49 protein-coding genes and 1 tRNA gene (2 of these 50 cut by a window edge) are annotated in these 57,671 nt (G+C 72.0%); 26 read left to right on the forward strand and 24 right to left on the reverse strand.

Going from position 1 to position 57,671, the window contains the following annotated elements; all coding sequences use genetic code 11:
* Positions 1-60: the 3' end of a response regulator gene (locus OG823_RS19345; protein ID WP_371480846.1), read on the forward strand. It extends 636 nt beyond the left edge of the window; the window shows 60 of its 696 coding nt (coding positions 637-696); the start codon falls outside the window, past its left edge; its stop codon occupies positions 58-60.
* Positions 61-181: 121 nt separating this feature from the next.
* Here the strand turns inward: OG823_RS19345 and OG823_RS19350 are convergent, their stop codons facing one another.
* Positions 182-859: a DUF461 domain-containing protein gene (locus tag OG823_RS19350; RefSeq protein WP_371480847.1), complete on the reverse strand. Its 678-nt coding sequence runs from the start codon at positions 857-859 to the stop codon at positions 182-184.
* A 572-nt stretch (positions 860-1,431) separates the two neighbouring features.
* Between OG823_RS19350 and OG823_RS19355 the strand changes: the two genes are divergently transcribed.
* The 7 genes from OG823_RS19355 to OG823_RS19385 all read left to right on the forward strand — a co-directional run bounded on the left by OG823_RS19355 (position 1,432) and on the right by OG823_RS19385 (position 8,374).
* Complete coding sequence (locus OG823_RS19355) at positions 1,432-1,914, forward strand: CarD family transcriptional regulator (RefSeq protein ID WP_030244332.1); 483 nt, start codon at positions 1,432-1,434, stop codon at positions 1,912-1,914.
* Between the two features lie 191 nt (positions 1,915-2,105).
* Positions 2,106-2,828: a 2-C-methyl-D-erythritol 4-phosphate cytidylyltransferase gene (ispD, locus tag OG823_RS19360; RefSeq protein ID WP_371480848.1), complete on the forward strand. Its 723-nt coding sequence runs from the start codon at positions 2,106-2,108 to the stop codon at positions 2,826-2,828.
* A complete protein-coding gene (gene ispF / locus OG823_RS19365; RefSeq protein WP_371480849.1) occupies positions 2,818-3,396 on the forward strand; it encodes a 2-C-methyl-D-erythritol 2,4-cyclodiphosphate synthase in 579 nt (192 codons plus the stop codon). Before ispD ends, ispF begins: the two co-directional genes overlap by 11 nt.
* Before the next feature lie 107 nt (positions 3,397-3,503).
* Positions 3,504-3,899: a PPOX class F420-dependent oxidoreductase gene (locus OG823_RS19370; RefSeq protein ID WP_371480850.1), complete on the forward strand. Its 396-nt coding sequence runs from the start codon at positions 3,504-3,506 to the stop codon at positions 3,897-3,899.
* 107 nt (positions 3,900-4,006) lie between these two features.
* Entirely contained in the window at positions 4,007-5,401 is a 1,395-nt protein-coding gene (gene cysS / locus OG823_RS19375) for a cysteine--tRNA ligase (protein ID WP_371480851.1), read from the forward strand.
* A gap of 206 nt (positions 5,402-5,607) precedes the next feature.
* Entirely contained in the window at positions 5,608-6,603 is a 996-nt protein-coding gene (gene rlmB / locus OG823_RS19380; protein WP_371480852.1) for a 23S rRNA (guanosine(2251)-2'-O)-methyltransferase RlmB, read from the forward strand.
* Between the two features lie 277 nt (positions 6,604-6,880).
* Positions 6,881-8,374, forward strand: coding sequence for a DoxX family membrane protein (locus OG823_RS19385; protein WP_371480853.1), 1,494 nt, complete (start codon positions 6,881-6,883; stop codon positions 8,372-8,374).
* Positions 8,375-8,610: 236 nt separating this feature from the next.
* On the opposite strand, the gene OG823_RS19390 is transcribed toward OG823_RS19385, so the two are convergent.
* The 3 genes from OG823_RS19390 to OG823_RS19400 form a co-directional block, all read right to left on the reverse strand.
* On the reverse strand, positions 8,611-9,363 hold the full coding sequence (locus OG823_RS19390; RefSeq protein ID WP_371480854.1) for an NDP-sugar synthase: 753 nt from the start codon (positions 9,361-9,363) through the stop codon (positions 8,611-8,613).
* A gap of 248 nt (positions 9,364-9,611) precedes the next feature.
* Positions 9,612-10,055: a hypothetical protein gene (locus OG823_RS19395; RefSeq protein ID WP_371480855.1), complete on the reverse strand. Its 444-nt coding sequence runs from the start codon at positions 10,053-10,055 to the stop codon at positions 9,612-9,614.
* A 308-nt stretch (positions 10,056-10,363) separates the two neighbouring features.
* Complete coding sequence (locus OG823_RS19400) at positions 10,364-11,455, reverse strand: ABC transporter ATP-binding protein (protein WP_371480856.1); 1,092 nt, start codon at positions 11,453-11,455, stop codon at positions 10,364-10,366.
* Positions 11,456-11,772: 317 nt separating this feature from the next.
* On the opposite strand from OG823_RS19400, the gene OG823_RS19405 reads away from it, so the two are divergent.
* A tRNA-Thr gene (locus OG823_RS19405) sits at positions 11,773-11,846 on the forward strand.
* A 470-nt stretch (positions 11,847-12,316) separates the two neighbouring features.
* On the opposite strand, the gene OG823_RS19410 is transcribed toward OG823_RS19405, so the two are convergent.
* The 4 genes from OG823_RS19410 to OG823_RS19425 form a co-directional block, all read right to left on the reverse strand.
* Entirely contained in the window at positions 12,317-13,546 is a 1,230-nt protein-coding gene (locus OG823_RS19410) for a DNA methyltransferase (RefSeq protein WP_371480857.1), read from the reverse strand.
* 11 nt (positions 13,547-13,557) lie between these two features.
* Positions 13,558-14,583: a Bpu10I family restriction endonuclease gene (locus OG823_RS19415; RefSeq protein ID WP_371480858.1), complete on the reverse strand. Its 1,026-nt coding sequence runs from the start codon at positions 14,581-14,583 to the stop codon at positions 13,558-13,560.
* A gap of 294 nt (positions 14,584-14,877) precedes the next feature.
* Positions 14,878-15,693, reverse strand: coding sequence for a class I SAM-dependent methyltransferase (locus tag OG823_RS19420; protein ID WP_371480859.1), 816 nt, complete (start codon positions 15,691-15,693; stop codon positions 14,878-14,880).
* Positions 15,694-15,930: 237 nt separating this feature from the next.
* Positions 15,931-17,775 carry a histidine decarboxylase gene (locus OG823_RS19425; protein ID WP_371480860.1) on the reverse strand — a complete coding sequence of 615 codons (1,845 nt, stop codon included), beginning with the start codon at positions 17,773-17,775 and terminating at the stop codon, positions 15,931-15,933.
* A gap of 187 nt (positions 17,776-17,962) precedes the next feature.
* Between OG823_RS19425 and OG823_RS19430 the strand changes: the two genes are divergently transcribed.
* Positions 17,963-18,454, forward strand: a complete 492-nt coding sequence (locus OG823_RS19430; protein ID WP_371480861.1) for an Lrp/AsnC family transcriptional regulator — start codon at positions 17,963-17,965, stop codon at positions 18,452-18,454.
* Between the two features lie 174 nt (positions 18,455-18,628).
* On the opposite strand, the gene OG823_RS19435 is transcribed toward OG823_RS19430, so the two are convergent.
* The gene (locus OG823_RS19435) at positions 18,629-19,060 is read right to left on the reverse strand and encodes a hypothetical protein (RefSeq protein ID WP_371480862.1); all 432 of its coding nucleotides are present in this window, start codon (positions 19,058-19,060) and stop codon (positions 18,629-18,631) included.
* A 97-nt stretch (positions 19,061-19,157) separates the two neighbouring features.
* Positions 19,158-19,829: a GAP family protein gene (locus OG823_RS19440; protein WP_371480863.1), complete on the reverse strand. Its 672-nt coding sequence runs from the start codon at positions 19,827-19,829 to the stop codon at positions 19,158-19,160.
* 382 nt (positions 19,830-20,211) lie between these two features.
* On the opposite strand from OG823_RS19440, the gene OG823_RS19445 reads away from it, so the two are divergent.
* The 5 genes from OG823_RS19445 (at position 20,212) to OG823_RS19465 (ending at position 23,741) form a co-directional block, all read left to right on the forward strand.
* Positions 20,212-20,619 (forward strand): SHOCT domain-containing protein, encoded by a 408-nt coding sequence (locus OG823_RS19445; protein WP_371480864.1) that lies wholly within the window; start codon positions 20,212-20,214, stop codon positions 20,617-20,619.
* Positions 20,620-20,751: 132 nt separating this feature from the next.
* Entirely contained in the window at positions 20,752-21,462 is a 711-nt protein-coding gene (locus OG823_RS19450; protein WP_371480865.1) for a histone deacetylase, read from the forward strand.
* Positions 21,463-21,493: 31 nt separating this feature from the next.
* Positions 21,494-22,636: a hypothetical protein gene (locus OG823_RS19455; protein WP_371480866.1), complete on the forward strand. Its 1,143-nt coding sequence runs from the start codon at positions 21,494-21,496 to the stop codon at positions 22,634-22,636.
* Positions 22,637-22,806: 170 nt separating this feature from the next.
* Entirely contained in the window at positions 22,807-23,040 is a 234-nt protein-coding gene (locus OG823_RS19460) for a hypothetical protein (protein ID WP_371480867.1), read from the forward strand.
* Between the two features lie 161 nt (positions 23,041-23,201).
* Complete coding sequence (locus OG823_RS19465; RefSeq protein ID WP_371480868.1) at positions 23,202-23,741, forward strand: methylated-DNA--[protein]-cysteine S-methyltransferase; 540 nt, start codon at positions 23,202-23,204, stop codon at positions 23,739-23,741.
* A 66-nt stretch (positions 23,742-23,807) separates the two neighbouring features.
* On the opposite strand, the gene OG823_RS19470 is transcribed toward OG823_RS19465, so the two are convergent.
* Entirely contained in the window at positions 23,808-24,878 is a 1,071-nt protein-coding gene (locus OG823_RS19470; RefSeq protein ID WP_371480869.1) for an ATP-grasp domain-containing protein, read from the reverse strand.
* A gap of 469 nt (positions 24,879-25,347) precedes the next feature.
* Between OG823_RS19470 and OG823_RS19475 the strand changes: the two genes are divergently transcribed.
* From OG823_RS19475 to OG823_RS19495, 5 genes are all read left to right on the forward strand, one after another.
* Complete coding sequence (locus tag OG823_RS19475; protein WP_371480870.1) at positions 25,348-26,775, forward strand: family 2B encapsulin nanocompartment shell protein; 1,428 nt, start codon at positions 25,348-25,350, stop codon at positions 26,773-26,775.
* A 196-nt stretch (positions 26,776-26,971) separates the two neighbouring features.
* Positions 26,972-28,021, forward strand: coding sequence for a family 2 encapsulin nanocompartment cargo protein polyprenyl transferase (locus OG823_RS19480; protein ID WP_371480871.1), 1,050 nt, complete (start codon positions 26,972-26,974; stop codon positions 28,019-28,021).
* Positions 28,022-28,156: 135 nt separating this feature from the next.
* On the forward strand, positions 28,157-28,915 hold the full coding sequence (locus OG823_RS19485) for a hypothetical protein (protein ID WP_371480872.1): 759 nt from the start codon (positions 28,157-28,159) through the stop codon (positions 28,913-28,915).
* A gap of 259 nt (positions 28,916-29,174) precedes the next feature.
* Positions 29,175-30,500: a DUF1254 domain-containing protein gene (locus OG823_RS19490; protein ID WP_371480873.1), complete on the forward strand. Its 1,326-nt coding sequence runs from the start codon at positions 29,175-29,177 to the stop codon at positions 30,498-30,500.
* 140 nt (positions 30,501-30,640) lie between these two features.
* Positions 30,641-31,975: a DUF1254 domain-containing protein gene (locus tag OG823_RS19495; RefSeq protein ID WP_371480874.1), complete on the forward strand. Its 1,335-nt coding sequence runs from the start codon at positions 30,641-30,643 to the stop codon at positions 31,973-31,975.
* On the opposite strand, the gene OG823_RS19500 is transcribed toward OG823_RS19495, so the two are convergent.
* Positions 31,945-34,149, reverse strand: coding sequence for a hypothetical protein (locus OG823_RS19500; RefSeq protein ID WP_371480875.1), 2,205 nt, complete (start codon positions 34,147-34,149; stop codon positions 31,945-31,947). The two genes, OG823_RS19495 and OG823_RS19500, sit on opposite strands and share 31 nt — an antisense overlap.
* Positions 34,150-34,305: 156 nt before the next feature.
* Between OG823_RS19500 and radA the strand changes: the two genes are divergently transcribed.
* Positions 34,306-35,841, forward strand: a complete 1,536-nt coding sequence (gene radA, locus OG823_RS19505) for a DNA repair protein RadA (RefSeq protein ID WP_371480876.1) — start codon at positions 34,306-34,308, stop codon at positions 35,839-35,841.
* 132 nt (positions 35,842-35,973) lie between these two features.
* On the forward strand, positions 35,974-37,080 hold the full coding sequence (disA, locus tag OG823_RS19510) for a DNA integrity scanning diadenylate cyclase DisA (RefSeq protein ID WP_371480877.1): 1,107 nt from the start codon (positions 35,974-35,976) through the stop codon (positions 37,078-37,080).
* Between the two features lie 178 nt (positions 37,081-37,258).
* Here disA and OG823_RS19515 read toward each other — a convergent pair whose 3' ends face one another.
* Positions 37,259-38,137, reverse strand: coding sequence for a hypothetical protein (locus OG823_RS19515; RefSeq protein ID WP_371480878.1), 879 nt, complete (start codon positions 38,135-38,137; stop codon positions 37,259-37,261).
* Positions 38,138-38,338: 201 nt separating this feature from the next.
* Here OG823_RS19515 and OG823_RS19520 point away from each other — a divergent pair, with 201 nt between their 5' ends.
* On the forward strand, positions 38,339-39,232 hold the full coding sequence (locus tag OG823_RS19520) for an A/G-specific adenine glycosylase (protein ID WP_371480879.1): 894 nt from the start codon (positions 38,339-38,341) through the stop codon (positions 39,230-39,232).
* 132 nt (positions 39,233-39,364) lie between these two features.
* On the opposite strand, the gene OG823_RS19525 is transcribed toward OG823_RS19520, so the two are convergent.
* On the reverse strand, positions 39,365-41,011 hold the full coding sequence (locus OG823_RS19525) for a DHA2 family efflux MFS transporter permease subunit (RefSeq protein ID WP_371480880.1): 1,647 nt from the start codon (positions 41,009-41,011) through the stop codon (positions 39,365-39,367).
* Between the two features lie 217 nt (positions 41,012-41,228).
* On the opposite strand from OG823_RS19525, the gene OG823_RS19530 reads away from it, so the two are divergent.
* Positions 41,229-41,840, forward strand: coding sequence for a TetR/AcrR family transcriptional regulator (locus tag OG823_RS19530; RefSeq protein ID WP_371480881.1), 612 nt, complete (start codon positions 41,229-41,231; stop codon positions 41,838-41,840).
* Between the two features lie 135 nt (positions 41,841-41,975).
* Here the strand turns inward: OG823_RS19530 and OG823_RS19535 are convergent, their stop codons facing one another.
* Positions 41,976-42,875 carry a M23 family metallopeptidase gene (locus OG823_RS19535; protein WP_371480882.1) on the reverse strand — a complete coding sequence of 300 codons (900 nt, stop codon included), beginning with the start codon at positions 42,873-42,875 and terminating at the stop codon, positions 41,976-41,978.
* 581 nt (positions 42,876-43,456) lie between these two features.
* On the opposite strand from OG823_RS19535, the gene OG823_RS19540 reads away from it, so the two are divergent.
* Positions 43,457-45,007: an aldehyde dehydrogenase family protein gene (locus OG823_RS19540; RefSeq protein WP_371480883.1), complete on the forward strand. Its 1,551-nt coding sequence runs from the start codon at positions 43,457-43,459 to the stop codon at positions 45,005-45,007.
* Positions 45,008-45,038: 31 nt separating this feature from the next.
* On the forward strand, positions 45,039-46,184 hold the full coding sequence (locus OG823_RS19545) for a low specificity L-threonine aldolase (RefSeq protein WP_371480884.1): 1,146 nt from the start codon (positions 45,039-45,041) through the stop codon (positions 46,182-46,184).
* A gap of 165 nt (positions 46,185-46,349) precedes the next feature.
* Here the strand turns inward: OG823_RS19545 and OG823_RS19550 are convergent, their stop codons facing one another.
* The 9 genes from OG823_RS19550 to OG823_RS19590 all read right to left on the reverse strand — a co-directional run.
* Positions 46,350-48,707, reverse strand: coding sequence for an immune inhibitor A domain-containing protein (locus OG823_RS19550; protein ID WP_371480885.1), 2,358 nt, complete (start codon positions 48,705-48,707; stop codon positions 46,350-46,352).
* Positions 48,708-49,244: 537 nt separating this feature from the next.
* Entirely contained in the window at positions 49,245-51,761 is a 2,517-nt protein-coding gene (locus OG823_RS19555; RefSeq protein ID WP_371480886.1) for an ATP-dependent Clp protease ATP-binding subunit, read from the reverse strand.
* A gap of 849 nt (positions 51,762-52,610) precedes the next feature.
* A complete protein-coding gene (locus tag OG823_RS19560) occupies positions 52,611-52,964 on the reverse strand; it encodes an Lsr2 family protein (protein ID WP_371480887.1) in 354 nt (117 codons plus the stop codon).
* A gap of 94 nt (positions 52,965-53,058) precedes the next feature.
* A complete protein-coding gene (locus tag OG823_RS19565) occupies positions 53,059-53,595 on the reverse strand; it encodes an amino-acid N-acetyltransferase (protein ID WP_371480888.1) in 537 nt (178 codons plus the stop codon).
* Positions 53,596-53,604: 9 nt separating this feature from the next.
* Complete coding sequence (locus tag OG823_RS19570; RefSeq protein WP_371480889.1) at positions 53,605-54,087, reverse strand: BlaI/MecI/CopY family transcriptional regulator; 483 nt, start codon at positions 54,085-54,087, stop codon at positions 53,605-53,607.
* Positions 54,088-54,216: 129 nt separating this feature from the next.
* Positions 54,217-54,339: a hypothetical protein gene (locus tag OG823_RS19575; protein ID WP_371480890.1), complete on the reverse strand. Its 123-nt coding sequence runs from the start codon at positions 54,337-54,339 to the stop codon at positions 54,217-54,219.
* Positions 54,340-54,343: 4 nt separating this feature from the next.
* Positions 54,344-55,963 (reverse strand): bifunctional lysylphosphatidylglycerol synthetase/lysine--tRNA ligase LysX, encoded by a 1,620-nt coding sequence (gene lysX / locus OG823_RS19580; RefSeq protein WP_371480891.1) that lies wholly within the window; start codon positions 55,961-55,963, stop codon positions 54,344-54,346.
* Between the two features lie 120 nt (positions 55,964-56,083).
* Positions 56,084-56,827 carry a hypothetical protein gene (locus OG823_RS19585; protein ID WP_371480892.1) on the reverse strand — a complete coding sequence of 248 codons (744 nt, stop codon included), beginning with the start codon at positions 56,825-56,827 and terminating at the stop codon, positions 56,084-56,086.
* A 298-nt stretch (positions 56,828-57,125) separates the two neighbouring features.
* Positions 57,126-57,671, reverse strand: partial view of a type III pantothenate kinase gene (locus OG823_RS19590; RefSeq protein WP_371480893.1) — the 3' portion only. The gene runs 246 nt beyond the window's last position; the window shows 546 of its 792 coding nt (coding positions 247-792); its start codon lies beyond the right edge, outside the window — the gene reads right to left on this strand; its stop codon occupies positions 57,126-57,128.

Raw genomic sequence — 57,671 nt, forward strand, 5'->3', positions numbered from 1 at the left:
CCGGGCGCGCCGCGCTACCTGGTCACGGTGCGCGGCCTGGGCTACAAGTTCGAGCCGTAGACCGCCCCGGAGGTCTTGGCCGCGCGAGCCGGGACGTCCTGCGGACACGAGGAGGGGCCCTCCCGCCGGGAGGCCCCTCCTCGTGCGCCCGTGCGTGGCGCTCGTGCGCTGCCGGGACCGGTCAGTGCCCCGCGGCCAGCGGGCTGCCGGAGGCGCTGGGCGAGCCGGTGGCCGCGGCGCCCGCCGTGGCGGGCGTCGTCGCGGTCGGCGAGACGCCGGCCGCAGGCGAGGCGGTGGCGGAGGACGCGGCGGCGGAGGGGGACACCGAGGCCGTGGGCGCCGCGGCGGGCTGCGGACCGTAGCCCTTGTAGTAGCCGAGGTTCGGGTACACGGCCGCCTGGGTCTCCACGGTGCCGGCCTCGGTGAAGCCGAACGCCGTCGGGGCGAAGCCGCCGACCTGCAGGGTGGCGGAGGCGACGTGGGCGGAGGGCGCACCCTCCGCGCCGATCAGCAGGGCGCCGCCGGCCGGGATGACGACCTGGCCCAGGCTCGCGCCGGCCGGGTCGGTGAAGGTCGCCGCGCCGCCGGCCACGGTGATGGACTTGAGCGTCGCCGGGGCGGAGCCGGTGTTGCTGATGTTGACCGTGACGTTGGCGGGGCCGGTGTGCTGGCCCGAGGACTCGTCGCCGGTGACGACCACGATGTTGTTCAGCGTGAGGGTGTCGCCGAGGGACACCGAGGCGTTGTCCGGCTTCACCTCGAGCGTTTCGGCGTTGTTCCCGGTCGCACAGGCGGACAACGAGGCGATGGCGAGGGCGGCGACGGCGGCGAGGCTGCCGCGTCGAAGGCTGCGGCTCACGGCGGCGGCTTCTCCTTGGTCACGTTTCGGATGGTCAGAGCCCAGGTTACCGACCGTTGTTATCCGCCCATCACGGGGTGGCCCCGTGTCGCGGACCGAGTGCGCGGGGGACACCGGACCGGGAGCGCGGCCGGCCCGGCCGGGGCGGACGGTCCGCGCGCCCGGCCCGCCGGCTCCTCGTGCCGCCGCGTACCCGCGCGCCACGCCGGGCCGCCCGACGTCCACGAAATGTCCACAGGAACGCGCACGCACCGCCCAGGGACGTCCACGAACCTCCGTGGGCCCGGGGAGGGACGGTGTCACCGCCCGGGACCAAGATCGGATCACGATCGGGAAACGGCGCGATAAATGCCGAAAACCCAAGATCCAATCATGGTTTCGTGAGTGTTGCATCAGGTTTCCGTGGACGTCGGAACCGCCTCCGACCTGCGGGAAGCCGTCCCCGAACGGCGGTCGCAGCACGTCATGGGGGTGCTTGTCAAGCCCCGAGACCGGCCCTGACCTGCGAAAACGCCCTTCGGGTGCGCCGAAAAGCGTGTTATTCTGGAAAGCCACGGAAGGGGTCCTGTCACATGACGTTCAAGGTTGGCGACACGGTGGTCTACCCCCATCACGGGGCTGCGCTGATCGAGGCCATTGAAATTCGCCAGATCAAGGGTGTGGACAAGACCTACCTGGTGCTGAAGGTGCAGCAGGGTGACCTGACGCTGCGCGTGCCCGCCGAGAACGCTGAGTTCGTCGGTGTGCGCGATGTGGTCGGCCAGGAGGGTCTGGACCGGGTCTTCGAGGTGCTTCGCGCACCGTACACCGAAGAGCCGACCAACTGGTCCCGCCGCTACAAGGCGAACCTCGAAAAGCTTGCTTCGGGTGACGTTATCAAGGTCGCCGAGGTTGTGCGCGACCTCTGGCGTCGCGAGCGCGAACGCGGTCTGTCCGCGGGCGAGAAGCGGATGCTCGCCAAGGCGCGCCAGATCCTGGTCAGCGAGCTCGCGCTGGCCGAGAACACCAACGAGGACAAGGCGGAAACGCTGCTCGACGAGGTGCTCGCCTCGTAGTTCCGCGCTCCACGCTCACAGCGCCCGATGCCGGCGCGCCGCTGCGGAAGCCCATGCTTCCGAGGTGGTGCAGTGGCACTTCGGGCGCTGAGGCGTGTCCGGAAGGGGTCGCGTCCGTCGTGCACGCCATGGCCATACCCACTTCGCCGAAGGAGTGAAACCTGAACGCCGCAGGAGCAGTCGCAGCAGCAGTGGTGCCCGCCGCGGGACGCGGGGAGCGGCTGGGGCCCGGCGCCCCGAAAGCCCTGCGAGAGCTGGGCGGGGTGCCGTTGCTGGTCCATGCCGTCCGGGCGCTCGCGCGCAGCCGGTCGGTCGGGCTGGTGGTGGTGGCAGCGCCGCCGGACGGCGTGGCCGAGGTCGTCTCCCTGCTCGCCGGCCACGGCCTGGACCGCACGGACGTCCGGGTGGTGGCCGGCGGGGCGACCCGCCAGGAGTCGGTGCGGCTGGGGCTGGCCGCCGTCCCGGTCGGGGTCGAGGTCGTGCTGGTGCACGACGCCGCCCGTCCGCTGGTACCGGTGGAGGTGGTGGACGCGGTGACGGCGGCCGTCCGGGCCGGGGCCGAGGCCGTGGTGCCCGCGGTGCCACTGGCCGACACCGTCAAGCGGGTGGAGCCGCAGCCGGGGGGCGGGCCGGAGCCGGTGCTCGACACGCCCGACCGCGCCACGCTTCGCGCGGTGCAGACCCCGCAGGGGTTCCGTCGGGACGTGCTCCAGGAGGTGCACGCCAAATCGCTGGCCGAGGAGGCCGAGGGCGGCCTGCCGCCGGTGACCGACGACGCCGGCCTGGTCGAGCGCTACGGCGGCCGGGTGGTCGTGGTGCCCGGCCACGAGGAGGCGTTCAAGGTGACCCGTCCGCTGGACCTCGTGCTCGCCGAGGCCGTACTCGCCCGGCGGAGGGCCTCCGATGGCTTCTGAGTCGCACGGCGCGCCGGAGGCCCCCGGCGTTCAGGCCGTACCGAAGGCCGCCGAGCCGCGTGGCGCATCGCGACCGGTGATTCCCCGGGTCGGCATCGGCACCGACGTGCACGCCTTCGAGGCGGGCCGCCCGCTGCGGGTGGCCGGTCTGGACTGGCCGGACGCCGGGGACGGCCTGGCCGGGCACTCGGACGCGGACGTCGCCGCGCACGCGGCCTGCGACGCGCTGTTCTCGGCCGCCGGGATCGGCGACCTGGGCGCGCACTTCGGCACCGACCGGCCCGAGTGGTCCGGGGCGTCCGGGGTGAAGCTGCTCGGCGAGGCCGCCAGGCTGGTCCGGGCGGCCGGTTTCGAGATCGGCAACGTGTCGGTCCAGGTGATCGGCGTCCGCCCGAAGATCGGCAAGCGCCGCACCGAGGCCCAGGAGGTGCTGTCGGCGGCCGTCGGCGCGCCGGTCTCGGTGTCCGGGACGACGACCGACGGTCTCGGGCTGACCGGTCGGGCCGAGGGGCTCGCTGCGCTCGCCACGGCGCTGGTGTACGAGACGGACGCGGCCGTCGGGGAATGAGCCGCGGCTGACGCGTGTTCAGCGGTGGAGACAGGGAGCGGGTCTCTACCGTTGACACGGTCCGTCAACCCTCGACCCCGCTGTCGAGCGAACGAGAAGAGGTCCCCGTGTCCGTGCAGCTCTCCGACACCGCCAAGGCGCTGATCGACGGGAAGTCCTTCGCGGTGGTCGCCACCGTGCAGGAGGACGGCAGCCCGCAGTCCTCGGTGGTCTGGGTCCGGCGGGAGGGCGACGATCTGCTGTTCTCCACGGTGGAGGGGCGCCGCAAGCACCTCAACATGGTTCGCGACCCCCGTGTCTCGGTGGTCATCAACCCGCCGGAGAGTCCGTACACGTACCTGGAGTTCCGCGGTGAGGTCTCGCTCACCCGGGAGGGTGGCAAGGACCTGATCGACGAGCTCGCCCGCAAGTACCGCGGCGAGAGCGAATACCGCTACGACGGCCCCGATGACGTGCGCGTGGTCGTCCGGCTCACCCCCCGCAAGGTGGTCGGGAACGCCTGAGCGGAGCGTGTCGCTCCGGTTGGCGACACGCCTGTCATGACCCTGCGACGGGATTGACATCCCGGATTGTCGTGGGGCACCCCTTGCTGCCCACTACGCTTGACGCTGTGAGCATTCGTCTGTACGACACCGACGCCCGCCAGGTACGCGACTTCGTCCCGCTTGTACCGGGTTGTGTCTCGATCTACCTGTGCGGCGCCACCGTCCAGGCACCACCGCACATCGGGCACATCCGGTCCGGCCTCAACTTCGACGTCATGCAGCGGTGGTTCGCCTACCGCGGCTACCAGGTGACGTTCGTGCGCAACGTCACGGACATCGACGACAAGGTGATCGCCAAGGAGCGCGAGCTCGGCACGCCCTGGTGGCAGATCGCCTACGCCAACGAGCGCGCCTTCAACGACGGCTACTCGGCGCTCGGCTGCCTGCCGCCGAGCGTGGAGCCGCGGGCCACCGGCCACGTCCCCGAGATGATCGAGATGATGCAGGCGCTCATCGCCAAGGGGCACGCCTACGAGGCCCACGGCAACGTCTACTTCGACGTCAAGTCCTTCCCCGGCTATCTCGGGCTCTCCAACCAGAAGATCGACAGCCTCCGCCAGCCGGCGGGCGAGGGCGAGACCGGCAAGCGCGACCACCGCGACTTCGCGATGTGGAAGTCCGTGAAGCCGGGTGAGCCGAGCTGGCACACCCCCTGGGGCAGCGGCCGGCCCGGCTGGCACCTGGAGTGCTCCGCCATGGCGCACAAGTACCTCGGCGGGGCCTTCGACATCCACGGCGGCGGGATCGACCTGATCTTCCCGCACCACGAGAACGAGATCGCCCAGTCGAAGGCGTTCGGCGACGACTTCGCCAACTTCTGGGTGCACAACGCCTGGGTCACCATGAGCGGCGAGAAGATGAGCAAGTCGCTCGGCAACTCGGTGCTGGTCTCGGAGATGGTCGCCCGCTGGCGCCCGATCGTGCTCCGGTACTACCTGGCGGCCCCGCACTACCGCTCGACCATCGAGTACAGCGAGGAGTCGCTGCGCGAGGCCGAGGCCGGCTTCGGTCGGATCGAGGGCTTCGTCCAGCGGGTCGTGGAACGCTGCGGGCCCGTCGAGGCGGCGCCCGAGGTGCCGCCGGCCTTCGCCGAGGCGATGGACGACGACCTGGGCGTTCCGCAGGCGCTCGCCATCGTGCACACCGCCGTCCGGCAGGGGAACAGCGCGCTGACGGCGGACGACAAGGAGAACGCGGTAGCACGTTTGGCCGAGGTCCGTGCGATGCTCGGAGTGCTGGGTCTCGACCCGCTCGACCCGCACTGGGCCGGCGCGGAGCGCGGCGAGGACCTCCACGGCGTGGTCGACTCGCTGGTCCGGCTGGTCCTGGACCAGCGGCAGGCGGCCCGGGCGCGCAAGGACTTCGCCACCGCGGACGCCATCCGCGACCAGCTCGGCCTGGCCGGGCTGGTGATCGAGGACACCCCGTCCGGCCCGCGCTGGACGATCGGCAACCCGTAGCACGCGGGCCCGCGAGTCGCGGAAACCCGTCACACTTGGTAACCAGTAACCCCTTCCCAGGGGTGAGGGTGGGCCGTACCGGACCGGTACGGCCCTCCCTCCTTGTCCGGCCGACCGGGATTCTCCCGCCGGCCGGACGAGGAGGGCCCACGCAGGACGAAGAGCATGTCGCAGTGAGGCATGCCGGACAGACAGGAAGTAAGGCCATGGCCGGCAACAGTGCACGCAGGAACCGCCGCAACCCCGGGTCGAAGAAGGGCGCGAGTGTCGGTACCGGCGGCCACAGCCGGAAGGCACTGCAGGGCAAGGGTCCGACGCCGCCCGCCTCGGCGCGCAAGGGCCACGTCAAGCAGCGGCAGGCCAACGCGGCCGTCAAGCGCGAGATGGACGCCAAGTCCCGGGCCGGCATGCGCCGCAGCGGCGGCGGCGGCCGTGGCGGCCGTGGCGGCGCCGGCGCCGCCGAGCTGGTCGTGGGCCGCAACTCGGTGGTCGAGGCGCTGCAGGGCGGCGTGCCCGCCACCGCGCTCTACGTCATGCAGTTCATCGACACCGACGACCGGGTCCGCGAGGCCTTCCAGGCCGCCAACGAGCGGGGCATCCCGCTGATGGAGGCCCCGCGCGCGCAGCTGGACCAGATGACCAGCGGCCTGAACCACCAGGGCCTGGTGCTGCAGGTGCCGCCGTACGAGTACGCGCACCCGGAGGACCTGCTGGGTGTCGCGGCCGACCTCGGCCAGGACGCGCTGATCATGGCACTGGACGGCGTGACGGACTCCCGCAACCTCGGCGCGGTGGTCCGCTCCGCCGCCGCCTTCGGCGCGCACGGCGTGGTCATCCCCGAGCGTCGGGCGGCCGGTATGACGGCGGGCGCCTGGAAGACCTCCTCGGGTGCGGCGGCGCGCCTGCAGGTGGCACGCGCCACCAACCTGACCCGCGCGCTGGAGGCGTACCAGAAGGCCGGCTGCCTGGTGGTCGGCCTGGCCGCCGACGGCGAGTCCGAGGTCGGTGACCTGGAGGCGCTCACCGGGCCGGTCGTCGTCGTCGCGGGCAGCGAGGGCAAGGGTCTGTCCCGCCTGGTCTCGGAGACCTGTGACATCCGGGTGCGGATCCCGATGCCGGGTGCCACCGAGTCGCTGAACGCCGGTGTCGCGGCGGGCATCGTGCTCTACGAGGCGGCCCGTCTGCGGTCCCGCACGTCCTGACCTGTACAGGTTTGAGTGAAAGCGATCGGGCCCGATCGGGCTCGATCGCTTTTCTCATGATCACTTCAAGTGGCCGCCAAGAATCCACCCGGGAGAGTGTCCTAATCGGCCGTCACCCGGTTAGACGGGTGTGGACACCAGAACACCTCGGTTCCCCGGGCAGGGCGGCGCGGCGGGGATAGATTCCGGCCCCGGTCTCAACACGGTCAAGGTACCGTCCGACCCCGCCCGGCTGAGCAGCACCCAGGCGAGCTTCCGGCTCAGACTCGGCGCCCCCGTGGCGCCGCTGATCGACGCCCCTACCGACCTGCTGTCGTACGGCGCCGCCTTCGGCGACCCGTACGCGAGCCAGGGCTTCATCCGGCGGCCGCTGGTCACCCCGCAGGTGGTGGTCGACAGTGCCGACGCCCCCCTGCTCGCGGGGGCGGCCGTCGGCGCGCCCCGGCGCAAGGGGCGGGTCACCGCCGTCACCTGGACGGGCCAGGCCGCGCCCGGCGACGTCGCGGCCACCCGGCTGCTGGACGCCGTCCGGCTCAGCACCGTGCCCGCCCCGGCCGGCGCCGGCCGGGGGCCCTCCGGCGCCCTGGCGGAGGACGACACCCAGGTGATCCAGCCGTACGGCGGATCGGCGACCGTGCCCCGGCAGACCGGCTCCCCGCAGGCGGGCCGCGGCAGCACCCGCCCGGAGCCGAAGGCCTGGAGCCCGGCCGGCGAGCTGCCCGAGGTCACCGCGGCGGCGGCCGGGGACTCCCGGCACGCCCGGTACCCGGGCCGCCGGGTCGACCTCGGCCTGGTCCTGCTCCCGCTGCGGGTGGTCCTCGGATCGCTGTCCGTCTTCGCCGGGTTCAGCAAGCTCTGCAACCCGGTGTACTTCGACGGCGGCGACCGCGGCTCGATGATGCGCTGGCTCGCCTCGCTGCACCCCTGGGGGGTCGCCGAGCCACTGCTGAACTTCGCCATGGCCCACCCGGTCGGAGCCGGCCTCGGGGTCGCCTTCACCGAGATCGTGGTCGGCGTGCTGTCCATCCTCGGCCTCTGGCAGCGGTTCGCGGCCGGCGCCGCCATGCTGCTCTCCGCCGCGCTGCTGTTCACGGTCAGCTGGCGGGCCGTGCCGGTCTACGACACCCCCGACCTGATCTTCCTGGTGGCCTGGAGCCCCCTGCTGATCGCCGGCGCGCCGTTCGGCTCGCTGGACGGGCGGCTGGCGCTGGAGGCCTGGCGGCGCCACGGCGCCGGCGCACCGGGCGCTTTGCGGCGGCGGGTCCTGCGCCGGGGCGCCGTGATCACCTCGCTGGTGGTGGGGCTCACCCTGCTGCTTGGGTCGATGCTCGGCGCGGCCGTCCGTACCGGCGGCCGCCCGGATCCGCGACCGGCCGGTCCGGACAGCGACTACGGCACACCGGTCTGGCCGGGTGGCGCCTCGGCGAAGCCGAGCACCCCGTCGACGCCGTCCGCCAAGCCGTCGCCCTCGGCGTCGCACTCGCCCAGTGCGGGTGCCACGCCCTCCGGCGGGGCGTCACCGAAGGGGAGTCCGAGCGCCAAGCCGAGGGCGGGCAAGTCCGACGCCCCGTCGACCGCCGCCTCGAACCCGCCCGCCAAGACCACGCCCAGCGGTCGCAGCACCGCTCCGGGCGGGGCGGCGTCCAAGCCCAGCCCGTCCAGCAGCGGCGGCCTGCTCGGCGGCGTCCTGGGCAGCGGCCCGCTGGCCGAGCTGCCCAGCGGCCTGGGCGCCCAGGGTCGGCAGCAGCCGGGCGCGGGGACGTCGACCTGACGGATCCATCCCCCGGCGGCGCCGCCTTCGTGACGGCCCGCCACGGACCGACGACGAGCCGGCCGGACACCCCTCGGGGGCGTCCGGCCGGCTCGCTCGTTGTGGCGCCCGTGGCGGGCCGCCGGGCGTCCCGTCGCCGGTCCGTGCGGTGTCCTGCGGGTCGTCCTGCCCGTGGTCCTGCCTGGCGTCCTGCGGGTCGTCCTGCCCGTGGTCCTGCCTGGCGTCCTGCGGGGGGGTCAGCGCGCCCCGGCGCCCGCGCCGGACGCCAGTTCCTTGGCGGCCTCGGTGAGGTCCTTGGCGGTGTCGATGGCCCGCCAGTAGACGCCCTGGGGGAGCTGGTAGCCCGCCAGCCGCTTGCCTCGCGCCAGTTGGGGGAAGGTCGTCCGCTCGTGGTCCCCGACGTCCGGCAGGAGCGCGGCGAACTCGGGGCTGAAGACGTACAGGCCGGCGTTGATCAGGAACGGCGACGGCGGTGCCTCGATGAAGTCCAGGACGTTGCCGAACTGATCGGTCTCCACGGCGCCCCACGGGATCCGCGGACGGGCCAGCGCGAGCGTCGCGACGGCGTCCCGCTCGTGGTGGAAGGCCGCCATGTCGCGCAGGCTGAAACGGGTCCAGATGTCGCCGTTGGTGGCGTACCAGGGCTCGTCCGGGCGCGGCAGGGCGCGGGCGGCGTACTTGAGCCCGCCGCCCCGGCCCAGCGGCTCGTTCTCCACCACGGTGCTGACGTTCAGCGGCAGGTCGGCCTGGTCGAGCCACTCCTGCAGCACCTCGGCCAGATGGCCGCAGGAGATCACCGCGTCCGTCACCCCCTCGGCCGCCAGCCAGGCCAGCTGGTGCCCGACGATCGGGGTGCCGGTGCCGGGGATCTCCACCAGCGGCTTCGGGCGGTCGTCGGTGTAGGGGCGCAGTCGGGAGCCCTGCCCGCCGGCCAGGATCACTGCCTGGGTGACGGTGGACGCGACGAGGTGGGCTGAGTCAGCGGTCATGCGGTAACCATAGATCCGCGCGCGGCCGGAGCCGCGGCAGTGCGGCGGGCGCCGACGCCTGCCGGCGCCAGGAGGGGAGCGCAGGTGCCGGGGTCGCCGTGCGGTGCTGCGGCGTGGAGCGGTGGTGCGGCGCGCAAGCGGGCGCGCCGACGGACGGGGGTGGGCCGACGGGCGGTCGGCAGGCCCGCGCGGGCGGGCGGCGCGTGTGGGCTGCCGGGTGGGCGCTGCCGGGGTTCGGTCCGCCGAGCTCAGCCGGTGGCGCCGGAGGCGAACGAGCCGTCGCAGACCGGGCGCGCGAAGGAACGTGCCCGCTGGACGTCGCCCTGGTACTTGCGCACCGCCGCCTTGCCCAGATCCACCGCGAGCGAGCTGCAGTAGGGCGTGAGAGACGGCTTCTCGCGCATCGTGCGCTCCAGCAGGTCGAGCGCGGTACCGGGGTTGTTGGCGCGGAGCTCGTCCAGGAGGTCGGCGCGCAGGGCGTCCTGCGGGGCGAGGCCCTGTCCGGAGGTGTTACCGGCGGCGGCGCGCCCGATACCGGCGCCGTCGTTGCTCGACGCCGCGACCACCTGCTGGTCGAGCGAGGTCGGCGGGGCCCAGGGCACCCGGGTCACGGCGAGGGTACCGGTGGTCACCAGGATCACGGGCAGGGTGAGGGCTACGGTCTGGCCGATGCGGCGAACAAGCTGATTCACGCTCAGGAGCGTAGCGCTGGGTATGTCCGATATCGCACTCCGTTACCCCAACGAGTGACGCGTGTCCCGATTCGTCCCGCCACCGTGTTGACGTGCGGGCTCGATCGCTCGGACGGGCTTTCGGCACCGGCGTGCCCCGGTGCCGGCTCCTCGGCCGGGGTGGCCGCGCAGGTGGCCCGGTGCCGACGCCTGCGCGAGCGCGTCCGGGTACGACCGAGCCCTGCCGGACCGCCGTCCGGCAGGGCTCAGTCGTCTGTGGAGCTGTCAATCTGTCGCGCTGTGAGCTTCGGCGTGGGACGCCGGAGGGCTCAGGCGCTCAGGCGGGCACCCGTGCTGCTGGAGAACACGTGGGTCTCGTGGCCGATCGGCACGACGTGGATGGTCTCGCCGCGCTCCGGGATCTGACGGCCGTGCACGCGGACGACGATGTCCTTGTCGTCCCCACCGATCTTGGTGGTGCCGTAGACGAAGCCGTCGGCGCCGAGCTCCTCGACCACGTTGACGGTGACGGCGACGCCCTCGATGCCGCCGGCCGGGACGATCTCGAAGTGCTCCGGGCGGATACCGACGGTCACGGTCTTGTCGGTGCCGGCGCCGGCCAGCTCGTCACGGGAGATGTTGATGATCGAGCCACCGAACTTCACGCCGCCGTCGACCAGCGGAACCTCGACGAGGTTCATCGCCGGGGAGCCGATGAAGCCGGCCACGAAGAGGTTCGCCGGGCGGTCGTACATGGTGCGCGGGCTGTCGACCTGCTGCAGCAGACCGTCCTTGAGGACCGCGACGCGGTCGCCCATGGTGAGGGCCTCGACCTGGTCGTGGGTGACGTAGACGGTGGTGATGCCCAGTCGGCGCTGCAGGCTCGCGATCTGGGTACGGGTGGACACGCGGAGCTTGGCGTCCAGGTTGGAGAGCGGCTCGTCCATGAGGAAGACCTGCGGCTCGCGGACGATCGCGCGACCCATCGCGACACGCTGGCGCTGACCACCGGAGAGGGCCTTCGGCTTGCGGTCCAGGTAGTCGGTCAGGTCGAGGATCTTGGCGGCCTCTTCGACCTTGCTGCGGATCTCGGCCTTGTTGACGCCGGCGATCTTGAGCGCGAAGCCCATGTTGTCCGCGACGCTCATGTGCGGGTACAGCGCGTAGTTCTGGAACACCATCGCGATGTCCCGGTCCTTCGGCGGCAGGTGCGTGACGTCGCGGTCACCGATGCGGATGGCGCCACCGTTGACGTCCTCCAGACCGGCCAGCATGCGAAGGCTGGTCGACTTGCCGCAGCCCGAGGGGCCGACGAGGACGAGGAACTCGCCGTCCTCGACGTGCAGCTCCAGGGCGTCAACGGCGGGCTTGGTGCCGCCCGGGTAGAGGCGGGTCGCCTTGTCGAACGTGACAGAAGCCATGACTGTGCTCTCCTTCACCGGCAGGAACGTGCCGGACGATCCGAGTAAAGGGCAAAAGTGCCTGTTTCACCGGCTCGCCAGTGGTCTCAACCACCGTCCGAGCCGACTCCCGGCGACGCTACCTGCACGTCCGGCGCTTGTCAGCCCCCCACCGCCCCCGACTTCGGCATCGGTTCGGTCACGCCCCGCCCGCCCGCGGCCGCCCGATCCGGGCTCCCGCCCCACCGAATCGCTCACCGTATTTGCGGACAGCGCCCCACCCCGGCCCGGTAGACTGCCACCCGGTGCCGCCGTGGTCCGCCGCGGACGGTCACCGTGCCTCCTTAGCTCAGTTGGCCAGAGCACCGCTCTTGTAAAGCGGGGGTCGTCGGTTCGAACCCGACAGGGGGCTCAACGCACGACACGTCGCGAGACGTGCTCAGGGCCAGGCCACCGAGGTGATCCCGGGGACTGGCCCTTCATGGTTCCCGGGTCCGATCGGACGACTGCTCGGCTCCCGCCGCGGGCGTGCCAGAAGCCGCTGTGGGAACGTCCTGGCCGGGTTCCTTCGGACCGTCGGCTCGAGGTGCAGCCGGAGCTGGTGGTGGCTTCGACCTCGCGATCCCCCGACCACTGGTCTCCGGTGGCTCCGGCTTCACTCGGCCGGCGTCCGGACCGGACGAGGACGGTCGGGTCAAGCAGGTCGTCGAGGCCCGGGGACGGCGGCGGGTAGGAGTTCACGAAGACCGCGGCGGGCCTGTTCGGCGCGGTAGCTCGGCGCGACCTGGCGAAGGGCGCCCGGGCCGCGGAGCCTCGTATGTGCCATCAGTGGGCGAGGAGCCCGGCCGGTCGCAGCGGTATCGATCCGGGGGATCCGGCACGTCAGACCTTGAGGAGCGTCAACTCGGGAGACGCGGAAACCTTTGTCACGGAATCCAACGCGAGATTCATGTCATCCCGAACTTCCCCATCGAGGTTCATGCTTGCTTCGGCCAGTACGTGACGGGCCACTCCGCGAGCAAAGTCGTCGAGGTCTGCGGCAGCATCCTTCGACTCGTCGGCCTGGAACGACAGGATGTCCTCGAAGATGGTGACACCGAACCGATTGACGAACTTTCTCTCCTGCCAGCGAATGAATCGCATACCCGCTACGCCCTCTGCCAGGGACGCGATGATCTCTGAATTCGAGAAGGGGACGCCGCGGACCTTTGACTCCCGACCCACCACGATGACGATGCTTCCGTTGGCGGCGATCAAGCGGCTCATCTCGCGGATGGCATCAGCCATGTCGATACAGTACTGAATCACGGTCAGGAACCGATTTTGTCGGTTCTTTCTGTTCGACCCGATCTCGGTCCGTGCAGCCGGGAGAACGTTCCAGCCGATCCGCTCCACGGCCGGGCGGTAGTTTTGGTGGTAGTTGAATACGTTGATATAGGGGGGTGACGTCACGATGAGTCCGGCGCAACCGTTCTCCAGGGGTACGCTTCTGGCATCTGCGGCGATGACACGGCTGGGAACGGGGTTCTCCGGGAAGTCTGCGATAAGTTCACGGACCTGGATCCATGATTTCGACACCTTCTTGAGATCGGTTTCCTTCTTGTCCCCCATGCTGAGCAGCAGCGTGGTGGCGAAGATCCTCGCCAAATCAGTGTTGGCCGCCGCGCGGTGACTTTCCAGGAGGTGCTCAGCAAAGTCGGTGGTGGCCCCGAGGGCACCGAAGAGCGTGTCTTCGCCCCATGTCGTAACGCCGTTGAAGTGGGCGGACGCCTGCCGGATCAGGCTGGCCCTCTGCTGCGCGGGGAGAGAGGCGATCTCCAGGATTCCCGCCAACTCCAAAGCGGCGGGGTTGATCTCGGCCCCGGCCGAGGGAATTCCTCGTCGGATGCTTTCCAGTACGGTGGTGCCACTCCCGAGAAACGGATCAAATACCATGCCGGAGCCCGGGTAGTAGACGTCGATCAGCTTGCTCACGAGACCCGGGGTGAACTGCCCGCGCCAGGGCAATGCGCTGCGACGCTCGCGTACCAGGACGTCCAGGTCATCCTGCTGGATGAACTCTCTGTCCATCTCGCGCGCGCGAACGGCAGCGAAGGTCTCTTCGACGTTCATTTTTCTACTTTCTAAAAATAACCCTTGGCTACGACATCGTCCTCATTGGGGTCGCGGGCCTCGAAGATTTCTTTGAGATGATCGACGAATCTCTGGATGACATCATACCTGATCGGGTTGGTTTCGAGAAATTTCTTAAACTCTCCTCGGCGTTCGACCCTGTTCCCGGCCGAGGAGTATTCCTTCCTTTTGTGGGACCCGAGTCGCTTCCCGCGAAGAATGAGGACTTCGTCGATGTCACTTCCCGCAGTGCTGATCGGCGTCATGTCGAGATATTCGCAGATCAAGTAGTAGCGTGCAGCCGGAACTGCAATCTTGAGATCGTGGGAGGTGGCGCTGGCTTCCTGGAACATGGTTTTGTCGAGGTTCGTCTTGCATTCGGCTGCAATATAGGCGAGGCAAATATTTATACTTGATGAGCCTCCGGCGGGGAAGTCGGGCTTGAAGGAGGCCTTGAGGTACGCCTTTCGGCTCAGCGTGAAGTCCTGGTCCTTGGTGCGAACCTTCATGGAGATCCCGCCGAGCGGAGCGGCCAGTGAACTCGAGAAGTATGCGGCGGCGAATGCCCCGGCCGGTCCCGCATACACGTCCTGATCGGCGAGCTCCGGGATGATTCGATGATCGATCAGCCAGGGCATAAATTCCTCGATAATTGAATTGTCGATCTTCAATTGCCCGCGCTGGCGGAAGAGGAAATCTTGATTGCTGTCCCAGATCAGATTCAGTTCGACGTGCTTCTTGTAGGTGTTGAGTTGATCGACCAGGTCGCGAACGAGTTCGTCTCCCTCGGTCGTGAGGGATTTCATTCCCTCGATCCACTTCTCATACTGGCTGAGTGCCTCCGCGACGGCGGGCCTGTCGGCCGCCGGAAGCTTGGAATTCTTGAGCAATTCACTGAGCTTGGACTTGTGAGGAGTGGGCCGGCCTTCAGTTCTCGTTCCTTCGCCGGCTCGAACGGAAACCTCGGGCCTCGGAAGCTCGGATTGCTGCGGCGTGAGTGGGTCGATGGACTGGAACAGGGTGTTGTCGGTGCTCACGGCCGGAGCATAGCGCCGCAGCCCGAGTACTGTCTGTTGCTTCATGGCCTCGGCCTTGAGCAGCGCACGCCGTGCCGACCTTCTGAGCCCGACGGCTGCTTGCCGGCCACCGCGGAGCGACGGCGCGGTGGCTGCCGCAGGTGTGACCGAGCGTCGGGTTAACGCGTTGCCTCGGTCGAGGACGTGTCCGGGGCGACGACGGCCGGGGCGGCCTGAGCCGGTTCGCTGTCTCTACGCGGGGACGGCCGTCCGATGAGGCGTGGCGGTGGGCGGGGCCGTACCCGCCGGCGGCGGTCAGGTCGTTCGGGAGACCCTCAGCTCCGTGAGGTACCGCTTGGTGACCCGGCCGCCGTACCGGCCGTCGATCAGTGCGGCGATGCCTCCCAACAACCCCTCCCGGGCCGGCGGTGGCAGTGCCCGGTGGTTGGAGTAGGTCCGCAGCACCTCCAGGTACTCGGCCGTGGTGTACGAGAGGTCCCACGCGTGGCGCCGGGTGAGGACGGGGCCGTACCGGCCGCTGCGGGCCACCTCGTCCGCGTGGGCCGAGCCGTCGACGTCCGCTGCGGCGGGGAGCCGTAGGCCCGGCGGGGTGGCGGGGTCGAAACGCTCGTAGCAGTCCTGGACCTCGGCGAAGAACTCCACGCTGCCGCCCGCCACGTGCTGCGTGGCGACCACGGCCAGGGCGCCACCGGACCGCAGCGCGTCGGCGGCCCTGGTCATGCGAACCGCCGGATCGATCCAGTGGAACGCCGTCGCCGCGACGACGGCGTCGAACGGCTCCTCGGGCAGCGGCCAGGTCTCGAAGTCCGCCGTCACGACCTCCACCGCCCCGTGGCCGGCCAGGTTGCGTCGGGCGACGGCGGCCATCTCCGCGCCCAGCTCGACGGCGGTGATCCGGCAGCCGAGCCCGGCGAGCGGCACGGTGGCCTTGCCGGTGCCCGCCCCCACCTCTAGGACGCGGCAGCCGGGGCCGACACCGGCGAGCTCGGCGAGATCCTCGAACAGCTCCGGCGGATACCCGGGCCTGGCCCGGTCGTACAGCTCCGCGTCCTCGTCGAAGGTCCGGCTCAGGTGGACACGGCGTGTCTCGTCAGGCAGGTCGTCGCGCACGGCAGCACGGTAGAGCCTCCGCCGTCACGCCGTCACGCCGTCACGCCGTCACGCCGTCACGCCGTCACGCCGTGACGCCGTCACGCCGTGACGCCGTGACGCCGTGACGCCGTCACGCCGTCACGCCGTCACGCCGTCACGCCGTGACGCCGTCACGCCGTCACGCCGTCACGCCGTCACGCCGGCCGGCCCCGGCCGGGGCGCGGGGCCCTCGGGCGGCACATGTCGGACGGACCGTCACATCGGCTGCGCGGCAGCGTCCGCCGACGCTCGTCCCGTGGCGGCCGCCCGGGGCCCGGAGCCGAGGAGGAGCGGGTCGTTGCCGAGGTCTTCCAACAGGGCGTCCAGCTTGGCGCGGTCGACCGAGGACATCAGGAAGACGTGCACGTAGCCGCGCCGGGTGCCCTCGTCGCCCGGGTCCGTCAGGACGTCCTGTGAGGACAGCGACCACTTCTCCACCAGCTCGGGGCCGGGCTTGCGGAACCGTACGGTGATGGCGCCCGGAGTGCGGGCCGGCCACAGCTCGATGCCCTTCTCCCGCTCCAGGTGCCGGAGTCGCTGCTCCAGGTAGGCGGCCAGCTCCTGGGCCCGGCGGATCCGGTTCACCTGGTCCTGGTAGGAGTGCCGGGAGAGGTGGTCCCAGAGCACCAGCGGGGAGAAGCCGTTGCGCGAACCGGCGAAGGTGGTGTCGGGGGCGCCGATGTACTCGGGCTGGGAGGGCGGGCAGATCTGGTACTTGACCTTCGTCATGTAGATGCCGCAGGGCCACGGCGCGCCGGGCCACTTGTGGCCGCTCATGGCGATCGAGGACACCATGTCGAGGTCGCCGAACTCCCGTGTGGGCAGCGTGATGCCGAAGTCGAACTCGGGGAGGCCGGTGTCGGGGGTCCAGCCGAATCCCGCCGGGTCGGCGCCCGCCATCCGTACGAACGGGGCGTACCCGGCGCCGAGGGCTCCGTCCACGTGGATCCAGAAGCGCCGCCGCAGGTCGACCAGCGGCTCGCCGGTGCCTGGGTCCCTGCCGCCCGCCACCTCGCCCTGGATCAGCCCGTGCTTCTCGAAGATCGGCAGCAGGCGCTCGCAGACCTCCCGCACGTCGTCGTGGGCACCCTTGAAGGTGCTGCCGAGGTTGAGGCTGATGAAGACCGGGTGCCCCTTGGCGGCGAAGAACTCGACCAGCACGGCGAGGGCGTCGACGTCGATCTCGCCGGTGCCGTCCCAGGAGTGACCGGACGGGCCGCTGCGGGAGGGCACCTCGGTGGGCCACTCGGACGACGGGCCCTGCGGCCCGGCCAGCGGGCAGTCGTCCGGGTACTTCTCCGTGCCAACGGCGTGGAAGGTCTCGACGCCCAGTACCTGGACGGCCTTGGCGAACGAGTAGTGGGTGTCCTCGGAGTAGAACGCCACCGGGCGGCAGGCGTTGGGGTTGCCCGGCTCGGACGGGGCCCGGACGTACCGCGAGGTGCCCGCGGCACCGGTCGGCGCCTGGATCAGCGCCTTTCCGCTCAGGTAGTCCCGGGCGTTCCAGAGCGCGTACATGTTGCCCTCGGTCGAGCCCATGGAGAGCACGTAACCCCAGTACGACTCGGGGTCGTCGGCGGCGTAGGGCCGCTCGGCGTGCCACAGGGCGGCGTAGTAGTCGAGCACCGCGCGCTCGACGACCTTGGTGTTGGGCTTGTAGCCGCCGCTCTGGAACGGGTCGCCGAGGTTGTTGATGTTGTGCTGCATGAACCGGCCGAGGTCGAAGGCGCAGCCGCCGGTCTCCTGGGTCGCCTGGTAGCCGAGCAGGTTCCGGCGCTTGCTCGTCAGGTACTCGTCCATCCGGTCGAGCGCGCGCAGGCGCCGCTCGTTGCCCAGTCCTCCGGCCGGGAGTTCGAACTCCTCGGCGCCCGGCTCGTCGGCCGGGCCCCTCGACCGATGGAGAGCCGACCCGCTCCGGGGGGACACGGAGGGCACCTCCCGGACGGGCGTGCGGGCGGCCGGTACAAGGGGGTCCTGGGTCCGTCCGTCCGCCTCGTGGACGGCCGGCGGCGCGGCCGCGTCGTGTCTCGCCGCCACGGGCAGGGTGTCGGTTCGGCTCATGGGCGCAGCTCTCCCGGTTCGCTGGGTCGGAAGGCCCTCCCGGTGGGTCCGGCGGGTGGCGGTGGCAGATCCGATCGACAGCCAGGATGGAACCTGTGACGCGGTAAGGGGAAGTGATCCGCACGATATTCGGAATGATCACCATAGATCTTGCAATTCATCGGTTCGGAGGGGGAGGCTGGGTCCCGTGCCGAACATTCCCCAGCGGCGGCAGACGCCTCTCGACGACGTGGACCGGGCGATCCTGCGCATCCTCGCCGACAACGCCCGCACACCGAACAACGCGCTCGCGGACGCGGTGGGCATCGCGCCCTCGACGTGCCTGGCCCGGGTCCGCGCGCTGCGCGAGACCGGGGTGATCCGTGCCTACCGGGCCGAGATCGCTCCTGCGGCGATCGGACTGCCGCTCCAGGCGATGATCTCGGTCCGGCTCCGGGCCCACACCCGGGAACAGAACGAGAGCTTCCGCGACGCCGCCCCCGACATGCCCGGCGTGGTCGCGGTGTTCCACATGGCCGGATCGGACGACTACCTGCTCCACGTCGCCCTCGCGCACCCCGACGCCCTGCGCGACTTCGTGGTGGACCACCTCACCACCCACCCTGCGGTGGCGCAGACCCGGACCAACCTGATCTTCGAGCAGATCGCCGGCCGCCGGAACCTGATGCCGGACGGCTGACGGCGGGCCGCCGACCACGGGCCCGCCGTACTCCCGGCCGGTGCCCTCGCCCGGCGCGAGCCGGTGCCCTCGCCCGGCGCTAGCCGGTGCTGACCGGCGCGCGGGCCCCGGAGGCGGCGTGGATCGCCGCCTCCGGGGCCCTTTGCACCGTGTGTCCGCCCGGGCGGCCGGCGGTCAGACCACGTCGTCGTCGCGGTAGACGCACAGCGCCCAGACGACGAAGACGTCCAGGGCGATCACGATGATGTTCCACAGCGGGTAGTAGGGAAGCCAGAGGAAGGAGGCGATCGCGCTCAGCGAGGCGAGCACGATGCCGGCGATCCGGCCCCAGAGGGCGCCCCGGAGGACGCCGACGCCGGCCAGCGCCACGAGCACGCCGATCACCATGTGGATCCAGCCCCAGGAGGTCACGTCGAAGCGGAAGACGTACCTGGGGGTGGTCACGATGAGGTCGTTGTTGATGACCGCGACGAGGCCCTGGAAGAACTCCAGTATCCCGTTGACCAGCAGCATGATGCCCGCGAACAGGGCGAGTCCGCTGACCCAGCCGCTGTTGACGGACGTGCCGGGCGCTTCTCGGTAGGACGGGGGAGGGGTGGTGGTCATGGCAGGTGCTCCTCACAGGTGAGTACTGATGTGATGACGGGTCGGTCGGCTGGGGAGGCGGCGGCGCGCGCCGCCCGGGGGCGTGGCGGTGGTGGGGTCATGTCGTCAGGCCGGTGATCGCGTCGCCGAGGTACTTGGCGCCGAGGACGACCAGGACGACCGTCATGACCGCCGCGTTGTGGGCGGACATCCACGCCTTCCACTCGCCCAGGACCTTGGTCGCCTTCGCTCCGCCGAAGACGTACACACCCAGCGGCAGCAGCGTGCAGAGCGAGCCCACCAGCACCATCAGGACCGCCGCCACGGTCTTGCCGCCGACCGACGCCGAGCTGGTCGCGATGGAAACCCCGCCGCCGATCGCCAGCACCAGGTTCTTCGGGTTCGCCGCCACCAGGGCGGCGGCCAGCGCGGCCGACCGCCCCGGGGTGAAGCGGTCGATCGCGCGCATCCAGCCGGGCGGCTCGGCGATGTGGCCCTCGCGGGGCCGGTCCCGCCACTGCCTGGTGCCGAGGGCGAGGAACAGCGCGCCCAGGACGAGCTTGAGCCAGTAGGACCACGTCGGTCCGGCGGCCGTGGAGTCGATGTTCGAGCCGGCGAGCACGATCACGGTGGTCACCACGCCCAGTGTGACGATCCAGCCGGTGGTGAAGGCGATCCCGTTGGCCCGGCCGCGGGGGGTGGCCAGCATCAGGATCACCGCGATCAGCGGCAGGGGGCTGATGGCGATGCCGACCGCCGAGGCGAGCATCTGGCCGACCGCGTCACCCACTGAGCCCTCCCGGGTCCGTCCCGTCCCCGCCAGGGGCCGTCCGCTTAGTGCGCCGGCTTTCTGATCCAGGGTCTCCTCCTCCGGCGCCCGGCGCCCGGCTCCCGCGAGCCAGGTGCGGCCGCACCTGCCCCGGCCGGGCGGTGTGCCGGGTGGACGGGGGTGCGGTGTGCTGATCCCATTTCCGGTGCTGCGGGCGGGGTCGGCACGGCGGGCTGGGCCTTTCGGGTGAATCGGGTCGCGGGCCCCTCCGCGGTCGGGCGGCCACGGAATGCAGTGGTCGAAATGTGGTGATATGACTCGGTTCACCGCCGCCGCGTCGTTCCGGGGACGCCGTCGGCCGAGCGGTCACCGAAATACGGTGACCTGCCGGGACGGGAGCATCATGGACAACTACCCGCTTCTCAACCTGTTCTGGACCATGCTGGAGTTCTTCCTCTGGATCCTCTGGTTCTTCCTGCTCTTCAAGATCATCACGGACATCTTCCGCAGCCATGACATGGGCGGCTGGGGCAAGGCCGGTTGGACGATCTTCGTGATCCTGCTCCCGCTCATCGGCGTCCTCGTCTACCTCATCGCCCGCGGCGGCTCCATGCACGAACGTGACCTGGACCAGGCCGCACAGGCCGACAAGGCGTTCAAGTCGTACGTCCGGGAGGCGGCCGGGCCCGGGGGCGGTGGCGCGGCGGGCGGCAGCCAGGTCGACGAACTCGCCAAGCTCGCCGATCTCAAGAACAGCGGCGCGCTCACCCAGGAGGAGTACCAGAAGGCGAAGGACAAGCTGCTCACCTGACGGGGCCCGGGTCCGCGAACCCCGTCGTGGACCCGGGCAGCGCGGCGCACCGGAGGTGACGGAGCGACGGTGGGCCCGGACAGCCGGTGGGGCCGCCCGGCGGCGGCGCGACGGCGGGTTCGGAGGAGGCGGATGACGACACCGGAGCGGCCCGTGCCATTCGGCGCCGGGGCCGGCACCGCGCCGACCACGGAGCAGGTCTGGTACGCCTCGTACGGTTCGAACATGGACCTGGCCCGGCTCGCGTACTACCTCTGCGGCGGGCGCCCGGCCGGGGCGGTGTGGACCAACCCGGGGTGCCGGGACCCTCGGCCGCCGGGGCGCTCGCTGCCCGTTCTGCTCCCGGGGCAGCTGTACTTCGCCCTGGAGTCCACGGCCTGGACCGGCGGGGTCGCCTTCCACGACCCGCTGGATCCCGGCGAGATGCCCGCCGTGGCCCATCTGGTCTCCGGCCGCCAGTTCTCGGACATCGCCGCCCAGGAGACACGCCGCGGGCCCGGCGAGGACCTGGACCTGCGCGCCGTCCTGGCACACGGTCTGGTCCGACTCGGCCCCGAGCCGTACCGGACCCTGTACTGCCCCGGCCTGCTGGACGGCCGCGCGGTCCTGACCTTCACCGCGCCCTGGCGCAGCGCCGGAGCCGCGTTGAACAGTCCTGCCGCCGCGTATCTGGGGCATCTGGCGGCAGGGCTGCGCGAGGTGCACGGCTGGGGCGCCGAACGGATCGGGGAGTACCTCAGCGGACGGCCGGGGGCGGCGGGGGCCTGGAGCGCGGCCGAGGTGGCGGGCCTCCCGCAGGCGGGCGGCCGACCGGAGCGCAAGATTCCCGGGCCGCCGCCATAACCGGACCGGGTGGTCGCCCGTTGGCAGATACGTGAACAAACTTCTTCCGCTGTTCGGTGCCGGCGAGAACGGTGGCGGCGAGAACGGCGAGGGCCGCGACAGCGAGGGCGGCCCGGGTCGGGGCGGCCACCGCGGTGCGGTGCTGAGCCTGCGCCCCCGGCGGCTGACGCGGTTCGACCGGGGCTGGGCGCTGCAGGTGCGGGCCGGCGAGCTCGCCGCTCTCGCGGCCGGGCCGCAGGCCGCCGGGCGGCTACGGGCCCGGCGGGGGTTCCTGCACGGGAGCGGCCACAACCACGAACTCGCGGAGCTGATCCGCCGACGGCCCGAGGAGTTCGGGCGGGTGGGGCTGCTGGTGCTCGGCGCCGAGAGCGTCCGGGTGCTGGACGACGTGGTCGAGGTGATCCGGCCGGAGTCCATCGACGGGTTCCAGCGGCTGACCCTCCTGGCCCGGGCCGCGGTCGAGTCCGGGCGCGCGCACCTGGACCGCTCGACCGTCCGGCTGGAGGTGTTCACCAGCCCGGAGCGCGAGCACGTCCGGCGACTGCACGACGTCGCCGATCTCTACCTCAACCCGGCCACGGCCCAGGACTGCCTCCGGCGCTGCCCGGAACTGCGCAGACTGGTGGAGGAGTTCGAGCGGGAGGGCCGACTGCCGCAGTTCTCGATGGCGGACGTGACCAGGGCGCTGGCCTGCCTGTCCGCCGCGCCCACGCCCTACCTCTCGCACCTGGTCTCCACGGACGCCGGGCTGGACGAGCTCTGGGCGGACATCGCCTCGCCGCACTACCGCACGCTGATCCATCCGGGCGTCCACGCCGTGGGGGTGCTCCGGGCGCTGGAGGCCCGGCGCACCGCCCGGCAGGCGCTGGCGCGGTTCCCGAAGAGCGCCCGGGCCGGGTACGGGCACCTGGTCGACCACGCGCCGGACCTGATCTGCTGGGCGGCCTGCCGCCACCTCCCGTTGCACCAGCTCCACGACGAGCACTCCACCACCAAGTGGGACCGCCTGATCGACCAGGAGCTCCCGGCCTGGACGGTCAGCGCCGCGCACGACTACATCGGCCGCCACCGTCGCTCGGAACCGAGACGCGCGGCCGGCACGACGGATCGCACCGGTCTCCCGCTCTGGCTGGAGCTGGCGGGGATGAGCCCGGGGCCGGCGCCGGCGCGTTGATCCGGTGCGGCCCCGGGTGGCAAGGGCGTGGACCCCTCGGATGAGCGGCCGGCCCGGCCGTCGGACGCCCCGAACCGGCCCCGCGGGGAATGCGGCCGGTGCCGCCCACGGGCAGAGCGGCATCCGCCGCCGTACGGTGGTGGGAAAGGGGGTGTACGGAGGAGGTCACGATGCCCGGTTCTGTCACCATCAGCCATCACGGGACGGCGGTCCCGATCGACGCCGCGGACGCCCAGCGGCTCGCGTCGGGGCTCGACGAACTCGCCTACCTGCTGGAGATCCCGGGGCCCAACCGCCTCAGCGACGCGCAGCTCGGCGTGCTCTGCGACGGCAAGCCCTACCAGCGGGACGCGGTCGTGCGGTGGACGAGGAAGCTCGCCGCGGAACTCAGGGGAGGGGCCTGACCGCAGCGCCGCGGGCCGGCCGGACCGCACCCGGGAGCGCGGTCGTACGATGGCCCCGGAGGTGGCCGCAGCGGTCGGCCTCCGGGGCCCCGGCGTGTGCGGACCCGGGCTGGGCGGCCCCCGGGCGGAGCGGGTCGGGTGGGTGAGGCGCGGCGGCCGCTATGACGATCTCCTGGATCACGGTCGACACGCCGTTGCCGAGCGGGCCGATGCGCGTCGCGGTGACCCCGAGGGGCGTGGTGGCGGCCTGCTATCTCGCGGACGACGCGGGACCGCGGAGCGAGCCGTGCACCGACCCGGCCAAGATCGACGCGGTGACCGGCCGGATCACCGAGTACCTCGCCGGGGAGCGCCGCACGCTGGACCTGCCCATCGACTGGTCCCGGGCCGGCGGCCCGCACGGCTCCGTCCTGGCGGCGCTGCTCGCCGCGGTCCCGTACGGGCAGACCATCACCTATGGTGAACTGGCCGCCCGCAGTGGGGTGTTCGAGGACATCACCGAGCCGGGCGTGGCCGCCAGGGCGGTCGGCCAGATGATGGCCGCCAACCCCGTCCCGCTCCTGGTCCCCTGCCACCGGGTGGTCGCGGCGGACGGCCTCGGCGGCTTCGGCGGTGGCCGGGTCGGGATCGAGGTGAAGCGCTGGCTGCTCACCCTGGAGGGCGTGCTGGAACCGACGTTGGACTGGAACGGCCCGGGCTGAGACCGCCCCGGGGTGGACGGCCGGGCGGCTCCGGGCCGTTCGGACCACCTGGGCCGGTCGGGCCACCTAGACCAGGTCGAAGGCGACCGGCACGCGCTCCAGCGCCGGCGGCACCTGGCGGGGCAGCAGAGGCTGGACGCCGGACACCAGGGTGTACTCGATGCCCGCGAGCCGGTCCAGCGGTCCGGTGGTCGGGGTCTCGCCGAGCGCCAACTGCACCGCGTTCCAAGGCAGGTTGAGCCCGCACAGCCGGAGCTGGTGCAGGCCGCCGGAGGGCCGGGTGTTGACGTCGATGATCACCGGCTCGCCGTGGTGGTGCCGGAACTGCACGTTCGAGAGGTACGCCATGCCGAGGGTCTCGACCAGGTGGCGGGCCGGCTCCAGGTAGCGCGCGGCGGTGGTGAACGTGCGTCTGCGGCGGTGCTTGGTGCGCCCCACGGCGGTGACCAGCCGGCCGTCCCGGTCGGCCAGGCAGTCGACCGACACCTCGGGGCCCTCCAGGTACGGCATGACCAGCAGGTCCACCGGCTCCTCGGCGGCGTCCAGCGCCGCCAGCACCTGGTCGAGCTGGACGTGCGCGTTCGGGGCGCCGGCCAGCCGGTGCAGTCCGAAGGGCTCACGGGTGAGCACCCGGAAGCCCTCGCCGCCGGCCCCGGAGGCGGGCTTGAGGCAGGGGATCCCGTCGGCGGCCTCGATCCGGGTGACGGCGTCGAGCAGCTCGTCGGCGGTGCGCACCTGCCACCAGGGCGGGGTGGGGAGCCCGGCTGCGGTTATCGCCGCGTAGCCGTCGACCTTGCTGGCGAAGGCCGCGATCGCGGTGGCCGGCGGGCAGGCCAGTGTCGTGCCCACCGCCAGGAACTCCTTGTGGTGCAGCGAGATGGCGAGCTGGTTCAACCGGGGCAGGAAGACGTCGACGGCGTTGCGGGCGCAGTACTCCAGCGCGAAGGCGACGTACTCGTCGGGCGCCAGGCCCTCGGGTTCCAGGGAGGCGACGTCGGCGGCGGCCAGCACGGGGGAGTCGGCGTCGACGTGGGTGGCGTGGACCTCGACCGCCCGCTGCGCGTCGCGCAGTTGCTGGATGAAGAAGATGTTCTCGGCGTAGGTGCGGTTGAGCCAGATGCGTACGGGTGCGCTCACGGAGGTCTCCCGGGGCAGGAGGGAACGTTCGGGAGGGCGTCCGGTCCGACGGCTCGTTCGATGCTTGGGCATACGAAACCCGGCGGTCGGCCCACGGCTTCAATGTGTTCGGCGCCTTGGTCGTGCCCTTGAGGTGGCACCTTAGCGCTCTTGCGGGGCGTTCGTGAACGGCGGGTGGGCGGCCGCCCGGCGCTGGCCCGACGGGGGGCGCGCGACCCGGGGCGGAGGACGTGGAATGCCTGGTCGCCGGGGGTTTTCAGGAGTGTTTCCGACGGGTGAAGCGGGTGCCTTCCGGATCATTTCCGGGCGATTCGAATGATGATCGAACCGTAATCGCTCAAATGATCCAGTCGTACTAATTATGCCGCCCTGACGATCACCCGAACGAGTGATTGCAGGTTAGCTCGAACGGCCTCACGATGATGTTTGCAAGGCGACATTTCATTCGGTTAGCACGGAGGGTTCCTGTATGTCGACCGAAACCAACCTCGGTATTCCTGCGCAGGGCGAGCAGCCGCAAACCCGGCAGCAGCAGAGCCTTGGCACGGCGGGCGCGAAGAACCTCGCGACCACCACCAAGTCCGCGCCGCAGATGCAGGGCATCAGCTCGCGCTGGCTGCTCAGGATGCTCCCGTGGGTGCAGGTGGCCGGCGGTACGTACCGTGTCAACCGGCGTCTCACGTACGCGGTCGGGCGCGGCCGGGTGAGTTTCGTCAAGACGGGGGCGGACGTCCGGCTGGTGCCGCCGTCGCTGCGCGAGCTCCCGGTGCTGCGCGGCTTCGAGGACGACGCCCTGCTGGCGGAGCTGGCGACCCGCTTCGTCCAGCGTGACTTCTCCGCGGGGGATGTGCTGGTCGATGCCGGCCGGCCGGTCGAGGAGGTCTTCCTGATCGCCCACGGCAAGGTCAACAAGGTGGGCACGGGCAAGTACGGTCACGAGACGGTGATCGGCTTCCTCGCGGACGGCGACCATCTCGGGGACGAGGCCCTGCTGCAGGCCGACGCGACCTGGGAATACACGGTGAAGGCCGCCACCGCGGGCACGCTGCTCGCGCTGCCCTGGCCGGCGTTCCAGGAGCTCGCCGACCGCTCCGAGGCGTTGCGCGGCCAGATCCTGTCCCACCTGGCGGGCTCGCAGGCGGCGCAGAATCGTCACGGCGAGGCGGAGATCGAGCTGTCCGTCGGCCACGAGGGCGAGCACGAGCTGCCCGGCACCTTCGTCGACTACGAGCTGGCGCCGCGCGAGTACGAGCTGAGCGTCGCGCAGACGGTGCTCCAGGTGCACAGCCGGGTCGCGGATCTCTACAACCAGCCGATGAACCAGATCGAACAGCAGTTGAAGCTCACGATCGAGGCGCTGCGCGAGGCGCAGGAGCACGAGCTGATCAACAACCGCGAGTTCGGCCTGCTCCAGAACGCGGACTACGACCAGCGCATCCAGACCCACTCCGGCCCGCCCACTCCGGACGACATGGACGAGCTGCTGAGCCGCCGCCGGGGCACCAAGTTCTTCCTCGCCCACCCGAAGGCGATCGCCGCCTTCGGCCGTGAGTGCAGCCGCCGCGGCCTCTACCCGGACGCGCTGGAGGTGCACGGCCATCACGTGCCGGCCTGGCGCGGGGTCCCGATCTTCCCGAGCAACAAGATCCCGATCCTGGACGGGCACACCAGTTCGATCATCGCGCTGCGTACGGGCGAGGACAATCAGGGCGTCATCGGTCTGCACCAGACCGGAATTCCCGACGAGTACCAGCCGAGTCTCTCGGTCCGTTTCATGGGGATCAACGAGAAGGCCATCATCTCCTACCTGGTCAGTGCCTACTATTCCGCCGCCATTCTGGTGCCCGACGCCATCGGCATTCTGGAGAACGTCGATATCGCCCGGCCCCGGGACTGACCGGCCGACTCATCCGCCGATCGAGGGTGGCAACCGCTCCCGGCCGGCGTCCGAGGTGAGTACGCCCCGAATTCCGGAATTCAGGGCCTGATGTCCCCCGCCGGTCCGGACGCGCGTGCTCGGCCGCGTGTCCGGGCCGGCGGGCCCGGCCGCCGTCGGGCCGGTACAGCGAACCGAAGGAGCAGGGGGAGGAACCATGGGGATCTTCGCGTTGGAACGGGACCACCTGGACGGGAGTGACGTCGAGAGCGTCCTCGCCCGGGCCCGGGGTTTCGTCGACCCGGCGCTGCGCACGGCCGTCGACACACTGCCCGCGCCACTGCGCCGGGTGGCGAGCTACCACTTCGGCTGGACGGAGCCGGACGGCTCCCCGGCCGCCGGGTCCTCCGGCAAGGCGATCAGGCCGGCCCTGGTGCTGGCCGCCACCCAGGCACTCGGCGGCGATCCGGCGGCCGCGGCCGGGGCGGCCGCCGCGATCGAACTCATCCACAACTTCTCGCTCCTCCACGACGACGTCATCGACGGCGACGACACCCGCCGTCACCGGCTCACCGCCTGGCGGGTGTTCGGCACCACCGAGGCGATCCTCGCGGGTGACGCCCTGCACGCGCTGGCGCTGAGCACCCTCGCCGAGGACGACCACCCGGCGGCGCAGCGGGCGGTCCGCCGCCTCGCCGACTGCGTGGTCGAACTCTGTGCGGGACAGCAGGCCGACTGCGCCTTCGAACAGCGCGACGACGTCTCGCTCGACGAGTGCCTGGCCATGGCCGGGTCCAAGACCGGTGCGCTGCTCGGGTGCGCCTGTGCGATCGGAGCCCTCTACGCGGGGGCGGACGACCTCGCGGCGGACGCGATGGACGCCTTCGGCCGGGAGATCGGGCTGGCGTTCCAGCTGATCGACGACCTGATCGGCATCTGGGGCGACCCGGCCGTCACCGGCAAACCGGTCGGCGCGGATCTGGCGGCCCGCAAGAAGTCCCTCCCGGTGGTGGCCGCACTGGCCGGCGGTACGGCCGAGGCCGCGGTCCTCGCCAACCTCTACGCCCTGGACCGTCCGCTGACCGACGAGGAGCTGACGCGCTGCGCCAGGGCGGTGGACAAGGCGGGGGGCCGGTCCTGGGCGCAGGGCGAGTCCTGTGAACGGATGGCCGCGGCGATCGCCCACCTGGCACAGGCCGTGCCCGAGCCCTCGGCGGCCGACGACCTGCTGGCCCTGGCCGAGCTGGTCACCCGGCGGAGCCACTAGAAGGCTCCACCGGACACGTCCCAGGGCTTCCCGGCCGAACACCGGCCCGGCCGAACACCGGCCCGGCCCGGCCGGACCGTCCGGTCCGAGCCGGGGCAGTTTCCCCGCACACCGTTCGATCACGAGGAATAGCCCATGAGTTGGCTGGACATCGGCACTCTGGTCATTGTCCTGCTCTGTCTGGCCAGTGCCCTGAAGCTGCTGCAGCGCTTCGTTCCGCACCCGGTCCGCGAGGCCCACAACGACGTGGCCGGGTTCATCTTCGCCGCGGTGGGCGTGCTCTACGCCGTCCTGCTCGCCTTCGTGGTGATCGCCGTCTGGGAGAACAACGACGCCGCGCGCAAGACCACCTTCCAGGAGGCCGACTCGCTGGCCGGCATCTACTGGATCTCCCGCGAGCTGCCGGCTCCGCTGGGACCGCAGCTGGAGCAGAAGACGCTGGACTACGCACGGCTGGTGATGGACACCGAGTGGCCCCTGATGGCCGATCACCGGAGCAGCACCGACGCGACCCAGCTCGTCTACGGGATGCGGGCGGACGTCTTCTCGATCAAGCCGGCCAGTGAGCAGGAGAACGTCCTCTACGAGCACGCCGTCAGCCACCTGGAGAGCCTGGCCTCCGAGCGGCGGGCACGGTTGAACCAGGTGGACGAGGAGGTGCCGCCACTGCTCTGGGTGGCGCTGATCTCCGGCGCGGTGCTGACGATCGGGTTCACCTTCCTCTTCGGCCTCTCCAACACGCTCTCCCATACGTTGATGGTGCTGGCGCTGAGCGGGCTGGTGGTGATCTCGTTGATCGTCATCAAGGAGATGGACTTCCCGTTCACGGGGGTGACGGCGGTGAAGCCCACGGCCTTCGAGGTCTTCCTCAACCGGCTGCCACCCCCGCGCTGAGGCACTTCGCGCCGCCGAGGGCGCGGCGGCCGACCCACGGGTCGGCCGCCGCGCTCTCGCGTTCCCGTCGCTCCGCGTCGCCGTTTGCGCTCGGGCGCGTCTCTCGGGCGGACTCTCGGCCGGTCCGCTCCCCGGCGTGCGCCCGGAACGGAACGCCGACGCGCCCGGCCGGAGGACGTGCTCTTCCAATCGGGGCCACATAGCATCCATTTATGATGTTATGTCCGACTCGGAGCGTCGTACGGGAGAGATGATCAGCATGGGAAACCCGACTCCGGTGGACCCGGCCACCGTCCGTTCGACCGCCGCCGAGGGCTGGGTCTGGGGCTACGCCCTGCTGGAGAACTACCGCACCATGTACCCGCAGGCCGTCGACGACGCGGACCCCCGCCATGTCGGCGGCTTCGGTGTCTTCCGGCACCATCCGCAGCCGTCCACGCCCGCCGACACCGACGTCGTCACCCCCAACAACGACACCCCGTACTCCTGGGCCTGGCTCGACCTGCGGGCCGAGCCCTGGGTGCTGTCGGTGCCCGCCGTGGATCGCTACTACGTGATGCCGCTGCACGAGCTGGACACCGTCTACGCCGGGTTCGTCGGAGCCCGGAGCACCGGCCGGGGCGCCGGCGACCATCTGATCGCGGGCCCGGACTGGCAGGGCGAGGCCCCGGCCGGCATCGACGGCGTGATCCGCACCGCCACCCGCCTGATCGGCATCGTCGGCCGTACGTACCTCGCCGGGACGGACCCCGAGGCGGTCGGGGAGCTGACGGCGATCCAGCGGGAGTACCGGCTCCGGCCGCTGCACGAGTACGCCGGCACGCCCGCCCCGCCGCCCGCGCCGCAGCCGGTCTGGCCGGTCTGGCGGGAGGAGGTGCTGGAGAGCATCGAGTTCTTCGGGGTCCTGGACTTCCTGCTCGGCTTCTTCCCGGTACTGGCCACCGAGGCCGATCTGCGCCGTCGGCTCGCCGCCCTGGGCGTCGACGGCCGGGGTGAGTTCGAACCGGCCGCGCTGCCGGCCGGGGTACGCACCGAGATCGAGCGCGGGATCGTGGACGGCCGGGCGGAGCTGGAGCGCGCGGCTGCCGAGGCGACCGGCTCCACCGGCTACTTCGGCACCCGGGAACAGATCGGGAGCGACCACCTCCGGCGGGCCGTCGGCGCGAAGCTCGGCCTGTACGGCCTGCCCTTCGAGGAGGCCTGGTACGGCGGCTGGGTGGCGGACAGCGAGGGCAACAGCCCGCCGGACGCCGCCGAGCGCGACTACGTCCTGCGGTTCCCGCCCGACGCGCTGCCGCCGGCGGAGTTCTTCTGGTCGGCCACCATGTACGCGCTGCCCGGCAGACAGCTGGTGGACAACCCGGTCCAGCGGTACTCCATCGGCGACCGGACTCCCGGGCTGGTCCGTGACCCCGACGGCGGCCTCACCCTGTACGTCCAGGTCAAGCGGCCGGCCAACGCCGATTGGAGTGCCAACTGGCTGCCCGCGCCGGACGGTCCGTTCACCGTCGTCATCCGGCTGTACGGGCCCGACCACTCGGTTCTGGACGGCGGCTGGACCCTTCCGGCGCTCACCCCCCGCTGACCCGCGCCCGCTCCGAGGCCGCAGGGCCGTCAGGCCGCCCGGCCCCGGCCGCCCGGCCCCGGCCGCCCGGCTCGTGGTCGCCCGGCCCCGACCGCTTCGTGGTCGCCCCGAGCCGATGCCCGCCCCAGGAAGGATCCCGAATGATCGAGCCCGCGCTGGAGGCCCTCGCCGCCGACGCCTACATCTACGGCTCCCCGCTGGTGACCGACCTCGCGATGGTCGACCGTGTCCGGTCCCGGGGCCTCAGCACTGTCGAGCCCGCGCCGTTCAACCGGTTCGGCCACGCGACCGCGACGGCCACGGCGGCGGACGAGTTCGTCTCGGTCAACAACGACACGGTGTACTCCGTCGCCCAGCTGGACCTCGCCGAGGGGCCGCAGCTGCTGCACGTGCCGGACACCGCCGGCCGGTACCACGTGCTGCAGTTCGTCGACGCCTGGACCAACAACTTCGCCTATGTCGGCAGCCGGGCGACCGGCACCGCCGAGCAGACCTGGCTGATTGTCGGGCCCGGCCGGCACGGGACGCCGCCGGAGGGCGTCCAGGTGATCGTCTCGCCCACCACGGTCGCCACCGTGGTGGGCCGGATCGCGTGCGAAGGGCCGGCCGACCTGCCCGCCGTCCGGGAGCTCCAGCAGCGGCTGACCATCGGGGCGCTGGAACCGGGCGGCGTCCCGGCGGGGCTTGCCGAGCCGGACCCTTCGGTGCCGGCGGAGCTGGAGTTCTTCGAACGCCTGCGGGTCTGGATGGCGGCCTACCCGCCCGCCGCCCCGGACGTGGAGTACCAGCAGCGGTTCGCCCCGCTCGGGCTGCTCGACAGCGGTCCGTCGCCCTACCGCGCCGCCGCGCCGCAGTGGACGGCCGCACTGGTCAGCGGGCTGGCCGCGGGCAGGCAGCGGGTCGAGGAGGCGAGCAGGCCGGTGGACGTGCCACCGAGCGGGGAGTGGACCGTCAACCTGCACACGTTCGACTACAACCTCGACTTCCTCGGCCCCGGCACGCTCGACGACCCGCGGTGGCGGATCGCCGACCGCCGGGCCGCCTACCTCACCCGGGCGGTGGCCGCGCGGGCCGGACTGTGGGGCAACCACGCCTACGAGGCGGTGTACGCCACGGTCTTCCACGACGACGAGGGCTGCCGGCTGACCGGCGAACGCTCCTACACGCTGCGCTTCGAGGAGCCGCCGCCGGTCGACGCCTTCTGGTCGGTCACCATGTACGACCTGCCGGACTACCACCTGGTGGAGAACCCGGTCGGGCGGTACTCGATCGGTGACCGCACCACCGGACTGGTGTACGGGGGCGACGGGTCGCTGACGCTCCACCTGCGGCACGAGCGGCCCACCGACACCGCGGAGGCTGCGAACTGGCTGCCCGCCCCGGCCGGCGAGTTCCGGCCGGTGGTCCGGCTCTACCGGCCGCAGGCGGCGGTCCTCGACGGCTCCTACCGGCTGCCGCCGCTGCGACTGCGCTGATCCTCCGCCGCGTGCCCGGCCTGCTGGTGGCCCGACCTGGTGGTCGGCGCGGGCGGGGAGTTCGGAGAGGGTGAGGCGGCCGGTGAGGCCGGGGCTCCGGTGGCGGGGCCGCTCGTGGTCGGGCCGGAGGTCGCGGTGGCGCTCGGCCCGGTGGTGGGGCTCGCGGTCGGTCCGCCGGTCGGGGTGGGGACGGGGGACGGCGAGGTGGTCGGCGCGGGCTCCGTCGGGCTGGTCGGGGTCGAGCCGGGCGGCGCGGTGGACGAGGTGGGGGCAGGGCCGGAGGCACCGCCCTGCGGCGTGGGGCCGCCCTCCAGGGTGACCACCGCCTCGGACGGCGGCAGGGCGATCCGGGCCGTCCACGCGGTGCCCGGTGCGTGCTCCTCGTCGACCGTCACGGTGACGGTGATCCGCTGCCCGGGGGCCAGCGTCCCGGAGTCCCGGCTGAGGCGCAGCCACCCGACGTCCACCACGGCGTGCCAGCGGATCTCCGTGCCGCCGGAGTTGGTCATGGAGATCACGGTGCGGCTGCCGTACTCGGCGGCCTCCACCGTGAGCAGCCCGGCGGCGCCCTGCGGTGCGGCGCCCGGGAACGGCGCGGGGGAGGGGACGGAGCGCAGTGCCGGGCTGCCGATCGGGGTGGCGCCGGCAGCCGGCACCGGTACGGCCGGACCCTGGATCCTCGGGAACAACGTTTCTGCGGACGCCGTCCCCGCCGGCTCCAGGCCACCGCTGCCCTGACCGGCGGTGGTCGCCCCGGCCGTCGGTCCGGAGGCAGGCGGGCGCCCGGCGGCGGGCGCGCCGCCGTCGACACTCACCGAGGAGACGGCGGCGGCCGTGCCCGCGCCGTCACCGCTCCGATGGCCGGCCCAGAGCGCCACCACCGGAGCGGCCAGGACCGCCGCCAGCACGCCTGTGGTGATGACCCGCTGACGGACCGCCACGGCGCGGCTCGGGCCGGGCGTCCGGTGCCGGGGGAAACCGCGCTGGTCGAACCGGAGACCGGGCTGCTCGGCCGGTCGGTGGCCCGTCAGCGCGGCGGCCCGCCGGCCGGCGGCGGCGCCGGCCAGGAACGCCGCCCCGGCCGGCCGCGGTCCGGATCCGGCGGCCCCGGCAGCGCCGGGCCCCGAGCCGGCGGGGCCGCCGGGCCGCGCTCCGGCGAACGGCCGCCCGGCGGCGCCCGACCGGGCTTGGCCCTGCTGCGGCGCCCCGCCGCGCTGCCCGGCGTCGCCCCGCGCCGATTCGCGCTGCCCGGCGTCGCCCCGCTCCGGTCCACTCCGCTCCGGTCCACTCCGCTCCGGGGCGTCGCGGCCCGCTCCCGACGGGACGTCCCGTCCATCGCCGGCCGACCGGAGGGGCGCCGGCCCGCCGGCCGGACGCCGTTCGTCCTGCCCGGTGTCCCGGGCTGCGGCCGGTGCGGGCAGCAGCGGCAGCAGCGGCGGCACCGGCCGGCCGGACGGCCCGGACCCCACCTCGCCGGCGACCCGCTCCGCCGTGCCCCGGCAGGTCGGACAGTCCACCACGTGCTGCACCAGCTCACGGCGCAGCGCCGGACCGAGCACCCGCTCTCCCCGCCCGCCGTCGGGCAGGTGGGGCCCCGGCAGGCTCGCCGCGCCCGCGCCCGCGCCCGCGCCCGCGCCGCCGAGCCGGTCCAGCTCGGGACAGCCCCCGGCGCCCAGCACCTGCAAGGCGGTCCTGGTCCGTCCGACCTCGGAGCCCGCCGAGGCGAGCAGCGCGCGGGCGCCGTCCGCCGAGATGCCGAGGACCGCCGCCACCTCGATCGGGCTGAGCCGGTGGCGGGCCGACAACTCCAGCGCCTCGCGCTGCTCCGGATCCGTCCCCGCGGCCTCCGGCCAGGCCAGTGAGGCCAGCTCCCGTCGCCGGTCCGCCCGGTCCGCCCGCTCCGTGCCGACCGCGTCCGCCGTCGGCGTCTGCGGGCCGCGTTCCAGTCGGTACAGGCAGCAGTACCGGGCGAGCGAGTACAGCCAGGCCTTCACCAGGCCGGGCTCGGCCAGCCGCTCCCCGTGCCGCAGCGCCAGCTCCCGTACCTCGCGGACGGCGCCGACCGCGGCGTCGTGGTCGCACAGCACCGAGAGGCAGTACGTGAACAGTCCGTCCAGTTGCCGGTCGTAGGCGGCGAGGACGGGGTCGGGAGGCCTTTCCACACGCGTAGTCACCCGTCCGACGGTAGAGAGACGGCGGGGCCGAGCCGAGGTGTTTCGGGTCGCTGTACTTCTTTCGGGTAACAACACGACCGGCCCCGGGCCGCCCGGCGGAGCACCCGCCGGGCCGCCCGGACGGGATTGTCGGAGGCAGCCGCTACGGTGGGGCGCATGGCAGCCCGTACCAAGACCACCGCCAAGCCGCGACCGGCCTACCGCTGCACGGAGTGCGGCAACCAACTCCCGAAATGGGTCGGGCGCTGCCCCGAGTGCAACGCGTGGGGCACGGTCGAGGAGTACGGCGCGGTGCCGATCCGGACCACCGCCGCCGGGCCGGTCAGCGCGCCCGCGCGGCCGATCGCGCAGGTCGACGGCCAGGTGGCGACCGCCCGCAGCACCGGCGTGCCCGAGCTGGACCGGGTCCTCGGCGGCGGCATCGTGCCCGGCGCGGTGGTGCTGCTCGCGGGCGAGCCGGGCGTCGGGAAGTCCACCCTGCTGCTGGACGTCGCGGCGAAGGCCGCCAGCGACCAGCACCGCACGCTGTACGTCACCGGCGAGGAGTCGGCCGGCCAGGTGCGGCTGCGTGCGGACCGGATCAACGCGCTCTCCGACCATCTCTACCTGGCCGCCGAGTCCGATCTCGGCGCGGTCCTCGGCCACATCGACCAGGTGAAGCCGGGGCTGCTGATCCTCGACTCGGTGCAGACCATCGCCTCCGCCGAGCTGGACGGCTCCCCCGGCGGCCCGTCCCAGGTCCGGGAGGTGGCGGGGGCGCTGATCCGGGTCTCCAAGGAGCGCGGCATGGCCACCCTGCTGGTCGGCCACGTCACCAAGGACGGCTCGATCGCCGGCCCGCGCCTGCTGGAGCACCTGGTCGACGTGGTGCTGAGCTTCGAGGGGGACCGGCACGCCAGGCTGCGCATCATCCGCGGGATCAAGAACCGGTACGGCGCCACCGACGAGGTCGGCTGCTTCGAGCTGCACGACGAGGGCATCGTGGGGCTGGCCGATCCGTCCGGCCTCTTCCTGACCCGCCGTGACAAGCCCGTCCCCGGCACCTGCCTCACCGTCACGCTGGAGGGCCGTCGGCCGCTGGTCGCCGAGGTGCAGGCGCTGATGGTGGATTCGCAGATCCCCTCGCCCCGGCGCACCACCTCGGGCCTGGAGTCGCCCCGGATCGCGATGATCCTCGCCGTGGTCGAGCGGCACGGCGGGGTCAAGCTCGGCAAGCAGGACATCTACACCGCGACGGTCGGCGGTGTGAAGCTCAGCGAGCCCTCCGCCGACCTGGCGATCGCGCTCGCGGTGGCCAGCTCCTCCTCGGACACCCCGCTGCCCAGCAACCTGGTGGCGATCGGCGAGGTCGGCCTGGCGGGCGAGGTCCGCCGGGTGACCGGCGTGCAGCGGCGGCTGGCGGAGGCTCACCGGCTGGGCTTCACCCACGCCCTCGTCCCGCCGGATCCGGGCAAGGTCCCGCGCGGCATGACGGTGGTGGAGGTCGCCGACATCGGCGAGGCGCTGCAGGCCATCCCGGGCCGCCGCCGCGCGGCCGCGAAGCCGCGTGCCGGCGCCCGGGCCGAAGCGCGCGGCGAGACGCCTCCCGCGCCCCGCGCGGAGGCCCGCACGGGCGGCCGGGCACCGGTCGCGGCCTACCCCGAAGAGCTGATGGAGGGGTGGGAACCGGTCGACTCCGACGAACTGGGTTGACCCCGGCCCTGTTATCGCCGCACGCAGTTAGACTTTCCCCTGTCTAATTGGCGACAAGGCAGTAATAAGCGACAGACCGTAGGCCGGCGCACCGCGTGAGGCGCGCGGCACGGGGTCGACCGGAGGAGTCACGTGGCAGCCAGCGACCGGGTGGACAAGTCCCCCCGTGAGGAGGCCCTGTTGCGGGCCTCCCTGAGTGCCATCGCTCCCGGGACGGGCTTGCGCGACGGTTTGGAGCGAGTGCTGCGGGCCAACACCGGCGGGCTGATCGTGCTCGGCTTCGACAAGACCGTCGAGTCGGTGTGCACCGGCGGATTCGTCCTGGACGTCGAGTTCTCGGCGACCCGGCTGCGTGAGCTGTGCAAGCTCGACGGCGCGGTGGTGCTCGACAAGGACATCACCAAGATCGTCCGGGCGGGCGTGCACCTGATGCCGGACTCCACCATCCCGACCGACGAGACCGGCACCCGCCACCGCACCGCGGAGCGCGTCAACCGGCAGACCGGGTTCCCGGTCGTCGCCGTCTCGCACTCGATGCGACTGATCGCGATGTACGTCAACGGGACGCGGCGGGTGCTGGAGGACTCCACCACCGTGCTGTCCCGGGCGAACCAGGCGCTGGCCACCCTGGAGCGCTACAAGCTGCGCCTGGACGAGGTGGCCGGCACGCTCTCCGCGCTGGAGATCGAGGACCTGGTCACCGTCCGGGACGTCACCGCGGTCGCCCAGCGGCTGGAGATGGTCCGGCTGATCGCCACCGAGATCGCCGGCTACGTGCTGGAGCTCGGCACCGACGGCCGACTGCTCTCGCTCCAGCTGGACGAGCTGATCCAGGGGGTCGAGCCCGAGCGCGAACTGGTGGCCCGCGACTACTTCCCCGAGCGGGCCGCCAAGCGTGGCCGGACGGTGCCCGAGGTGCTCACCGACCTGGAGGCGCTCACCCACGCCGAGCTGCTCGACCTGCAGACGGTCGCCAAGGCGCTGGGCTACTCGGGCTCGCCGGAGTCGCTGGACTCCGCGGTCTCCCCGCGCGGCTACCGCCTGCTGGCCAAGATCCCGCGTCTGCCGAACACCGTGATGGAGCGGCTGGTGGAGCACTTCGGCGGACTTCAGAAGCTGCTGGCGGCCAGTATCGACGACCTGCAGACGGTCGAGGGCGTCGGCGAGACGCGGGCCCGCTCCGTCCGCGAGGGGCTCTCGCGGCTCGCCGAGTCGTCCATCCTGGAGCGCTACGTCTGAGTCCTGCCCGACGACCTGCCCGACCTGCCGGGTACGGCGGCGGCGGACGGCGGCGGACGACGGACGGCCGGGGCGACGGACGGCCACGACGACCGATGCGATCAGCGGCGGGGCCCGGGGATCGCTCCCCGGGCCCCGCCGCTGATCGCACTCGTCCCGGGCCCGGGCCCGGGCGGGGTCAGCTCTCCAGACGGATGGAGGAGCGGGCCGACACCGCTCCACCGTCCAGGCCGGACAGATCGGCCACCACCAGGTAGCTGCCGACCGGGGCCGGGGAGGTGTCCGGCGAGGCGCACTGGGGCTTGCTGCGGCCGCGGTCCCAGGTGAACGTCTCGGTCAGGCCGTTGCCCGCCGGGATCTGCACCCAGGTGCTCTGACGGTCGGTCGGGCAGTCGCCCGAGGACCAGACCCGCTCGCCGTTGCTGGCCTGCAGGGTGACCGTCGAGCTGACCCGGCCGAGGTCCACCCGGCAGCCCGCGCTCCCGGTGTTGCGCACGGTCAGGGACAGCCGGGGCTTGTCCTTCGGCTGGTAGGCGTTCTGAGCGCTCGACAGCTCCAGCGTCACCTGGCGCGAGGCGCAGACCGTGAGCGCCATCACCTCGGCGGTGTTCACCGGGGGAGCGGCGGCGCTGCCGCCCGAGGTCCCGCCGGCCCCGCCGCCCGCGCCGGCGGCGGTACCGCCCGCGCCGGCCGTACCTCCGGGTGCGGCGGTGTTGGCGGCCGCGCCGCCGTCCGTACCGCCGGAGCTCAGGCTGACGTCGCCGCCGCCCGAACCGGAGACGCCACCCGTGCCCGCGCCGGCGGCCGCGCCGCCGCCGGAGCCGCCGCCCGGGCGGCCGGTGACCGCGGGGCCGCTGGGGCCGGCGCCGGGGGTGATCGCCTGGGCGGGGCCCGGAGAGGGCGGCGCGGCCTTGTGTCCGGACCCGCCTCCTCCTTGACCGGACGTCAGCCAGAGGACCAGGGCGGCCACCGCCGCCACGGCGACGAGCACGACGACACGCCGACGCCAGTAGATCGAAGCCGGCAGCGGTCCTACGGGTTGACGCAGAGAAGGCACGCGCAAACTCTACGAGAGAGTGTGCGTCCCTTGATGCACCAACACCGCACTCTCGCCCCTTCCTTCACATGATCCGCAATTTGGGCCGGATGGGGGAGGGGATCCGACGCCGTCCCGGCGGCCCCGTCGGCGGCCCCGCAGGGGATCCGGCCCGCCACCGGGGGCAGCGGAGGGCGGCGGGCGTGGGAGGATCGAGGGGTCATGGCTACCTCCCCCATCGCCCCCGCCCCGCTGCTGCACTCGACCGTTCTCGGCTGGTACGAGGAGCACGCGCGTGATCTGCCCTGGCGTACGCCGGACGCCTCGCCCTGGGCGGTGATGGTGAGCGAGTTCATGCTGCAGCAGACGCCGGTCAAACGGGTCCTGCCGGTCTACGCGGCGTGGCTGGAGCGCTGGCCCACCCCGGCCTCGCTGGCGGCGGACGCCCCGGGCGAGGCCGTCCGGATGTGGGGCCGGCTCGGCTACCCGCGCCGGGCGCTGCGGCTGCACGGCGCCGCCACCGCGATCACCGAGCGGCACGGCGGTGCGGTGCCGGACGACCACGCGGCGCTGCTCGCCCTGCCCGGAGTGGGTGAGTACACGGCGGCCGCGGTCGCCTCGTTCGCGTTCCGGCGGCGCCACGTGGTGCTGGACACCAATGTCCGCCGGGTGTTCGCCCGGGCGGTGACGGGTGTCGAGTATCCCGCCCAGGCGACCACGGCGGCGGAGCGGCGCACGGCGACGGCGCTGCTGCCCCAGGCGGCCGAGACGGCCGCGAGCTGGGCGGTCGGGGTGATGGAGCTGGGCGCGCTGGTGTGCACGGCGCGCAGCCCCGAGTGCGCGGCCTGCCCGCTGCGGCGGCACTGCGCCTGGCAGCTGGCCGGGCGCCCGCCGTACGAGGGGCCGGCCCGGCGCGGGCAGACGTACGAGGGGACGGACCGCCAGGTGCGCGGCAAGCTGCTCGCGGTGCTCCGCGAGGCCCACGGCGAGGTCGAGCAGGCCCGGCTGGACGCCGTGTGGCCGGAGCCGGTGCAGCGGGCGAGGGCACTGGACGGCCTGGTCGCGGACGGTCTGGTGGAGCCCGTCGCGCAGGGCGTCTACCGGCTGCCGCAGTAGTACCGGCCTCGGGGTGCCCGTCGCCCGGGCGGGTACCCCGCGGTCCTGCGGCCCGGGTTCACGACCCGCCCGTCGCCGCACAGGCCGACGGCCCCCTCGCGACAGGTGTCGCGAGGGGGCCGTCGGAGTGGGTCAGACCGCTGCGACCTCGAGGTTCTCGCTCGCCTCGCGCGGGCCGCCGCGCAGGGCCACCTCACGCAGGAACAGGGCGGCCACGACGGAGATCACCGAGGCCGCGGCGCCCCAGAGGAACACCGTGTGCATCCCGTTGGCGACGGCGTGGTGGTACGCGTCCTGGAACAGCGGGGGCAGCTTGCGCAGCGCGGCCGGGGTCAGCTGACCCGGGTCGCTGTGCGCGCCGGTCGCCTCGGGGTGGCCGGCGAGGCGCTCCTTCATGGTCGAGGTGACCTGGTTGTTGAAGAGCGCCCCGAACAGCGCGACGCCGAAGGAGCCGCCGATGGTCCGGAACAGGGTGGCGGTGGAGCTGGCCACGCCCATGTCCTTGAGCTCGACGCTGTTCTGCGACACCAGCATGGTGATCTGCATCAGGAAGCCCATGCCGGCGCCGAGCACCACCATGAAGCAGGCCGAGGTGAACCGCGTGGTGTCGGTGGAGAGCATGGAGAGCAGCAGCATGCCGCCGGTCATCACGATGGTGCCGATGATCGGGAAGATCCGGTACTTGCCGGTCTTGGTGACGGCCTGGCCGACCACCAGCGAGACCACCAGCATGCCGAACATCATCGGCATCAGCAGCAGACCGGAGTTGGTCGCCGAGGCGCCCTGGACGGTCTGCTGGTAGAGCGGCAGGAAGACGGTCGCGCCGAACATCACGAAGCCGACGATGAAGCCGATCACCGAGACCATGGTGAAGTTGCGGTTCTTGAACAGGGTGAGCGGGAGCATCGGCTCCTCGACCCGCTGCTCGACGTAGCAGAAGGCGATCAGCGAGGCGACGGCGAGCGCGCCCAGGCCGAGGATCTGCTTCGAGCCCCAGTCGTACTGCTGGCCGCCCCAGGTGGTGATCAGGGTCAGCGAGACGATGCCGGTGGTCAGCAGGGCCGCACCGAGGTAGTCGATCCGGGCGGTGGAGCGCACCTTGGGCAGGTGCAGGGTGACCACGACGACGGCGAGCGCGACGACGCCCAGCGGCAGGTTGATGTAGAAGATCCAGTGCCAGCTGAAGTGGTCGGTGATGAAGCCGCCGAGCAGCGGGCCGCCGATGGTGGCCAGGGCCATCACGCCGGCGAACATGCCCTGGTACTTGCCGCGGTCGCGCGGCGGGACCAGCGCGCCCATGATCGACATGACGCCGACCATCAGACCACCGGCGCCGAGGCCCTGCAGGGCACGGAAGCCGATCAGCTCGTTCATGTTCTGCGACAGGCCGGACAGCGCCGACCCGACCAGGAAGATCACGATCGAGGTGAGGAAGGTGCCCTTGCGGCCGTAGAGGTCGCCGAGCTTGCCCCAGATCGGGGTGGAGGCCGCGGTGGCCAGGGTGTAGGAGGTGACCACCCAGGACAGGTGCTCGCCACCCCCGAGGTCACCGACGATGGTCGGCATCGCGGTGCCGACGATCAGGTTGTCGAGCATGGCGAGCAGCATGGTGACGACCAGGCCGATCATCACCAGCCGGATCTCGCGGGGGGAGCGGACCTGCTCCTCGGCGGACTCCTTGTCGGTGGTCAGCCCGGCGGCTGCGGAGCCGTCGGCGGTGGCCCCCTCGACTGCGGCGGCGGAGCTGTCCGCCGCGGTCCCGACCTGCTTCTGTGGCATTGTGCGTCTCCCAGGAGAGGGGGCCGGCCGTCCTTCAGCAGCTTACTTACTTGACGACCGGCTAGTTGTGCGTTCGTCGGCACGGTAGGTTGTCCTGAGCCGGGCGTCAAGCCGGTTTCGTCGGTTGACCCCCGGGCCAGGGAGAATGGGTCCAGCGGTGAGCCTCCGGACCGGTACTCGCCGATCGTCAACGCAGTCTGAGGCAGGCCAGGACGCCATGGGTACGACGCATCGCCCCCGCAGTGACACCCGGGAGCGCATCATCAGCGTTGCGTTGGAGCTGTTCGCCGAACAGGGGTACGAGCAGACCTCGCTGCGGGAGATCGCGGACCGGCTGGGTGTGACCAAGGCGGCTCTGTACTACCACTTCAAGACCAAGGACGACATCGTCCACGGCATCGTCGAGAGCATGGCGGCGCCGATCGACGAGGCGATCGCCTGGGGCGAGCAGAAGCCGTGGTCGCCCGAGGTACGGGACGAGCTGGTCCGGCGGTTCGCGTCGGGCATGTCCGAGCGGGCACCGCTGCTGCGGTTCTTCCACGAGAACCAGCCCGCGCTGCGCGAGTCACCGGCCGGCCTGGAGTTCCGGGAGCGGATGATCGCGATGATCCGGCTGGTCCACGGCCCGGGGGCGACCTACCAGGACCGGCTGCGCGCGACGATGGCGCTCTTCACCATCAACTCCGCGTTCTTCCTGCTGAAGCAGGACACCGCGGACAACTGCCTCGACGACGGCACCCCGCGGGCCGTGACGCTGGAGGAGAGCCTCTCGGGCGCCCTGGCGGTGGCGATGGAGATCTCGGCACGGATCGTGCCCGGCGGCAGCTGACACCGGCACCCGGCAGGCACCCGGCACCGGCACCGGGCCCCGCCCGGCGAGGCCCGGCCCCCTGCCCGCGGGCACGGCCCGGCCCCGCCGGTGGGTGTGCGGCGGGGCCGGGCCGGGTTCGGTCGGGCGGGGGCGTCAGAAGTCGCTGACGCCGTGCGCCGACAGGAAGGCGATCGGGTTGATCACCGAGCCGTACTGGTTGCTGGAGCGGATCTCGAAGTGCAGGTGCGGCCCGGTCGAGTTGCCGGTGCTGCCCGAGGCGCCGATCCGCTGGCCGGCCGTCACGTGCTCGCCCGCGTCGACGTCGAGCTCCGACATGTGGGCGTACTGGGCGAAGTGGCCGTCCGTCAGCTTCAGGACGATCTCCTTGCCGTACGCGCCGTCCCAGCCGGAGGAGACCACGCGGGCCTCGCCGACGGCGAGCAGCGGGGTGCCCGGGTCCACCGCGAAGTCCACGCCGGTGTGGTAGCCGGCCGCGTACTCGGGGTTGGCCACGCCGTACGGGTTGCTGGTCGGCGCACCCGGTACGGGCGCTGACCAGGCGGGGGCCGGCGCGGGCGCCGGTGCGGGCGCCGGTGCGGGTGCGGGCGCCGGGGCCGGGGCCGGTGCGGGTGCGGGCGCCGGTGCGGGCTGCGCGATGTTGGCGGCGACCGAGACCGAGTCGTGCGCGAGGTCGTGCTTGACCTTGTACGCCGTCGGCCCCGCGACCTGGACCAGGCCGGCTGCGGCTGCCTCGCCCTGCGGCACGGTGAACACGGAGCTGCCCGGAGTGGTGGGTATGACCGTCTGGGCGGAGGCGTTCGCGGGCACCCCGGCGACCAGGACGCCGCCGACTATCACCGCTGCGGCGCCGGCCGCCGTGGCGGCCCGCACGCGGGTGCGGGGCAGCCCGAGGTGGGGCGCGGCGAACGCGCGCAGCGGGTGGACGTGGGTGCGGGCGGCGTGGCCGAGTCGGGGCTGCCAGGCCGCCGCGTGGGTCGCCGCGGAGGCGGCGAGGCGGCGGAGGGCCGGCCCCAGGGGCGGGACGGTGGACATCGGGAAGCTCAACCTCACGGGGCGTACGGGGACGGCTCCGAGCCCGGCGGACCGGGTGGAGCGGGGGACAACTCAGGTGTAACCGTCACCGAGCGCGGTCCCAAACGGTGTGACGTACTACGGCGTGTAGTCGCCGTGGGGTCGGAATTTCAGGCTGTCGGAGTAATGATCGGCCGATTTGATCATGGTCGGATGGTCCGGATGCGGCCCCGTCGTCCTCGTCGGGGGCGGCGCCCGACCCCGGCCGGCGCCCCGCCCCGCCTACTACGGCCGCTAGTACGGGCGCGCGGCCTGTGACCATCGACACCGGGCGGTGGCCCGCCGGTGTGCCCCGGCTCACGATCCGGGGCGGGGCCGACCGCATCCGCGTGGGGCCGATCGTGAGCCGACTCACGCCGCCTCAGCGCCGCCTTCTCCTCCGGCTCTCCCTCCCGTGCCACTCTGTCCGCGGACAAACGGTCCGCCGGGCGCGGGCCGCCCCACCGCTGCGCCCGCGCACGGGCGCAGCCCCGCCGGACACCTGCTGCCCGGCACCCTGACGAGCCCTGCCCGAGACACCTTCCCGACCGGAGGCACTCCAGATGGCAGCACCACAGCTCAAGCCGGGCCACTCCTGGGCCGAGACGTACGCCCGCTGCGTACGCGCCGCGCCCGAGGCCTTCACCGCCGACCGCCTGCTGAACCTGGCCCGCGGCGAGTGGCGCCCGATCGGCACGCCCGGCGACCACAGCACGCCGATCGACGGCAGTGCCGTTCCCGGCCCGCCGAGAGTCGGCATCGAGGAGGCCCGCAGCGCCGTCGCCTTCGCGATCGACCAGCACACCGCCTGGAGCCGCGTCCCGCTGGACGAGCGCAGGGCGCGGGTCGCCGCCGCCGTGGACGCGCTCGCCGGGCAGCGCGACCTGCTGGCACTGCTGCTGGTCTGGGAGATCGGCAAGCCCTGGCGGTCGGCCTGCGCCGACGTCGACCGCGCGTTGGACGGCGTGCGCTGGTACCTCGACCAGATCGAGCGCCAGACCGAGGGACGCACCGCTCTCCCGGGGCCGGTCTCCAACATCGCCAGCTGGAACTACCCGATGAGCGTGCAGGTGCACGCCGAGCTGGTCCAGCTGCTGGCCGGCAACGCGGTGGTCGCCAAGACCCCGTCCCAGGGGGGCTTCCACTGCCTCACCCTGGCCCACGCCCTGATGCACCGGGCCGGCCTGCCGGTGACGCTGCTCTCCGGCCGGGGCTCCGGCATCGCCGACGCGCTGATCCGCTCGGCCGGCCTCGGCGCGCTCGCGTTCGTGGGCGGCCGGGCCAACGGCCGCCGGGCGGCCACCTCGCTCGCCGACCTGAACCGGCGGCACTTCCTGGAGCAGGAGGGTCTGAACACCTGGGGCGTCTGGGACTACAGCGACTGGCCGACCCTGGCCGCGCACCTGCGCAAGGGCTTCGAGTACGCCAAGCAGCGCTGCACCGCCTACCCGCGCCACGTCGTCCAGCGCACCCTGTTCCCCGCCTTCCTGGAGACCTACCTGGATGTGCTGCGGGGCCTGCGATTCGGTCATCCGCTGGCCGTCGACGACCCGGCCGACGAGCTCCCGGAGCTGGACTTCGGCCCGGTCATCCACGCGGCCAAGGCCGCCGAGCTGCGCGGGCACTTCGACGCGGCGGTGGCGGGCCGGGCCGTCCCGCTGTACCGGGGCGGCCTCACCGAGGGGCGTTTCCTGCCCGGCCAGAACCTCGACGCCTACCTGGCGCCGGCCGCTGTGCTCGACCCGCCCGCCAACTGGGCCCTGCACCACCGCGAGCCGTTCGGCCCGCTCGACTCCGTCGTGCTGGTGGACACCGAGTCCGAGCTCCTCGCCGCGATGAACGCCGGCAACGGCTCATTGGTGGCGTCGCTGGCCACCGACGACCAGGCCTTCGCCGACCGGGTGGCGCCGGATCTGCTCGCCTTCAAGGTCGGTGTCAACCGCCCGCGCAGCCGCGGTGACCGGGAGGAGGTCTTCGGCGGCCTCGGCGCCTCCTGGAAGGGCGCCTTCGTCGGCGGGGATCTGCTGGTCCGGGCGGTGACCTACGGGCCGGACGGGGCACAGGAGAAGCTGTACGGCAACTTCCCGTCGTACTCGCTCTACCCGCCGCGCTGACCGGGGCCGGGTTCTGCGCGACGATGGCCGTATGGATGTCAACGAGAACGATGCCCATGGCCGCGCGGAGCCCGGACCGAACGTCCAGGAGCGCCGGTTCGCCGCCTTCCGGGGCTGCGAGCGGGTGCTCTCGGGCACCCGGCCGCAGACGGTGCGTGAGCGCCTCGCCGAGCTGACCGAGCAGGCCGACCGGACCTACGACCTCGACCAGCGTCCCGACTTCTACGGCTCCGGCGTGGTCCGGACGCTGGAGCGCCGGACCGCCGACCTGCTCGGGGCCGAGGACGCGGCCTTCTTCCCGACCGGCACGATGGCCCAGCAGGTCGCGCTGCGGATCTGGTCCGAGCGGCGGGGCGAACGCAACGTCGCCCTGCACCCGCTGGCCCACCCCGAGGTGCACGAACGCCGCGCCTACGCGAACCTCAGCGGGCTGCGCAGCGTCTGGCCGACCACCGAGCCGCGCATCCCCACCCCGTCCGAGCTCCGTGACTTCGACGAGCCCTACGCCGTACTGGCCCTGGAACTCCCGCTGCGCGACGCCGGTTTCGTCCTGCCGACCTGGGCGGAGCTGACCGCCACGGTGTCCGCCGCCGACACCCCGGTGCACTTCGACGGCGCCCGGCTGTGGGAGTCCGCCGTCCACCTCGGCCACGGGCTGCCGGAGATCGCGGCGCTCGCCGACTCGGTGTACGTGTCCTTCTACAAGACCCTCGGCGGCGTCAGCGGCGCCGCCCTCGCCGGGGACCGCGACTTCGTCAGGGCCGCCAAGGCCTGGCGCCACCGCTACGGGGGCCGGCTCTTCCAGCAGTGGCCGGCCGCGCTCAGCGCCCTCGCCGGGATGGACCGCGAGCTGCCGCGGCTGGAGTCGTACGTCCGGCACGCCAAGGTCGTCGCCACCGCGCTGGCCGAGGCCGTCGCCACCGTTCCCGGCGCCCGGGTCTTCCCCGAGCCGCCGCACACCCACCAGTTCCAGCTCTGGCTCCCGTACCCGGCCGCCGTGCTCGACGAGGCGGGCATCCGGCTGGCCGGGGAATCCGGCCTCGCGGTGTTCGGCGGCTGGCAGGACTCCGCACTGCCGGGCCTGGCGATGACCGAGGTGACGGTCGCCTCGCCCGCCCTGGAGTGGACCGCCAAGGAGGTCACGGCCGGGGTCGAGGCGCTGCTGGCCCTGCTCTGAACCGGCGCCGGTGCGGGCGCCTGACGTGAGCTCGGGCCCCGGAAAGCGAGTCCGGCCCGCCTCCCGCACGCGAGGTGCGGGAGGCGGGCCGGACGAGGTGCCGCAGGCGGATCGTCAGGCGGTCGGGCCGCTCGGACGATCCGGCCGGTCAGCCGATCGGATCGATCAGTTGTCGACCGGGCGGACCCGGATCCAGGTCTCCAGGTAGTTCGAGGACTCGTTCTCGACCTCGATGCTGGTGCCCGTCTTCGGGACGATCACGCTGCTGTACGGGTCGGACGCGTCCCAGTACGACTTCAGGTCGCTGAACTCGTCGACGCCCTTGGCCTTCGGGATGACCGTCGCGACGTCCGCCTTGTGCAGGCTCAGACCGTCGGTCTTCTGCGAGCCGAAGGTGGAGTCGTAACCCTGGAGGCGCGGGCGCATCAGCGCGCCGTCGGACCACTTGAGCGGGGCCGGGTGCGAGTCGATCGGGAGGATCAGGCCGGCGCCCGGGTGGTTGGTGACGTTGTTGTCGGTCTGGGAGGTGTCCCAGAGCCAGATCAGCAGGCCGTCCTGGTTGGCGTAGTGCTCGACGGTGCCCGGCTTGCTGGCGAACCCGAAGTTGTACGGGCCTGTCTGCAGGGTGGTGTCGAAGGAGACGTAGCGGCGGTTCTCGGCCAGGTAGTACTGGTCGTAGTCCTTGGAGAACTTGCCGGTGATCCGGGAGAACCCGGTGGCCGACCAGCCGTTGTCGCCGTTCTCGGCACCGTCGGTGAACAGCGCGGAGCCGTTCGCGGTGACCGTGATGTCGTCGAGGGCCAGGCCCTTCATGTGCACACCACCGTCGGTGGTGTTGTGGAAGCGGACCTTGACGGCCTTGCCGGCGTAGGCGTCCAGCGGGAACGACAGGTCGCCCCACTTGTTGTCGGAGCCACCGGTCAGGCCGGCCTTGTCGGCCGGGTTCTTCGGGATCGCCACGCCGTTGAAGGTGCCGTCCAGGACGGTCCAGTTGGCGCCGCCGTCGGTGGAGACCTCGGCGTAGGCGTAGTCGTAGTCCTGCTCCAGGTCGTACCAGGCCTTGGCGGTCAGCGACGCGGAGGTCTTGCCCGTCAGGTCGACGTCCCGGGTCAGCGTGACGTTCAGGTCGTCCGCGCTGCCGCTCCACCACTCGTTGGCACCCGCGAACGGGGTGTTGATCTCGGTGGTGACGGTCTTCTTCGGCAGGGTGACGACCAGGGCCTGCGGGAGCTTGCTGTTGTACTCGACCGGGCCGATGTGGTGGGTCGAGCCCGTGCCCGCGGCGGCCTTGTCGTAGGTGAGCCAGCCGAGCTGCAGCTTGCTCCAGACGTCCAGGTCGTTCGGCGTGTCGCCGATCTCGTTCTTGCCGGCGCCGAGCCAGGAGCCCGAGGACATCAGGGACCAGAAGCCGACCGAGTTGTCGATGCCGCTGCCGCTGGTGTCGTAGAGGTCCGGCAGACCGAGGTCGTGGCCGTACTCGTGCGCGAAGACGCCGAGGCCGCCGTTCTCCGGCTGCATCGTGTAGTCGCCGATCCAGATGCCGGAGTCGCCGACCGGGGTGCCGCCGAGCTTGTTGTCGGACGGGCCGGTGGAGCCGGCCTGCGCGCCGTAGACGTAGCTGCGGTGGGCCCAGAGCGCGTCGGTGCCCTGGACACCGCCACCGGCGGACTGGTCCTCACCGGCGTGCACGATCTGGAAGTGGTCGATGTAACCGTCGGGCTCGTTGAAGTTGCCGTTGTGGTTGTAGTCGTACCGGTCCCACTGGTCGTAACCCGCGATGACGGCCTTGATCTGAGCGTCCGTCTGGCCCTTGGCCTTCTGGTCGGCGACCCAGGCGTTGATGCCGTCGCGGATCAGGTCCTGCGCGTTGTTGCAGACGTGCTGGCCGCAGTAGTCCGAGCCGTAGCGCGCCTCGTTCCAGGGCACCTTCACCCAGTCCGTGACCTGGCCGTCGACCGAGTAGCGCCCCGACGACTGCTTCTCGTAGAAGGTCTTCAGGGAGTTCTGGGTCTGGCTGAAGTACAGGTTCTGGTAGTGCGCCTGGTTGTAGTCGGCCTGCCAGGCGGTGGAGTTGTCCTGGGTACGGTCCGGCTGCGCGATCTGGTTGTGCGCGGGGCCGGGCGTGCCGCCGTACTTGAGCTGCCCGTTCGGCAGCTTGGTGGTGCTGTCCACCTGGTCACTGAAGTCGACCAGGATCGTGAAGATCTTGTCCGTACGCTCGCGACCGAGCTCGACGTACTTGTCCTTGCCGAGCTTGACGCTGGTGCTCGTGCCGTGGGTCTCGACCTTGGCGGTGCCCGCGACCAACTGCTCGGTGGCGGCCTTCTGTTCAGCCTCGACCTTGCCACTCAGCGGGCCCGGGAGCACATCGTCCGTCTTGACGGACTGGACGGCGTCGGCGGGGTCGCGCGGCGTGGGCGCGGTGCCGGCCGCGAGGGCCGTGCCCGGGAGCAGGCCCGCGCCCAAGGTGGCTATGACCGCAGCGGTCGCGAGGACCGAGGCGGCTTTCGTGGTCTTCTTCAACGTGGTGACGTCCTCCCCAAACCGGTCCGGCTCTTGGCCTTCCGGCAAACCAATGAAGACAGGTGGACGACATTTGATCCAAGCATGGGCGGAAAAGATAGACCTTGACCATGACATGCCCACGGCGCTATGCTCCGCCGCTGCACTATCAGCTGATAGTCGCTCAAAAGTCTTGGCAATACTGGGCCCAAGCCCGTGCGGAGGCGGTGTGGAGGGGGCCGTCCGCTCGGCGGACGGCCCCCTCGGTGCGCGAGGTCACAGTTTCTGTTGCGCCGCGTGAAGCCGGCGCGGCGGACGGACGGTCAGGCGGGAGGCCCGGCGGACCTCACCGCCACGCCGCCGGAAGTACCCCGACGGTCCTCGGCGGCCGCCGCTCCGGCGGGCGGGCGGGCCGACGGGTGCGCCGGGCCGGGCCACCCCGGAGCGGACCGGAGGAGATCGGAGTGGACCGGACGCGGAAACGGCTTCGGCCCCCCAGCGGATCGCTGGGGGGCCGAAGCCGGTACTACGGCGCCGGGGGGAGCACCCCCGGAGCTGTCACTTCGTCAGGTCGGGACCGGCCGAGGCGACGGCGGCCGGAGTGTCCGCGACCGCGGACTTCTCCTCGCCGCGGAAGGTGAACTTGGCTTCCTTGCCCTCGCCCTCCACGCCGACGACCACGATGTGGCCGGCCCGCAGCTCACCGAAGAGGATCTTCTCGGAGAGGTGGTCCTCGATCTCGCGCTGGATGGTCCGGCGCAGCGGACGGGCACCCATCAGCGGGTCGTAGCCGCGCTTGGCGAGCAGCTGCTTGGCCTCAAGGCTGAGCTCCAGGCCCATGTCGCGGTCCTTGAGCCGGCCGTCCACCTTGTCGATCATGAGGTCGACGATCTGGATGATGTCTTCCTCGGTCAGCTGGTGGAACACCACGATGTCGTCGACGCGGTTCAGGAACTCGGGGCGGAAGTGCTGCTTGAGCTCCTCGCTGACCTTGTTCTTCATCCGCTCGTAGCCCGTGGCGGTGTCGCCCGCGGCCGCGAAGCCGAGGTTGAAGCCCTTGGAGATGTCCCGGGTGCCGAGGTTGGTCGTCATGATGATGACGGTGTTCTTGAAGTCGACCACGCGGCCCTGGGAGTCGGTCAGGCGACCGTCCTCCAGGATCTGCAGCAGCGAGTTGAAGATGTCCGGGTGTGCCTTCTCGACCTCGTCGAAGAGGACGACGGAGAACGGCTTGCGGCGCACCTTCTCGGTGAGCTGGCCGCCCTCCTCGTACCCGACGTAGCCGGGGGGCGAGCCGAAGAGCCGCGAGACGGTGTGCTTCTCGCTGAACTCCGACATGTCGAGGGCGATCAGCGCGTCCTCGTCACCGAACAGGAACTCGGCGAGGGTCTTGGACAGCTCGGTCTTACCGACGCCGGACGGGCCGGCGAAGATGAACGAGCCACCGGGGCGCTTCGGGTCCTTGAGACCCGCCCGGGTGCGGCGGATGGCCTGGGAGAGCGCCTTGATGGCGTCCTTCTGGCCGATGACGCGCTTGTGCAGCTCGTCCTCCATGCGCAGCAGGCGCGAGGACTCCTCCTCGGTCAGCTTGAAGACCGGGATGCCGGTGGCCGTCGCCAGCACCTCGGCGATCAGCTCCTCGTCCACCTCGGCGACGACGTCCATGTCGCCGGCCTTCCACTCCTTCTCGCGCTTGGCCTTCGCGGTCAGGAGCTGCTTCTCGTCGTCGCGCAGGGACGCGGCCTTCTCGAAGTCCTGCGCGTCGATCGCGCTCTCCTTCTCGCGGCGGACGTCGGCGATCTTCTCGTCGAACTCGCGCAGGTCCGGCGGCGCGGTCATCCGGCGGATGCGCATCCGGGAGCCGGCCTCGTCGATCAGGTCGATCGCCTTGTCCGGCAGGAAGCGGTCCGAGATGTAGCGGTCGGCCAGCGTCGCGGCGGCGACCAGGGCGGCGTCCGTGATGGACACCCGGTGGTGCGCCTCGTAGCGGTCGCGCAGACCCTTGAGGATCTCGATGGTGTGCGGCAGCGACGGCTCGGCGACCTGGATCGGCTGGAAGCGGCGCTCCAGCGCGGCGTCCTTCTCCAGGTGCTTGCGGTACTCGTCGAGCGTGGTCGCACCGATGGTCTGCAGCTCGCCACGGGCCAGCATCGGCTTGAGGATGCTCGCCGCGTCGATGGCACCCTCGGCGGCGCCCGCGCCGACCAGGGTGTGCAGCTCGTCGATGAACAGGATGATGTCGCCGCGGGTGCGGATCTCCTTGAGCACCTTCTTCAGGCGCTCCTCGAAGTCACCGCGGTAGCGGGAGCCGGCCACCAGGGCGCCGAGGTCGAGCGTGTAGAGCTGCTTGTCCTTGAGCGTCTCCGGGACCTCGCCCTTGACGATCGCCTGGGCCAGGCCCTCGACCACGGCGGTCTTGCCGACGCCGGGCTCACCGATCAGCACGGGGTTGTTCTTGGTGCGGCGGGACAGCACCTGCATGACCCGCTCGATCTCCTTCTCGCGCCCGATCACCGGGTCGAGCTTGGCCTCGCGGGCGGCCTGGGTGAGGTTGCGCCCGAACTGGTCCAGGACCAGCGAGGTGGAGGGGGTGCCCTCGGCGGGGCCGCCGGCGGTGGCCGACTCCTTGCTGGTGCCCTGGTACCCGGACAGCAGCTGGATCACCTGCTGACGCACCCGGTTCAGGTCGGCGCCCAGCTTCACCAGGACCTGGGCGGCGACGCCCTCGCCCTCGCGGATCAGGCCGAGCAGGATGTGCTCGGTGCCGATGTAGTTGTGGCCGAGCTGGAGGGCCTCGCGGAGCGACAGCTCCAGGACCTTCTTCGCCCGAGGGGTGAAGGGGATGTGGCCGGAGGGGGCCTGCTGGCCCTGACCGATGATCTCCTCGACCTGCTGGCGAACAGCCTCGAGCGAAATCCCGAGGCTCTCCAGGGCCTTAGCGGCGACACCCTCACCCTCGTGGATCAGACCCAGGAGGATGTGCTCGGTGCCGATGTAGTTGTGGTTGAGCATCCGGGCTTCTTCCTGAGCCAGGACGACAACCCGCCGCGCGCGGTCGGTGAACCTCTCGAACATCGTTTATCGCTCCTCAGAGCGGTCGGGCAGTTCGGGGTCGGTCCCCGCCCTGTCCTTCCGCATGCTAGTCCCGCTCAGCGGCGCGGCATGGGCCCCTCCTGCCCGAAACGGACGAGAAGGGTGGATCGGTCCCACTCTCGTGGGCAGTCGTGCTGCGCGACCAGCAGACACCAATCCCAACCTGATGTTGGGAGACGGTGTTCCCACCGGTGGGTCCGATGCACCCGATACCGCTACGCCATCGGCGAACAACGTCCGCCTCGGCGCAGCCGCACAGGCTGCGGCCGGTCACGCGATCTGCCCCGGGTCGGGGCTCCTGGCCCGTCCCACCTGCATTCATACCCGGTATTCCGACGGATCTCGCGCAGTTTCCGCGGTGGCGGTGTTCGCCTGGCGAGAAGTCGACCGGCGGACCGCCCGGTCCGCCGTTCCCCGGCTCCGCCGGGATGCCGGCGGATCGGTGGAGGCTCAACCCCTCCGGGCCCGGTGGGCGCCCGGGAGGCTCTCCGGCCCTGGACCGGGCCGGAGGCGCGATGCGGCCGATCGGGTGGCCCCGCGTCACCGCCTCGCCCCTACAGCGTTGCACAGCCCAGGAGTGTTCCGCCGCCCGTACGGGGGCTTCTGGCGGCCTCCTCGGGCACCCCCGGCGCCTCGGGGGCCGCTCCGGCCGGGGCGGCGACGCCCGGGCCCGCCCGGGGTCCGCAGGGCGCGCGTGGGGGCGTCAGGAGGCGCGGCGGGAGCGCCGGAGGGCGGCCGGTAAGCACCGCGGGGCGCGGAGGATGTCCTCCACGCCCCGAGCATGTGCCGTGTGCGCCGGTGGCCGTCCGGTCGCGTGCCGCCGGACGTCCGTCAGGACGCGGCGGCGCTCTCGTACTGCTCGCGGATGTTGCTGGGGACGCGGCCGCGGTCGTTGACCTCCAGGCCCTGCTCCTTCGCCCAGGCACGGATCTTCGCCGTGTCCGGAGCGCCTGCCGCGGGACGGGCCGCGGTGCCGCGGCTGCTGGTGCGGCGGGCACTGGTGAGGCGGCCGCTCTGCTTGCGACCCTTCTCGACGTACGGGGCCAGCAGCCCGCGAAGCTTCTCTGCGTTCGTGCTCTTCAGATCGATCTCGTAGGCAACGCCGTCGAGAGCGAACGTCACCGTCTCGTCCGCCGAACCGCCGTCGAGATCGTCTTCAAGAATGACCTGCACCCTCTGCGCCACGGGCTTCCCTTTCCGCGTAAACGACCCATTGCCTTGAGGAAAGGAAACCGCCTTTCTGCGGAAAACACAAACCCCTGTCCCGATCGGGGTCCGTTCACAGGTGCAGCAGCATGCGCGAGTTGCCCAGAGTGTTGGGCTTCACACGCTCCAGGTCGAGGAACTCCGCAACACCTTCATCGTACGAGCGGAGAAGTTCTTCATAGACATCCGTAGCGATCGCCGCCGGATCTGTCGTACCATCATCGGCTTCGTGGACCTCGCCGATCTCGACGAAACCGTGTTTCGCGAAGAAGGCGACCTCGAACGTCAGGCAGAAAATCCGACGTACGCCGAGCCAGCGCGCGGTCTGCAGCAGCTTCTCCAGCAACAGGTGGCCCACGCCCTTGCCCAGGCAGGACGGGTCGACCGCCAGAGTGCGGACCTCGGCCAGATCCTCCCACATCACGTGCAGGGCGCCGCAGGCCACGACCAGGCCGGTGTCGTCGCGCTCGGCGACCCAGAACTCCTGGACGGCCTCGAACAGTGTGACGGTCGGCTTGTCCAGCAGAATGCCGCCGCGTGAGTAGCCGTCGATGAGCCGGCGTACGGCCCGTACATCGGTGGTCCGCGCCCGGCGGATGGTGACCTCCATGCCGGGACGTTATCGCGTCGGGGAGCCCTCGGTCCCACCGGTTTCCCCGGCGGCGGCGGCGCCGGGCGCCGGGGGCGCCGTATCGGCGGCGGTATCGGGCCCGCTATCGGCGGCGCTATCCGGCCCGGCGGGGAAGAGCGCGGCGACCCGGAGTGCGGCGCGCAGCGCCTCGCGTTGCCCGGGGGACATCAGGCCGAAGAAGTGCACCAGGGCCGCCGCGGGATTGTCACTCGTCGCCCACGCGTCGTTCATCAGTGCCGCGGTGTAGGCCTCGCGGGAGGAGACCGGCTCATATCGATAGGCCCGGCCCACCTGCTCCCGGCGCAGCCAGCCCTTTCTGTGGAGCTTGTCGAGCACCGTCATCACGGTGGTGTACGCGATATCGCGTTCCGACTGCAGGTCGACCAGAACCTCGCGAACCGTGACCGGTCGGTTCCACTGCCAGACCCTGGTCATGATGTCGTTCTCTAGTTCACCGAGTTGCCGGACCATAGTGGGGCCAGGATAGGGAATGAATCGGGCAAATCTTGCTAAGCGGGATCAAACCGGCGCGCCGCCATCCGGAAAGGGATGACGGCGCGCGGTTCGGTTCCGCAGCCGGCGCGGGGCCGGCTGCGGGCCTCAGTCGAGGCTGTCCTCCTTGGCCTTCTGGGTCCCGCCCTGGCTGCGGATGATGGCCCGCACCAGGAAGCCGAACCCGATCGCCATGACCAGCGGCGGAACGATCGCACTCACGTAGTCCATCGGCTCACTCCTCGTCGCTCGTGGGCGCCGCGGCGGCGGCCGCCTTCGGCTCTGTCGTGCGCTGTTCGGGCTTCACCAGCGGGAAGAGCACCGTCTCGCGGATGTTCTTGCCGGTGAGCAGCATGATCAGGCGGTCCACCCCGAGGCCGAGGCCACCGGTCGGCGGCATCGCGTACTCCAGGGCCCGCAGGAAGTCCTCGTCCACCTGCATCGCCTCGACGTCCCCGCCCGCCGCCAGCAGCGACTGCGCGGTGAGGCGGGCGCGCTGCTCGACCGGGTCGACCAGCTCCGAGTAGGCGGTGCCGATCTCCGTACCGAAGATCACCAGGTCCCACTTCTCGGCCACGCCCGCGATCGAGCGGTGCCGCCGGGTCAGCGGCGAGACCTCGGTCGGGTAGTCCTTGATGAAGGTCGGCCGGATCGCGTTCTCCTCCAGCAGGCGCTCGACCATCTCCAGGACGATCTGGCCGTGGCCCCAGTCCTTCTCGAACGGGATGCCGTGCTCGGAGGCCAGCCGGCGCAGCTCCTCCACGCCGGTCTCCGGGGTCACCTCGGTGCCCAGGTGCGCGGAGATGCCCGGGTAGACGCCCACCTCGGCCCAGGGCTCGGCCAGGTCGATCTCGTGCTCGACGCCGTGCGGGTCCAGGCCCCGGATCACGGTGGTGCCCAGCGCGTCCCGGGCGGCGTTGATGATGGTGGCCCGGATCAGCTCGGCCTGGGTGTCGTAGTCGCCGTACGCCTCGTACGACTCCAGCGAGGTGAACTCGGGGTTGTGGGTCGAGTCCGCGCCCTCGTTGCGGAAGTTGCGGTTGATCTCGAAGACCTTCTCCGCGCCGCCGACCACCAGCCGCTTGAGGTACAGCTCGGGCGCGATCCGCATGTAGAGGTCGATGCCGTACGCGTTGATGTGGGTCTTGAACGGGCGGGCGTTGGCGCCGCCGTGCACCGGCTGCAGCATCGGGGTCTCGACCTCGATGTAGCCGCGGTCCTCGTAGGTGCGGCGGATCGAGCGGACCACCCGGCTGCGCAGGTGCAGGATCTCGCGGGCCTCGGGGTTGACGATCAGGTCGACGTACCGCTGGCGGACCCGGGCCTCCGGGTCCGTCAGGCCCTTGTGCTTGTCCGGCAGCGGCCGCAGGCACTTGGCGGTGAGCGCCCAGCGGTCGACCATCACGGACAGCTCGCCGCGCTTGGAGGTGATCACCTCGCCCTCGACGCCCACCTGGTCGCCGAGGTCGATGTCGGACTTCCAGGCGGCCAGCCGCTCCGGGCCCAGCTTGTCCAGGGAGAGCATCACCTGGAGGTCCCCGGAGCCGTCCCGCAGGGTGGCGAAGCAGAGCTTGCCGCCGGTACGGGCCAGCACGACCCGGCCGGTCACACCGGCCCGCTCGCCGGTCGCGACGTCCGGCTCCAGGTCGGGGTGCTTGGCGCGCAGGTCGGCGATGGTGGTGGTGCGGGGGAACCCGACCGGGTACGGGTCGACGCCGGCCGCCCGGAGCCGGTCCAGCTTCTCGCGCCGGACGCGCATCTGCTCGGGAAGGTCGTCGGTCGGGGACGACGGGGGCACGGAGCTCCCTGCAGGGGCGGCGGCGGGTGACGGGGGGGCGGTGCTCTGATCGCTCACCCCACCAGGGTAGCCAGCCCGCGGGGGAGTTCCGCCACGGGATGTCCCCGGTGCGCCGCGGCGGTCCGGACCTGCCGCAGGGGGGCGGCGGCGCCACCCCCCTGCGTACCGCGGGCCCGGTCAGCCGGTGCCGGTGGCCAGCTCCAGCTCCTCGTCGGCGGGCTCGGGGCGGGCCGGGGGCCTGGGGCGCCGGCCGAAGAGTTCGGCCGGGGTCGGCATCCTGGCGGGCTGCGGGGGGTCCTCCGGGCGGCTCGTCGGCGCGGGCGCGGCCTTGGGGGTGGGGGAGTCGGCGGGGCTGCTCATCGGGATCCGTCCTCCGGTGGTGGTGGTGCCGGCAAGGGCGAGCTGGGCGCTCGGTGGTCCGGCGGGACTGGGTACGGCCGTGAGGTGGCGCTGGCCCGAGGTGAGGGCCAGGCGTTCGCGGACGGCGGCCTCGGCGAGCGCGTGGCAGCGCCCGGCCAGGCGGGAGCGCCGGGAGCGCTCGGCGTCGCCGCAGGGCAGCCGGGAGAGGATGCGCAGGGCGGTGAGGTCCTCGGGGCCGGGGAGGTAACCGTCGGTGACGGCGTCCTCCAGTCGTTCGAGGTAGCCGCCGGCGCCCCCGGGCAGCGCCGACCGGTAGCGGGCCAGGTCGGCCAGCAGGAAGGCGCGCAGCCGGCCGCCCTCCCGTACGGCCTCGTCGATCGCCTCGGTCAGGCGGAGCGCCTCCTGGACGTCCTCCGCCCACAGGCCGTCGCACGGGCGGCCGAGGACGGACAGCTGGGCGGGCACCGCAGGGTGCAGGGCTTGGGCGAGGGCGCGGCGCAGGACGCGGACTTCGTCGGCGCTGAAGGCCATGCCGCCGCGCGATCCGTGTGGCGTAGGCATGGGTTGACACTACGTGAGGAATATCCGATTTGTCGGTCGTGTCGCGCCAAGACGCCCGTTTGGCTCGAAACGATCACCGCGGCGCCGTCGGCACGGCCGTGACCAGCGGCGCGGCACCTCGGCGGGCGGCCTTTCACGACGCCCGGCGCGTACCGCGGCCGACGCCCGGCGCGGGGGCCGGACGGCCCGCCCGCGTCCCGCCGGATCCGCCGCCCCACCGCCTCGACCGGGGTGGGCGGCGCGGGGGCCGGTCGCGACGCCCGGGCGGTCGAGGCACGGCCGGGCCCGTCCGGTCCGCTCAGGCGGCGGCCGGGCGGTTGCGCTCGTAGACCAGGCGCAGCCCGATCAGGGTGAGCCAGGGCTCGTGCACGTCGATGGTCGCGGCCTCGCCGAGGACGAGGCCCGCCAGACCGCCGGTGGCGATCACCTGGACGTCCTCCGGGTCCTTGGCCAGCTCCTTGGCCATCCGGTCGACCAGACCGTCGACCTGGCCGGCGAAGCCGTACAGGATGCCGGACTGCATGCCCTCGACGGTGTTCTTGCCGATCACGTTGCGCGGCCGGGCCAGCTCGATCTTGCGCAGCTGGGCGCCGCGCACGCCGAGCGCGTCCACCGAGATCTCGATGCCGGGGGCGATCGCGCCGCCGACGTAGTCGCCCCGCTCGTTGACCGCGTCGAAGGTGGTCGCGGTGCCGAAGTCGACCACGATGCACGGACCGCCGTAGAGGTGGTTGGCGGCCAGCGCGTTGACGATCCGGTCGGCGCCGACCTCCTTGGGGTTGTCCATCAGGACGTGCACCCCCGTCTTCACACCGGGCTCCACGATCACCGCGGGGACGTCGCC

It is taken from the genome of Kitasatospora sp. NBC_00315 (assembly GCF_041435095.1).
GTDB lineage: Bacteria > Actinomycetota > Actinomycetes > Streptomycetales > Streptomycetaceae > Kitasatospora.

Excerpts from the sequence above, each read along its gene's own strand:
- OG823_RS19585 (WP_371480892.1), bottom strand. The coding sequence starts at position 56,827 with ATGCCTACGCCACACGGATCGCGCGGCGGCATGGCCTTCAGCGCCGAC.
- OG823_RS19540 (WP_371480883.1), top strand. The coding sequence starts at position 43,457 with ATGGCAGCACCACAGCTCAAGCCGGGCCACTCCTGGGCCGAGACGTAC.
- OG823_RS19520 (WP_371480879.1), top strand. The coding sequence starts at position 38,339 with ATGGCTACCTCCCCCATCGCCCCCGCCCCGCTGCTGCACTCGACCGTT.
- OG823_RS19425 (WP_371480860.1), bottom strand. The coding sequence starts at position 17,775 with ATGAGCCGAACCGACACCCTGCCCGTGGCGGCGAGACACGACGCGGCC.
- ispF (WP_371480849.1), top strand. The coding sequence starts at position 2,818 with ATGGCTTCTGAGTCGCACGGCGCGCCGGAGGCCCCCGGCGTTCAGGCC.
- OG823_RS19465 (WP_371480868.1), top strand. The coding sequence starts at position 23,202 with ATGACGATCTCCTGGATCACGGTCGACACGCCGTTGCCGAGCGGGCCG.
- OG823_RS19530 (WP_371480881.1), top strand. The coding sequence starts at position 41,229 with ATGGGTACGACGCATCGCCCCCGCAGTGACACCCGGGAGCGCATCATC.
- OG823_RS19535 (WP_371480882.1), bottom strand. The coding sequence starts at position 42,875 with ATGTCCACCGTCCCGCCCCTGGGGCCGGCCCTCCGCCGCCTCGCCGCC.
- OG823_RS19475 (WP_371480870.1), top strand. The coding sequence starts at position 25,348 with ATGTCGACCGAAACCAACCTCGGTATTCCTGCGCAGGGCGAGCAGCCG.
- OG823_RS19555 (WP_371480886.1), bottom strand. The coding sequence starts at position 51,761 with ATGTTCGAGAGGTTCACCGACCGCGCGCGGCGGGTTGTCGTCCTGGCT.
- OG823_RS19525 (WP_371480880.1), bottom strand. The coding sequence starts at position 41,011 with ATGCCACAGAAGCAGGTCGGGACCGCGGCGGACAGCTCCGCCGCCGCA.
- OG823_RS19565 (WP_371480888.1), bottom strand. The coding sequence starts at position 53,595 with ATGGAGGTCACCATCCGCCGGGCGCGGACCACCGATGTACGGGCCGTA.
- OG823_RS19390 (WP_371480854.1), bottom strand. The coding sequence starts at position 9,363 with ATGACCGCTGACTCAGCCCACCTCGTCGCGTCCACCGTCACCCAGGCA.
- OG823_RS19450 (WP_371480865.1), top strand. The coding sequence starts at position 20,752 with ATGACGACACCGGAGCGGCCCGTGCCATTCGGCGCCGGGGCCGGCACC.
- rlmB (WP_371480852.1), top strand. The coding sequence starts at position 5,608 with ATGGCCGGCAACAGTGCACGCAGGAACCGCCGCAACCCCGGGTCGAAG.
- OG823_RS19355 (WP_030244332.1), top strand. The coding sequence starts at position 1,432 with ATGACGTTCAAGGTTGGCGACACGGTGGTCTACCCCCATCACGGGGCT.
- OG823_RS19575 (WP_371480890.1), bottom strand. The coding sequence starts at position 54,339 with ATGGACTACGTGAGTGCGATCGTTCCGCCGCTGGTCATGGCGATCGGG.
- OG823_RS19545 (WP_371480884.1), top strand. The coding sequence starts at position 45,039 with ATGGATGTCAACGAGAACGATGCCCATGGCCGCGCGGAGCCCGGACCG.
- OG823_RS19460 (WP_371480867.1), top strand. The coding sequence starts at position 22,807 with ATGCCCGGTTCTGTCACCATCAGCCATCACGGGACGGCGGTCCCGATC.
- OG823_RS19570 (WP_371480889.1), bottom strand. The coding sequence starts at position 54,087 with ATGGTCCGGCAACTCGGTGAACTAGAGAACGACATCATGACCAGGGTC.
- OG823_RS19445 (WP_371480864.1), top strand. The coding sequence starts at position 20,212 with ATGGACAACTACCCGCTTCTCAACCTGTTCTGGACCATGCTGGAGTTC.
- OG823_RS19435 (WP_371480862.1), bottom strand. The coding sequence starts at position 19,060 with ATGACCACCACCCCTCCCCCGTCCTACCGAGAAGCGCCCGGCACGTCC.
- OG823_RS19410 (WP_371480857.1), bottom strand. The coding sequence starts at position 13,546 with ATGAACGTCGAAGAGACCTTCGCTGCCGTTCGCGCGCGCGAGATGGAC.
- OG823_RS19485 (WP_371480872.1), top strand. The coding sequence starts at position 28,157 with ATGAGTTGGCTGGACATCGGCACTCTGGTCATTGTCCTGCTCTGTCTG.
- OG823_RS19490 (WP_371480873.1), top strand. The coding sequence starts at position 29,175 with ATGGGAAACCCGACTCCGGTGGACCCGGCCACCGTCCGTTCGACCGCC.
- OG823_RS19400 (WP_371480856.1), bottom strand. The coding sequence starts at position 11,455 with ATGGCTTCTGTCACGTTCGACAAGGCGACCCGCCTCTACCCGGGCGGC.
- OG823_RS19480 (WP_371480871.1), top strand. The coding sequence starts at position 26,972 with ATGGGGATCTTCGCGTTGGAACGGGACCACCTGGACGGGAGTGACGTC.
- OG823_RS19495 (WP_371480874.1), top strand. The coding sequence starts at position 30,641 with ATGATCGAGCCCGCGCTGGAGGCCCTCGCCGCCGACGCCTACATCTAC.
- radA (WP_371480876.1), top strand. The coding sequence starts at position 34,306 with ATGGCAGCCCGTACCAAGACCACCGCCAAGCCGCGACCGGCCTACCGC.